At 72.4% G+C, this 57,087-nt stretch carries 49 protein-coding genes, 3 pseudogenes and 1 riboswitch (2 of these 53 running past the window's edge); of the genes and pseudogenes, 23 read left to right on the top strand and 29 right to left on the bottom strand.

Going from position 1 to position 57,087, the window contains the following annotated elements:
- Positions 1-632 carry the 5' portion of an AMP-binding protein gene (locus tag CHB94_RS02300; protein WP_089334976.1) on the bottom strand. Its footprint begins 994 nt before the window's first position, so only the first 632 of its 1,626 coding nucleotides appear in the window; its start codon is at positions 630-632; its stop codon lies beyond the left edge, outside the window.
- 134 nt (positions 633-766) lie between these two features.
- Here CHB94_RS02300 and CHB94_RS02295 point away from each other — a divergent pair, with 134 nt between their 5' ends.
- Positions 767-1,609, top strand: coding sequence for a PaaX family transcriptional regulator (locus tag CHB94_RS02295; RefSeq protein ID WP_089335142.1), 843 nt, complete (start codon positions 767-769; stop codon positions 1,607-1,609).
- Positions 1,610-1,621: 12 nt separating this feature from the next.
- Here the strand turns inward: CHB94_RS02295 and CHB94_RS02290 are convergent, their stop codons facing one another.
- Positions 1,622-2,026 carry a RidA family protein gene (locus CHB94_RS02290; protein WP_089334975.1) on the bottom strand — a complete coding sequence of 135 codons (405 nt, stop codon included), beginning with the start codon at positions 2,024-2,026 and terminating at the stop codon, positions 1,622-1,624.
- Entirely contained in the window at positions 2,023-2,820 is a 798-nt protein-coding gene (locus CHB94_RS02285) for an SDR family NAD(P)-dependent oxidoreductase (RefSeq protein WP_176445370.1), read from the bottom strand. Before CHB94_RS02285 ends, CHB94_RS02290 begins: the two co-directional genes overlap by 4 nt.
- 42 nt (positions 2,821-2,862) lie before the next feature.
- Here CHB94_RS02285 and CHB94_RS02280 point away from each other — a divergent pair, with 42 nt between their 5' ends.
- Together CHB94_RS02280 and CHB94_RS02275 are read left to right on the top strand one after the other, a co-directional pair.
- A complete protein-coding gene (locus CHB94_RS02280) occupies positions 2,863-3,660 on the top strand; it encodes an enoyl-CoA hydratase-related protein (RefSeq protein WP_089334974.1) in 798 nt (265 codons plus the stop codon).
- A gap of 31 nt (positions 3,661-3,691) precedes the next feature.
- A complete protein-coding gene (locus tag CHB94_RS02275; protein WP_089334973.1) occupies positions 3,692-4,219 on the top strand; it encodes a gamma carbonic anhydrase family protein in 528 nt (175 codons plus the stop codon).
- Positions 4,220-4,244: 25 nt separating this feature from the next.
- Here the strand turns inward: CHB94_RS02275 and CHB94_RS02270 are convergent, their stop codons facing one another.
- A complete protein-coding gene (locus CHB94_RS02270) occupies positions 4,245-4,697 on the bottom strand; it encodes a MaoC family dehydratase (protein WP_089334972.1) in 453 nt (150 codons plus the stop codon).
- 96 nt (positions 4,698-4,793) lie between these two features.
- On the opposite strand from CHB94_RS02270, the gene CHB94_RS02265 reads away from it, so the two are divergent.
- Entirely contained in the window at positions 4,794-6,572 is a 1,779-nt protein-coding gene (locus CHB94_RS02265; protein ID WP_089334971.1) for a feruloyl-CoA synthase, read from the top strand.
- A gap of 85 nt (positions 6,573-6,657) precedes the next feature.
- On the top strand, positions 6,658-7,539 hold the full coding sequence (locus CHB94_RS02260) for an amidohydrolase family protein (protein WP_254920340.1): 882 nt from the start codon (positions 6,658-6,660) through the stop codon (positions 7,537-7,539).
- A 7-nt stretch (positions 7,540-7,546) separates the two neighbouring features.
- Here the strand turns inward: CHB94_RS02260 and CHB94_RS02255 are convergent, their stop codons facing one another.
- Positions 7,547-8,431: a PaaX family transcriptional regulator gene (locus CHB94_RS02255; RefSeq protein ID WP_217899136.1), complete on the bottom strand. Its 885-nt coding sequence runs from the start codon at positions 8,429-8,431 to the stop codon at positions 7,547-7,549.
- A gap of 61 nt (positions 8,432-8,492) precedes the next feature.
- Between CHB94_RS02255 and CHB94_RS02250 the strand changes: the two genes are divergently transcribed.
- The 3 genes from CHB94_RS02250 to CHB94_RS02240 are packed head-to-tail and all read left to right on the top strand — an operon-like array spanning position 8,493 to position 13,790.
- Entirely contained in the window at positions 8,493-10,091 is a 1,599-nt protein-coding gene (locus CHB94_RS02250) for an FAD-dependent monooxygenase (protein ID WP_089334970.1), read from the top strand.
- Positions 10,088-12,127, top strand: coding sequence for an acetate--CoA ligase family protein (locus CHB94_RS02245; protein ID WP_089334969.1), 2,040 nt, complete (start codon positions 10,088-10,090; stop codon positions 12,125-12,127). Before CHB94_RS02250 ends, CHB94_RS02245 begins: the two co-directional genes overlap by 4 nt.
- Positions 12,120-13,790 carry a (2,3-dihydroxybenzoyl)adenylate synthase gene (locus CHB94_RS02240; protein ID WP_217899135.1) on the top strand — a complete coding sequence of 557 codons (1,671 nt, stop codon included), beginning with the start codon at positions 12,120-12,122 and terminating at the stop codon, positions 13,788-13,790. The genes CHB94_RS02245 and CHB94_RS02240 overlap by 8 nt, the downstream gene beginning before the upstream one ends.
- A 46-nt stretch (positions 13,791-13,836) precedes the next feature.
- Here CHB94_RS02240 and CHB94_RS02235 read toward each other — a convergent pair whose 3' ends face one another.
- From CHB94_RS02235 to CHB94_RS02215, 5 genes are all read right to left on the bottom strand, one after another.
- The gene (locus tag CHB94_RS02235; RefSeq protein ID WP_089334968.1) at positions 13,837-14,736 is read right to left on the bottom strand and encodes a DMT family transporter; all 900 of its coding nucleotides are present in this window, start codon (positions 14,734-14,736) and stop codon (positions 13,837-13,839) included.
- A 205-nt stretch (positions 14,737-14,941) separates the two neighbouring features.
- Positions 14,942-15,355, bottom strand: a complete 414-nt coding sequence (locus tag CHB94_RS02230; protein ID WP_089334967.1) for a PaaI family thioesterase — start codon at positions 15,353-15,355, stop codon at positions 14,942-14,944.
- Between the two features lie 231 nt (positions 15,356-15,586).
- Complete coding sequence (locus CHB94_RS02225; RefSeq protein WP_089334966.1) at positions 15,587-16,264, bottom strand: maleylpyruvate isomerase family mycothiol-dependent enzyme; 678 nt, start codon at positions 16,262-16,264, stop codon at positions 15,587-15,589.
- Positions 16,265-16,307: 43 nt separating this feature from the next.
- Positions 16,308-17,150, bottom strand: a complete 843-nt coding sequence (locus CHB94_RS02220; protein ID WP_089334965.1) for a fumarylacetoacetate hydrolase family protein — start codon at positions 17,148-17,150, stop codon at positions 16,308-16,310.
- Entirely contained in the window at positions 17,147-18,295 is a 1,149-nt protein-coding gene (locus tag CHB94_RS02215; protein WP_089334964.1) for a cupin domain-containing protein, read from the bottom strand. The genes CHB94_RS02220 and CHB94_RS02215 overlap by 4 nt, the downstream gene beginning before the upstream one ends.
- A gap of 429 nt (positions 18,296-18,724) precedes the next feature.
- Here CHB94_RS02215 and CHB94_RS02210 point away from each other — a divergent pair, with 429 nt between their 5' ends.
- Positions 18,725-21,124 carry a benzoate-CoA ligase family protein gene (locus CHB94_RS02210; protein ID WP_141137401.1) on the top strand — a complete coding sequence of 800 codons (2,400 nt, stop codon included), beginning with the start codon at positions 18,725-18,727 and terminating at the stop codon, positions 21,122-21,124.
- A 101-nt stretch (positions 21,125-21,225) separates the two neighbouring features.
- Positions 21,226-22,737 (top strand): carboxylesterase/lipase family protein, encoded by a 1,512-nt coding sequence (locus tag CHB94_RS02205; RefSeq protein ID WP_217899134.1) that lies wholly within the window; start codon positions 21,226-21,228, stop codon positions 22,735-22,737.
- Here the strand turns inward: CHB94_RS02205 and CHB94_RS02200 are convergent.
- The 4 genes from CHB94_RS02200 to CHB94_RS02185 are packed head-to-tail and all read right to left on the bottom strand — an operon-like array spanning position 22,734 to position 26,913.
- On the bottom strand, positions 22,734-23,090 hold the full coding sequence (locus tag CHB94_RS02200) for a hypothetical protein (RefSeq protein ID WP_089334961.1): 357 nt from the start codon (positions 23,088-23,090) through the stop codon (positions 22,734-22,736). The two genes, CHB94_RS02205 and CHB94_RS02200, sit on opposite strands and share 4 nt — an antisense overlap.
- A 7-nt stretch (positions 23,091-23,097) precedes the next feature.
- On the bottom strand, positions 23,098-24,165 hold the full coding sequence (locus CHB94_RS02195; protein WP_089334960.1) for a DNA polymerase domain-containing protein: 1,068 nt from the start codon (positions 24,163-24,165) through the stop codon (positions 23,098-23,100).
- Positions 24,166-24,215: 50 nt separating this feature from the next.
- On the bottom strand, positions 24,216-25,775 hold the full coding sequence (locus tag CHB94_RS02190; RefSeq protein WP_089335137.1) for an alpha/beta hydrolase: 1,560 nt from the start codon (positions 25,773-25,775) through the stop codon (positions 24,216-24,218).
- Between the two features lie 40 nt (positions 25,776-25,815).
- Positions 25,816-26,913: an ATP-dependent DNA ligase gene (locus CHB94_RS02185; RefSeq protein WP_089335136.1), complete on the bottom strand. Its 1,098-nt coding sequence runs from the start codon at positions 26,911-26,913 to the stop codon at positions 25,816-25,818.
- A 150-nt stretch (positions 26,914-27,063) separates the two neighbouring features.
- Here CHB94_RS02185 and CHB94_RS02180 point away from each other — a divergent pair, with 150 nt between their 5' ends.
- Complete coding sequence (locus tag CHB94_RS02180) at positions 27,064-27,738, top strand: maltokinase N-terminal cap-like domain-containing protein (protein WP_089334959.1); 675 nt, start codon at positions 27,064-27,066, stop codon at positions 27,736-27,738.
- A gap of 1 nt (position 27,739) precedes the next feature.
- Here CHB94_RS02180 and CHB94_RS02175 read toward each other — a convergent pair whose 3' ends face one another.
- The 3 genes from CHB94_RS02175 to treZ form a co-directional block, all read right to left on the bottom strand.
- Positions 27,740-28,225 carry a GNAT family N-acetyltransferase gene (locus CHB94_RS02175; RefSeq protein ID WP_176445369.1) on the bottom strand — a complete coding sequence of 162 codons (486 nt, stop codon included), beginning with the start codon at positions 28,223-28,225 and terminating at the stop codon, positions 27,740-27,742.
- A 149-nt stretch (positions 28,226-28,374) separates the two neighbouring features.
- Complete coding sequence (locus tag CHB94_RS02170) at positions 28,375-29,109, bottom strand: dihydrofolate reductase family protein (protein WP_089334957.1); 735 nt, start codon at positions 29,107-29,109, stop codon at positions 28,375-28,377.
- Between the two features lies 1 nt (position 29,110).
- The gene (treZ, locus tag CHB94_RS02165) at positions 29,111-30,862 is read right to left on the bottom strand and encodes a malto-oligosyltrehalose trehalohydrolase (RefSeq protein WP_089334956.1); all 1,752 of its coding nucleotides are present in this window, start codon (positions 30,860-30,862) and stop codon (positions 29,111-29,113) included.
- A 171-nt stretch (positions 30,863-31,033) separates the two neighbouring features.
- On the opposite strand from treZ, the gene CHB94_RS02160 reads away from it, so the two are divergent.
- The gene (locus tag CHB94_RS02160) at positions 31,034-31,615 is read left to right on the top strand and encodes an ABC transporter permease (protein WP_176445368.1); all 582 of its coding nucleotides are present in this window, start codon (positions 31,034-31,036) and stop codon (positions 31,613-31,615) included.
- Between the two features lie 60 nt (positions 31,616-31,675).
- Here the strand turns inward: CHB94_RS02160 and CHB94_RS02155 are convergent, their stop codons facing one another.
- The 3 genes from CHB94_RS02155 to glgX all read right to left on the bottom strand — a co-directional run bounded on the left by CHB94_RS02155 (position 31,676) and on the right by glgX (position 37,081).
- Positions 31,676-32,269, bottom strand: coding sequence for a LysM peptidoglycan-binding domain-containing protein (locus CHB94_RS02155; protein ID WP_089334955.1), 594 nt, complete (start codon positions 32,267-32,269; stop codon positions 31,676-31,678).
- Positions 32,270-32,272: 3 nt separating this feature from the next.
- A riboswitch (cyclic di-AMP (ydaO/yuaA leader) is annotated at positions 32,273-32,434 on the bottom strand.
- A gap of 181 nt (positions 32,435-32,615) precedes the next feature.
- A complete protein-coding gene (gene treY, locus CHB94_RS02150; RefSeq protein ID WP_089334954.1) occupies positions 32,616-34,973 on the bottom strand; it encodes a malto-oligosyltrehalose synthase in 2,358 nt (785 codons plus the stop codon).
- Entirely contained in the window at positions 34,970-37,081 is a 2,112-nt protein-coding gene (gene glgX, locus CHB94_RS02145; protein WP_089334953.1) for a glycogen debranching protein GlgX, read from the bottom strand. The genes treY and glgX overlap by 4 nt, the downstream gene beginning before the upstream one ends.
- 519 nt (positions 37,082-37,600) lie before the next feature.
- Between glgX and uvrB the strand changes: the two genes are divergently transcribed.
- The 6 genes from uvrB (at position 37,601) to CHB94_RS02110 (ending at position 46,556) form a co-directional block, all read left to right on the top strand.
- On the top strand, positions 37,601-39,718 hold the full coding sequence (gene uvrB / locus CHB94_RS02140; RefSeq protein WP_141137406.1) for an excinuclease ABC subunit UvrB: 2,118 nt from the start codon (positions 37,601-37,603) through the stop codon (positions 39,716-39,718).
- Between the two features lie 407 nt (positions 39,719-40,125).
- Complete coding sequence (locus CHB94_RS02135) at positions 40,126-41,226, top strand: TerC family protein (protein WP_089334951.1); 1,101 nt, start codon at positions 40,126-40,128, stop codon at positions 41,224-41,226.
- 116 nt (positions 41,227-41,342) lie between these two features.
- The gene (locus CHB94_RS02130; protein ID WP_089334950.1) at positions 41,343-42,437 is read left to right on the top strand and encodes a TerC family protein; all 1,095 of its coding nucleotides are present in this window, start codon (positions 41,343-41,345) and stop codon (positions 42,435-42,437) included.
- Between the two features lie 202 nt (positions 42,438-42,639).
- On the top strand, positions 42,640-44,727 hold the full coding sequence (locus CHB94_RS02125; protein ID WP_089334949.1) for a S9 family peptidase: 2,088 nt from the start codon (positions 42,640-42,642) through the stop codon (positions 44,725-44,727).
- A gap of 54 nt (positions 44,728-44,781) precedes the next feature.
- Positions 44,782-45,063, top strand: a complete 282-nt coding sequence (locus CHB94_RS02120) for a hypothetical protein (RefSeq protein ID WP_089334948.1) — start codon at positions 44,782-44,784, stop codon at positions 45,061-45,063.
- Positions 45,064-45,692: 629 nt separating this feature from the next.
- Complete coding sequence (locus tag CHB94_RS02110) at positions 45,693-46,556, top strand: alpha/beta fold hydrolase (RefSeq protein WP_089334947.1); 864 nt, start codon at positions 45,693-45,695, stop codon at positions 46,554-46,556.
- 301 nt (positions 46,557-46,857) lie between these two features.
- On the opposite strand, the pseudogene CHB94_RS24895 reads toward CHB94_RS02110, so the two are convergent.
- From CHB94_RS24895 to CHB94_RS24385, 4 genes and pseudogenes are all read right to left on the bottom strand, one after another.
- Positions 46,858-47,013: pseudogene (locus CHB94_RS24895) on the bottom strand (IS256 family transposase); the annotation flags it as partial.
- Between the two features lie 52 nt (positions 47,014-47,065).
- Positions 47,066-47,221 (bottom strand): annotated as a pseudogene (locus tag CHB94_RS25920) (IS3 family transposase); the annotation flags it as partial.
- Positions 47,222-47,280: 59 nt separating this feature from the next.
- Positions 47,281-47,670, bottom strand: coding sequence for a hypothetical protein (locus tag CHB94_RS24890; RefSeq protein WP_176445367.1), 390 nt, complete (start codon positions 47,668-47,670; stop codon positions 47,281-47,283).
- Positions 47,667-47,960 (bottom strand): transposase, encoded by a 294-nt coding sequence (locus CHB94_RS24385; protein ID WP_141137400.1) that lies wholly within the window; start codon positions 47,958-47,960, stop codon positions 47,667-47,669. The genes CHB94_RS24890 and CHB94_RS24385 overlap by 4 nt, the downstream gene beginning before the upstream one ends.
- 302 nt (positions 47,961-48,262) lie before the next feature.
- On the opposite strand from CHB94_RS24385, the gene CHB94_RS02095 reads away from it, so the two are divergent.
- Positions 48,263-48,829 (top strand): hypothetical protein, encoded by a 567-nt coding sequence (locus CHB94_RS02095; protein ID WP_089334945.1) that lies wholly within the window; start codon positions 48,263-48,265, stop codon positions 48,827-48,829.
- A gap of 324 nt (positions 48,830-49,153) precedes the next feature.
- On the opposite strand, the gene CHB94_RS24885 is transcribed toward CHB94_RS02095, so the two are convergent.
- The 4 genes and pseudogenes from CHB94_RS24885 to CHB94_RS02075 all read right to left on the bottom strand — a co-directional run bounded on the left by CHB94_RS24885 (position 49,154) and on the right by CHB94_RS02075 (position 52,567).
- Positions 49,154-49,309 (bottom strand): hypothetical protein, encoded by a 156-nt coding sequence (locus tag CHB94_RS24885; protein WP_176445366.1) that lies wholly within the window; start codon positions 49,307-49,309, stop codon positions 49,154-49,156.
- Positions 49,310-49,726: 417 nt separating this feature from the next.
- Positions 49,727-50,089, bottom strand: a pseudogene (locus CHB94_RS25915) (IS701 family transposase); the annotation flags it as partial.
- Positions 50,090-50,166: 77 nt separating this feature from the next.
- Entirely contained in the window at positions 50,167-50,370 is a 204-nt protein-coding gene (locus CHB94_RS02080) for a DUF1541 domain-containing protein (RefSeq protein WP_089334943.1), read from the bottom strand.
- A 352-nt stretch (positions 50,371-50,722) separates the two neighbouring features.
- Positions 50,723-52,567 carry a PA domain-containing protein gene (locus CHB94_RS02075; protein WP_089334942.1) on the bottom strand — a complete coding sequence of 615 codons (1,845 nt, stop codon included), beginning with the start codon at positions 52,565-52,567 and terminating at the stop codon, positions 50,723-50,725.
- A gap of 347 nt (positions 52,568-52,914) precedes the next feature.
- Between CHB94_RS02075 and CHB94_RS02070 the strand changes: the two genes are divergently transcribed.
- Positions 52,915-53,436 carry a hypothetical protein gene (locus CHB94_RS02070; protein WP_089334941.1) on the top strand — a complete coding sequence of 174 codons (522 nt, stop codon included), beginning with the start codon at positions 52,915-52,917 and terminating at the stop codon, positions 53,434-53,436.
- Positions 53,437-53,565: 129 nt separating this feature from the next.
- Positions 53,566-54,327: a DUF6640 family protein gene (locus CHB94_RS26635; RefSeq protein ID WP_368073842.1), complete on the top strand. Its 762-nt coding sequence runs from the start codon at positions 53,566-53,568 to the stop codon at positions 54,325-54,327.
- Here the strand turns inward: CHB94_RS26635 and CHB94_RS02065 are convergent.
- On the bottom strand, positions 54,249-54,932 hold the full coding sequence (locus CHB94_RS02065; protein ID WP_089334940.1) for an MBL fold metallo-hydrolase: 684 nt from the start codon (positions 54,930-54,932) through the stop codon (positions 54,249-54,251). The genes CHB94_RS26635 and CHB94_RS02065 overlap by 79 nt on opposite strands.
- Positions 54,933-54,979: 47 nt before the next feature.
- Here CHB94_RS02065 and CHB94_RS02060 point away from each other — a divergent pair, with 47 nt between their 5' ends.
- Together CHB94_RS02060 and uvrA are read left to right on the top strand one after the other, a co-directional pair.
- A complete protein-coding gene (locus CHB94_RS02060) occupies positions 54,980-56,416 on the top strand; it encodes an amidase (RefSeq protein WP_089334939.1) in 1,437 nt (478 codons plus the stop codon).
- Positions 56,417-56,611: 195 nt separating this feature from the next.
- Positions 56,612-57,087 carry the 5' portion of an excinuclease ABC subunit UvrA gene (gene uvrA / locus CHB94_RS02055; protein ID WP_089334938.1) on the top strand. Its footprint extends 2,416 nt past the window's final position, so 476 of the gene's 2,892 nt are visible here — the first part of the coding sequence; it begins with the start codon at positions 56,612-56,614; its stop codon lies beyond the right edge, outside the window.

Genomic DNA, 57,087 nt, shown 5'->3' with positions numbered 1-57,087 from the left:
GAGGTGAAGGCCAGCAGGGCCACGTCGTCGGCGGCGGTCGGCACGTCGTCGAACTCCGCCGGCTTCCCGGCCGCCCGCACGCACAGGTCGTCGTCGGCCGCCGAGCCGAAGAACGCCGTCGTCAACCCGGGGATCGCCGCCCGCTCCAGGTCCTCGCCCAGCCGGTGATCGCACAGCGCCACGCTCGGGCGGCACATCTCGCCCATCGTCGCCAGCTCCCCGGCGCGCAGCAGCGGCATCGTCGTCACCGCGACCCCGCCGGCCTTCAGGACGGCGAACCAGCAGGCGACCAGCCAGGGCTCGTTGAAGCCGCGCAGCAGCACCCGGTTGCCCGGGACCAGGCCGAGGTCTTCGACCAGGACGTGGGCGATCCGGTTCGCCTGCGCCCGCAGGTCGCCGTAGCTCCAGTTCGGCCCGTCCGGCGAGCGCAGGCACGGCCGGTCCGGGCCCAGCCGCTCGATGGTCGCGGCGAGCAGCTCGGTGGCGCAGTTGAGCCGCTCGCCGTAGTCCAGGGTGCCCAGGTCGAGCACCGGCCACTGGTCGAGCGGCGGCAGGTTGTCCCGGCAGAAGGTGTCCGTGTGGGCCGAGGGGCTCAGCGTGCTGAGTCCGGCGGCGGAGGGGTGCTGCGCCATCGAGGTACCTCTCCAGAGGTCGCCGGAGTGCGGCGAGGCCGGCGGTCGAGCGCAAGTATGGCGACTACCTGACGAGAGTCAACAACGCGCCATACCTTGGTCCGTCCGGCGCCCGTCGTCGCTATCGTGTGCCGGTGACCGCCGTCGAGGAGGCAACCACCCAGTCCGGTGCGCTGCAGCCGCGGCAGCTCATCGTGACCCTGTACGGGCTCTACGCCCGTGAGTGCGGCGGCTGGCTCTCGATCGCTGCCGTCGTCCGGCTCATGGCCGCCCTGGGCGTGGAGGAACCCGCCGTCCGCTCCTCGATCTCCCGGCTGAAGCGGCGGGGGTTGCTCGACGCCCTGCGGATGGACGGCGTCGCCGGCTACGCGCTCACCGAGGTGGCCCGGGACATCCTGGCCGACGGTGACGCCCGCATCTTCGGCCGGCGCCGCGCGGACGAGTCCGACGGCTGGCTGCTGGTCGTCTTCTCGGTGCCCGAGTCCGAGCGGGACAAGCGGCACCAGTTGCGGTCCGAGCTGACCCGGCTGGGCTTCGGTACCGTCGCCCCGGGCGTATGGGTGGCGCCGGGTCACCTGGCGGACGAGGCCGCCGAGGTGCTGGCGCGCCGCGGCCTGGCCGGATACGTCGAGCTCTTCCGCGGCGCGCACCTGGCGCTCGGGCAGATCCGCGACAACGTCGCCCACTGGTGGGACCTGGGTCAGTTGCACGCCCGGTACGCCGAGTTCCTCGAGCGGCAGGAGCCGGTGCGCGAACGCATCGTGGCCGGCGATGGAGCCGGGCCCGGGCAGGCGTTCGCCGACTACGTGCGGCTGCTCACCGACTGGCGGCGGCTGGCCTATGCCGATCCGGGCCTGCCGCTCGACCTGCTGCCGGCCGACTGGAACGGGGCGCGCGCCGCCGAGTTGTTCAGCGAGCTGCGCGGCCGGTTGGCCGGGCCGGCGCACGAGCACGCCCGCCGCCTCATCGGCGCCTGATCGCCGCCGTGCTCAGGCGGGGAGTGCGGCGATCCCTTGCACCTCGACGAGGGCCTCGTCGTCCCACAGGCGGGCGATGCCGATCCCCGCCATCGCCGGGTAGTCGGTGCCGACGAGCCGGCGCCACACGCCACCGATCTCCCGGGCGTGGGCCTTGTAGTCGGCGAGGTCGACGGCGTAGACGGTCAGCGTGACCAGGTGCGCCGGTTCGCCACCGGCCGCGCGCAGGGCGGTCAGCAGGTTGCCGAGCGCCTGTTCGAACTGTGCGACGACACCCTCGCCGACGATCCGCCCCTCGCCGTCCATCGAGGTCTGGCCCGCGAGGAACACGGTCCGGCCCGGGCCCGCGACGACGGCATGGCTGAAGCCGGCCGGTCGGGCCAGCTCCGCAGGGTTGATCCGCTCAAGACCGCTCATGACTGCACCGCTCCTCCGTCGACGTTCAGCGCCTGTCCGGTGATCGCCGCGCTGTGCACGCACAGCAGCACCGCGTCGGCGACCTCCTCCGGGTCGATCAGCCGTCCGATCGGCTGGCGGCGTGCGAGCGCCTCGCGCGCCTGCTCCTCGGAGCGGCCGGTGGTGGCGCTGATGCTCGCGACCGTCTCCGCGGTCATCGGGGTGTCGACGTAGGCCGGGCAGACGGCGTTCACCGTGACCCCCTTCGGAGCGACCTCGGCTGCCGCCGACCTGACCAGCCCGAGCAGGCCGTGCTTGCTGGCGGTGTACGCGCTCACGTACGGATCGCCCCGCTTGGCGGCGATCGACGCGACGGCGACGACGCGGCCCCAGCCCTGGTCGACCATGCCGGGCAGTGCGCGGCGCAGCAGCCGGAACGGCGCGGTGAGGTTGAGATCGAGCATGCGGGCCCAGTCCTCGTCGGTGGTCCGCACGACGGGGGCCGACGTCCCGGCGCCGGCGTTGAGCACGAGCACGTCCACCGGGCCGCCCCACTCCTGCTCGATGCGGGAGATCACGGTGTCCGCGGCCCCGGGATCGGTGAGATCGGCGGGAACGGTCAGCGAGGGCCCCGGGAGCCGTGCGGCCACCGCGGTGAGCTCGTCGCCGCTACGGGCGGTGAGCGCGACGTGATGTCCCTCGGCGGACAGGCGGGAGGCGACCGCCGCGCCGATCCCTCGCCCGGCACCGGTGACCAGGCAGCGGCGGGTGGGCACGGCGGGAGCCTGCCACTCGCTGTTGACGCCCGTCAACATGACGACATACTCGGGGCACCGTCGACGGGAAGGGGCGCGCTGATGAAGCTCGAGGAGTTCACCGACATCCGGTACGAGGTGGAGGAGGACAACCACGCGGTCATCACGATCGACCGGCAGGACCGGATGAACTCGTTCCGCGGCCGCACCGTGGACGAGCTGATCTCGGCGTTCAAGCACGCCTGGGCCGATCGCCGGGTCGCCGCCGTCGTCCTCACCGCCGCCGGCGAGCGGGCCTTCTGCACCGGTGGTGACGTCAAGGAACGGGCCGAGACCGGCGGGTACGGCGAGACCGAGTGGGGCACGTTCGAGATCGAGCGGCTGCACCGGATCATCCGGGACATCCCCAAGCCGGTGATCGCCGCCGTCAACGGCATCGCGATCGGCGGCGGCCACGTGCTGCACGTGCTGTGCGACCTGACCGTCGCTGCGGAGAACGCCACGTTCGCACAGGCGGGGCCCCGGGTCGGCTCCTTCGACGCCGGCTTCGGCTCGGCGTACCTGGCCCGCGTCGTGGGCGAGAAGCGGGCCCGCCAGATCTGGTTTCTGCTCGACCGGTACGACGCGGCGACCGCGGAGCGCTGGGGGCTGGTGAACGAGGTCGTGCCCAAGGAGGAGCTGATGGAGACCGCCCGGGCGTGGGCCCGCAAGATCGGCTCCTACTCGCCGACGGCGATCAAGTTCCTCAAGCACTCCTTCAACGCCGACACCGATCACCTGAGCGGGATTTCCCACCTCGCCTTCGACGGACTGGAGCACTACGCGAAGAGCGAGGAGGGCATGGAGGGCGCCCGCGCCTTCGCGGAGAAGCGCCAGCCGGACTTCTCGCCCTACCGCTGACCGGCGGCGGCCGGCACCTACGCTCCCGCCCATGCCGCTGTTCTCGTTCGAAGGCCGGTCGCCGCACGTCCACCCCGAGGCGTGGGTCGCTCCCACGGCGACACTGATCGGCGAGGTCGTCGTCGAGGCCGGCGCCTCGGTCTGGTACGGGGTCGTGCTCCGGGCCGACTTCGGTCGCATCGTGATCCGCGCCGGGGCGAACGTGCAGGACAACTCGGTGCTCCACGGCGGTGCCGACCCGGAGACGGAGATCGGGCCGGGTGCCACTGTCGGCCACATGTGCGTCGTCCACGGCGCGGTGATCGGCGCGGAGGCCCTGATCGGGAACGGCGCCACCGTGCAGGACGGCGCGCGCATCGGCCCCCGCGCCCTGATCGGTGCGCACAGCCTCGTACCGCCGGAAGCCGTGATCCCGGCGGAGGTCCTGGCGCTGGGGGCCCCCGCCCGCGTGCGCGGCCCGCTGACGGAGACCGCGGCCGGGTGGGTCGACGGCAACCCGTCGGCCTACCGGGAGCTGGCCCGCCGCCATGCGGCCGGGATCGCCGAGGTGGGCTCGTAGCCCGCGCGACGAAGCCCAGCCGAGGTCAGCCGGAGGGGCGGGTGCGGATGAAGTTCATCGCGGTCATGCGCAGGACCGCGTCCCCGCGCTGGTCGACCAGCTCGATGCGGGTGCGCACCAGGCCGCGGTCGGGCTTGGTCCGCGACACCCGGGCGTCCTCCACCGTCGTCCGCAGCACGAGGTCGTCGCCCGGGCGGACCGGGAGGACCCACCGCAGCTCGTCGACCCCCGGCGAGCCGAGGCTGGACACCGGGGACAGGTACTCCTGGGCGAACAGTCGCATCATCAGCGCGCAGGTGTGCCAACCGCTGGCGATGAGCCCGCCGTACGGACCCTCGGCGGCCGCCTCGGGGTCGACGTGGAACGGCTGCGGGTCGAACCGCCGTCCGAAGTCGACCAGTTCGGCCTCGTCCACGCGTACCGTGCCGAGCTCGGACGTCGTACCGACGACGTAGTCCTCGAACCACCGCGTGCTCACGAACTCAACCTAGGTGCACGGCGTCGGGCGTGGGCGGATGGCCGAACCGGGTGGCCGGTCCGTCGCCCGCACCCCCGTCCTGGAGGTCAGGAACCGATGGTGGACACGTTCGCCCCGCCCCGCATCGAGGTCGAACGGCGGCCCGACGGACGGCTGCTGCTGCGGTCGGTGGAGCCGCTGGCCGACTACCCGGTCAGCGTCGTCCACTCCTTCCGTGCGGGCAGCGAGGCGCATCCCGACCGGCTGCTCGTCGCCGAACGGCTGGGGGAGGAGTGGGCGCGGTTGACCTGGGGAGAGGCCCGGACGCAGGCCGATGCGCTTGCCCAGGGCCTGCTCGACCGCGGCCTGGCCGACCGGCCGGTCATGGTGCTGTCCGGCAACAGCCGGCTGCACCTGGTCGTCGCGCTCGCCGCGATGACGGTCGGGGCGACGCTGGTCCCGACCAGCGTGGCCTACTCGCTGCAGAGCACCGACCACGCCAAGCTGCGGGCGATGGTCGACCTGGTCGATCCGGGGCTCGTGGTCGCCGAGGATGCCTCGTTCGCCGGCGCCGTCGAGGCCGTCGCCGCGGGGCGGACGGTCCTCAGCCCCGACGCCGCCCTCCCCGGAGCGCTGCACCCCGACGACCTGGCGGCGACGCCCACGGACGAGGTGGACCGCCGGTGCGCGGCGCTGCGCCGGGAGGACGTCGCCAAGATCCTCTTCACGTCCGGGTCGACGGGCGCGCCGAAGGGCGTGCTCAACACCCACGGGATGCTGTCGGCCAACCAGCAGCAGATGCGGCAGGCATGGCCGTTCCTCCAGGACGAGCCGCCGGTCCTGCTCGACTGGCTGCCGTGGAGCCACACCTTCGGCGGCAACCACGACACCAACCTGGTCCTGGTCAACGGCGGCACCCTGTGGATCGACGACGGCCGGCCGGTCCCCGGGCTCGTCGAGCGGACGGTGCGCAACCTGGCCGACGCGCGGCCGACCATCTACCTGAACGTGCCCGCCGGATACGCGGCGCTGCTGCCGCACCTGGAACGCGATCCGGCTGCGGCGCAGGCCTTCCTCTCCCGGCTCCGGCTGGGCTTCTTCGCCGCCGCGGCCCTGCCGCAGCAGTTGTGGGACCGGCTGCAGAAGCTCTCGGCGGAGCACGGCGGTGCGATGCAGATGACCACGTCGTGGGGGCTGACCGAGACGGCGCCCGCGGCGACGTCGGCGCACTTCCCGATCACCCGCAGCGACTCGCTCGGCGTGCCGCTCCCCGGCGTCGAGCTGGCCCTCGTGCCGACCGGCGACAAGACCGAGGTCCGGGTGCGGGGAGCCAACGTCACCCCCGGCTACCACGGCCGGCCCGACCTGACCGGGGCCGCGTTCGACGAGGAGGGCTTCTTCCGCACCGGTGACGCCGTGATCCTCGCCGATCCGGACGACGTGGCGGCGGGCCTGCTCTTCCAGGGTCGGATCGCGGAGGACTTCAAGTTGTCGACCGGCACGTTCGTCAGCGTGGGCACCCTGCGGCCCCAGCTCCTGTCGGCGTCGCACGGGCTGCTCACCGACGCGGTGATCTGCGGTGAGAACGGGCTCGAGGTCACGGCCATGGTGTGGCTGCACCCGGACCACACGCACCGCTGCGACGACGACGGCGTCCCGGACAGCGGGCTCAGGGCCGAGCTCGCGCAGACGCTCGAGCGCCTGGCCGCGCAGGGCGGGGGATCGTCCCAGCGGGTGGAGCGACTGCTCGTCCTCCGGGAGCCCGCGGTGCTCGACGCCGGAGAGATCACCGACAAGGGCTACGTGAACCAGCGCGCTGTGCGGGAGCGCCGGGCCGACCTGGTGGCGCTGCTCTCGGCGGAGCCGCCGCCCCGGCAGGTCGTCGTCCGCGGATAGTCGTCCAGGTCGGTGCCGGGACGGCCGGTGGCGCGCAGATGTGCTACACAGCGAAGGCGCCGGAGCGGAGCTGCGTAGCGCCTGGGTGAGCGAGGAGGACCGCTGGATGCTCGACGGACACCTGCTGGTCGACGCGCACGTGCACGTGCCGGTCCTGGGCTCGCTGGCGCCGGCCTGGATCGACTGGGCGCGGCAGTTCGGAGCACCCGGGATCCTCGACCGGATCTGGCGCCCGGACGGCACGCCCGACCCGGCGGCGCTCGACGGGCTCATGGGCGACGAGGGCGTCGACGTCGCCCTGCTCTTCTGCGAGTACAGCCCCAAGGCCACCGGCTACCAGCACTTCGACGACCTGCTGCCGATCGTCGAGCACAACCCGCGGCGGTTCCGGCCGGTCGCCAACGTCAACCCGCACCTGCACTTCCCGATCGCCCGCGAGCTCCAGCGGCAGCTCGACCACGGCGCGGCGGCGCTGAAGATCCACCCGGTGCACGGTGGCTTCCGAGCCGACGACGCGGCGCTCTACCCGGCCTACTCGGTGCTGGTGGAGCGGGGCGTGCCGCTCGTCGTGCACTGCGGCACCAGCAGCTTCCCCGGCTCCACCAACGCGTACGCCGATCCGATGCACCTGGATGCGGTCCTGCGCGACTTCCCGGAGCTGGACGTCGTCCTGGCGCACGGTGGCCGGGGCTGGTGGTACGACGCCGCGGCCTTCCTCGCGGTCTCCCGGCCCAACGTGTGGATCGAGCTGTCGGGTCTGCCGCCCAAGCGGCTGCCCGAGTACTACAGCCGCTTCGACCTGGGCCGGCTGGCCGGCAAGTGGATCTACGGCACCGACTGGCCCGGCGTTCCCGGGCAGGCCGCCAACGCGCGGGCCGTCGCGTCCCTCGGCCTGCCCGACGACGTCGTCCCGCTGGTGCTCGGGGGCAACGCGCTCCGCGTCTACGCCGGGCTCGATCCCGCCTGATGACGGGTCAGGTCTGTCGTTCGAGCACTTCGGCGACGTAGCCGTCGGCGGGTCCGGCGAGCGCGTCATGTGCCGCGACGAACAGCTCGTGCGCTCGCCGCCCCGGCCACCCCTCGGGCAGCAGCTCGGCGGGGAGGTCCGGGTCGCGGAAGGGGAAGGCCCGGTAGGCAGAGACGAGCTCGATCCGCAGCCGCAGTGCGTCGGGACCGGGGAGTTCCTCGAGCGCACTGGGCGGGGGAAGCGCCAGGAGCCGGTCGACGAGGTCGGCGTAGTCCCTGCCCAAGCCGTTCAGGTCCCAGCAGCGGGCGGCCATCTCCCGGTCGGCCGCCCCACCGCCGGACCGGCAGGTGAGCAGGTCCACCTTCGTCGCGGGGGAGGCGGCCACGGCCCGGGCCACCTGCTCCAGTCGCGGGTGGGGGCTGACCCAGGTCGCGGGCGCGAGGGGGCCGAACCCGAGCCAGGTCAGTGTCCGGCGCAGCCGGTCCCGGTCGGTCCGGTCCCGCTCGGCGGCGCCGTAGATGACCATGCGCCACTGCCCGTCCCAGGGTTCGCGCTGCCGGTCGAAGATGCGGGTACGGCCTTCGTCGAGCAGTCGCCAGCTGGTGTCGGTCAGCGTGTAGACGGTCTGCCGGCCTTCGCGGCGGGTCTCGAACCAGCCCTCGCGCCGCATCCGGGCGAGCACCACGCGCGTCGTGCTCTCGCCGACGCCGAATGCCTCGAGGAGTTCGCCGAGCGCCTGCAGCCGAGCCGCGCCGCCGTGGTAGCGGAGGTGGTCACCGAAGAGATCGAAGACGATCGCCCGCGGCTTCATCCCCGGCGGCCCGACGGCACCGGGGGCGACGGTCGGGTGCGGGTCATCGTCGGCCTCCGGTGTGGTGTGCGGAACGTCCATCCTGTGCCATGCTGCGGTCGCCGGTCAAACGGATGACACACATGAGTCCCCCGGGAGAGCCATGCGCATCGCGGTGATCGGCGGTGGTCCCGGTGGGCTGTTCGCCGCGGCCCTCGCCCGTGCCTCCGACCCGACCCGCGAGGTCACCGTCTTCGAGCGCAACCGTCCGGAGGACACCTTCGGGTTCGGCGTGGTGTTCTCCGACGCCACGTTGGCCGGCATCCACGACGCCGACCCGGTGCTGCGCACCGCGCTGACCGAGCACGGCGTCCACTGGGATCCGATCGAGGTCCGGCTGCACGGCGAGCGGCTGCTGTGCGGGGGGAACGGCATGGCGGCCGTCGAGCGCCGCATGCTGCTCCATCTGCTCCAGCAGCGCGCGATCGAGGTCGGCGTCGACCTGCGGTTCGCCACCGAGGCCGATCCTGACGGGCTGCTCGCCGCGGGCTACGACCTGGTGGTCGCCGCCGACGGCGCGAACTCCCGCCTTCGCGAGCGGAACGCCCGAGTCTTCGACTCCTGCGTCGAGACGGCGACGGCCAAGTTCATCTGGCTGGGTACGACCTACCCGTTCGACGGGCTGACCTTCGTCCACGAGCGGGGGCCGCACGGGGTCTTCGCCGTCCACGGTTATCCGATCGGCAACGGCGTCTCCACCTTCATCGTCGAGACCGACGAGGACGCCTGGCGGGCCGCCGGACTCGACGAGTTCGACGTAACCCAGCCGCCGGGCCGCAGCGACGAGAAGTCCCACGCCTACCTCCAGGACCTCTTCGCCGAGCAGATCGAGGGCCATCCGCTGCTGGTCAACAACTCGCGGTGGGGCAACTTCCGAACCCGCCGCACCCGGCGCTGGCGGCACCGCGCGGGGAGCACCGCGGTCGCCCTGCTCGGCGACGCCGCGCACACCGCGCACTTCTCGGTGGGCTCCGGCACGAAGATGGCCATGGAGGACGCCGTCGCGCTGGTGGCCGCGCTCGACGACCACGGCGCCGACATCGACGCCGCGCTGGCCGAGTACGAGGCCGTCCGGCAGCCGCAGGTGGCGAAAATCCAGGATTCCGCCCGCCCGAGCCTCTCCTGGTGGGAACACTTCGGCCGATCGCACGACGCGTTGCCTGCCTGGCAGTTCGCCTACCACTTCTTCACCCGCAGCCTGCCCGACGCGAAGCTCCGCCGCCGCGACGACGCCTTCGTCAGCGCCGTCCACGCGCGCTGGCGGGCCGAGCACGGCGCCGGGCCCCTCGAGAGCCCCATCGATGTCGCAGGGCAGCGGCTGCCCGGCCGACTCGTCCCGGTGGCCGGGCGGACCGCCCGGCTGCCGGGCGATCCGCTCCCGCTGCGCGAGCGGCCCCCGGGGGACGGTGGACCCTGGGGGCTGTGGGTCTCCGCGCCCGACGACGAGGCGGACCTGCCCGCGGCCCTCGCGGCGGTCGCCGACGGGGTCGCGGCGGGTGCCGCCCTGGTGGCGGCCGGCGGGGGCACCGCGCTCACCCGGCGGCTGGTGTGCGAGGAGGCGCGGCTCACCCACGGCGCGGTCAGCCTCCTGGTCGAGGACGGGTCGGGGGAGCAGGCGGCCGACGACGCGCTGACCGCCGTCCTCTCCGGCCGGACGGACCTGGTCAGCACGGATCCGCTCGGCGCCGGGGCCGGGCAGTGAGCCGGCTGGACCCGCTGTTCGCCCCGCGGGGCATCGCCGTCGTCGGCGCCTCCCGCGACCCCTCGAAGCTGGGGGCGGTCATGGCCCGGTCGCTCCGCGCGTTCCCCGGCACGGTGGTCGGTGTCAACCCCCGGGATGCCGACCCGGCGGCGGCCCGCTACGCCGGTGTCGCCGAGGCCGCGTCTGCCGCCGGACCGATCGACCTGGCCGTGCTGTGCGTGCCCGCCTCGGTGTCGGCGGCGGCCCTCACCGACGCCGCCGCGGGGGGAGCCCGTGCGGTCCTCGTCTGCTCCGGCGGCTACGCGGAGGCCGGCGGCCCGGGCGTGGCCTACCAGCGCGAGCTCGTCGCGGCGGCCGTGGACGCCGGGATCGCGCTGCTCGGCCCGAACACCTCCGGCTTCCTCGACCCCGCCCGGGCGCTGACCGCCACCTTCGTCCCCGGGGTCGCCTCCGTGCCGCCCGGACCGGTCGCCGTGGTGGCGGCCAGCGGTGGGGTCAACCACGCGCTGGCCTTCCTCCTGGCCGAGGCCGGGCTCGGGGTCTCGCTCGCCGTGGGGCTCGGCAACGCGGTGGACGTGGGCGCCCCCGACGTCCTCGGGCACCTGGCCGCGGACGACCGCACGCGGGTGGTCGCACTGCACGTCGAATCCGTCGACGACGGTCCGGCCCTGGTCGCCGCCGTCCGCGCCGCGAGCGCCCGCGTCCCGGTCGTCGCGCTCGTCGTCGGCCGCAACGACGTCGCCGAGTTCGCCCGCTCCCACACCGGTGCCCTGGCCACCTCCTGGCGGACCACCCGCGCGGCGCTGCGCTCGGCGGGCGCGGTCCTCGTCGACGACGAGCGCGCGCTGGTCGACGCGGTCACCGCCCTGTCGGTCCTGCGGCTGCCGCCGTCCGCCGGTCCCGCCGTCGGGGTGGTCACCGCCCAGGCGGGGCCCGGCCTGCTCCACGTCGACGGGCTCCGCGGGCGCGGCGTGCCCGTCCCCGCGTTCTCGGCCGCGACGGTCTCGCGGCTCGGCGAGCTGCTGCCGCCGCTCACCTACCAGGCCAACCCCGTCGACACCGGCCGACCGGGGCCCGGCTTCGGCTCGGTGCTGGCCGCCGTCGCCGCCGATCCCGGCATCGACCTGGTCAGCGCCTACGCCCTGTCCGAGCCGGACGCGCTGGACCTGCCCGGGGTCGTCGACCCGGCCGCGGGCCCCCTGGTGGTCGGGCTGGGCGGCCCGGCGGAGCAGGTGCGGCCGCAACGGCAGGCACTGCGGGACCTCGGCGTCCCTTCCCTCACGAGCCCTGCGGCCCTCACCACCGCGGTCGTCGCGCTGATCGACGACGCCCGGGCGCAGGCCAGGGCATCCGCCGCGCCTCCCGTGGCACCGGCCGTCGTCGACCTTCCGAGCGGGGAACTCGACGAGGACGCCGCGAAGACGCTGCTCGGCCGGCTCGGCGTGCGCACCCCGCCGCGGCGGGCCTGCCACGACCGCGCGGCGGCGCACCGGGCCCTGGCCGAGTTGCCCGGCCCGCTCGCGGTCAAGCTGCTCGACGCGCGGGTGGTCCACAAGTCCGACGTCGGCGGTGTGCACCTCGGCGTCCGCGACGCAGTCGAGCTCGACGCCGCGCTCGACGCCCTCGAGGGGCTCGGCGCCGGACGGTTCCTGCTGGAGTCCATGGCGCCGCCCGGGGTCGACCTCCTGGCCGGCGCCTCGCGGGACGCCGTGTTCGGTCCGATCGTCCTGCTGGGTCTGGGCGGCGTGGTCGCCGAGGCGCTGGCCGACGTCGCCGTGGCCCCGGCGACGGGAAGCCCGGAGGACGCCGGTGCGCTCGCCGACGAACTGGCCGGGCGGGCCCTGCTCGACGGCTTCCGGGGCGGCCCGGTCGCGGACCGGGCCGCGCTCGGCGCGGTGCTGGTGGCCCTCGGTGGGGTTCTCCTGGCCCGTCCCGAGCTGGAGTCCGTCGAGATCAATCCGCTGCGGGTCACCGTCGACGGGCTGATCGCCCTCGACGCCGTCGTCACGCTGCGCGAGGAGGAGCACCGTGTCTGAGCCCTTCCGACCGACGCCGATCGCCGCGGGGGTCGTCCCGTGGCCCGACGACGTCGCCGCCGCCTACGCCGAGCGGGGATGGTGGCGCGGGCTCTCGCTGGGCGAGGAGCTGTGGGCCGCCGCCGACCGCCGCCCCGACGCGGTGGCCGTCGTCGACGGGGACCTGCGGCTCACCTACCGGTCGCTGACCACCCGCTCCGACGCGGCCGCGAGCCGGCTCGCCGACCTCGGGCTCGAGCGGGGCGACCGGATCGTGGTCCAGCTGCCCAACTGCTGGCAGTTCGTCGTCCTCACGCTCGCCTGCCTGCGCGCCGGCGTCGTCCCCGTCATGGCGCTGCCCGCCCATCGCCGCCACGAGCTGGCCTACCTCGCCGAGCACAGCGAGGCCGCCGCCCTCGCCGTCCCCGGCGAGCTGCGCGGCTTCGACCACCAGGCCATGGCGGTGCAGCTGGTGGCGGAGTCGGCCGGCCTGCGGCACGTGCTGGTGGTCGGCGACGACGTCCGCCCCGGCTCCGTGGACCTCACCGCGCTCTGTGCCGAACCGGAGGACGAGGTCCGGTCCCGATGGGACGCCGATCCGCCGGGCAGCCGCGAGGTGGCGGTGTTCCTGCTCTCCGGCGGGACCACGGGGCTGCCGAAGCTCATCGCCCGCACCCACGACGACTACGGCTACAACGCCCGCGCCAGCGCCGAACTCTGCGGCCTCGACGAGGACACCGTCTACCTGACGTCCCTGCCGGCGTCGCACAACTTCCCGCTGGCCTGCCCGGGGATCCTCGGCACGCTGCTGACCGGTGGGCGGGCGGTCATGCTCGGATCACCCGAACCGGAGCGGACCTTCGCCGTGATCGCGGCGGAGGGCGTGACCACGACCGCGGCCGTCCCGGCGGTGGCGCAGCGCTGGTTGGCTCATGCCGAGGAGCACGGCGCCGGGGAGCTGGGCTCCCTCCGCCTGCTCCAGGTGGGGGGCGCCCGGCTCGCCGACGAGGTCGCCCGGCGGATCCGGCCGGTGCTCGGCGCGACGCTGCAGCAGGTGTTCGGGATGGCCGAGGGGCTGCTCAACTACACCCGGCTCGACGATCCCGACGACGTCGTCTGCGCCACCCAGGGCCGTCCGCTGAGCCCGGGCGACGAGGTGCGGATCGTGGACGAGGCCGACCGGGACGTCCCCGACGGCGTCCCCGGCTCGCTGCTCACCCGGGGCCCGTACACCCCGAGGGGCTACTACCGGGCGGCGGAGCAGAACGCCCGCGCGTTCACCGCGGACGGCTGGTACCGCAGCGGGGACGTCGTGCGGCGCCGGCCGGACGGCAACCTCGTCGTCGAGGGCCGGGACAAGGACATGATCAACCGGGGTGGCGAGAAGATCAGCGCCGAGGAGGTCGAGAACCTCGTCTACCGACTGCCGGAGGTGGCGCAGGTCGCCGCGGTGGCGATGTCCGACGCCGAGCTGGGGGAGCGGGTGGCGCTCTACGCCGTCCTCAAGCCGGGGGCGACGCTGACCCTCGAGGACGTCCGGACGGCGATGGCGGCCGCCGACGTGGCCCGCTACAAGTGGCCCGAGCGACTCGAGGTCGTCGACGACCTGCCCACGACCAAGGTCGGGAAGATCGACAAGAAGGCGCTCCGCGAGGACCTGGCGACCCGGCTCGCCGCCGGGTGACCGTCGCCCCCGCCGTTCCGGGAGTCGGAGGGGCGGCGCCCCGTCGTCACCGTTTCCGGGGCGGCACGACGACGAGTGCGACGCCCACCGCGGTGACGACGATCCCGACGAGCGAGAGCGCGGTCACCCGCTCGCCGAAGAGCAGGTACGCCTCGACGGCGACCGCCGGCGGCACGAGGTAGTACAGGCTCGAGACCCCGGCAGCACTGCCGCGACGCAGGAGCAGGAGCAGCAGCAGGACGGCGCCCAGGGACAGGACGACGACGAGCCAGACGAAGGCGGCCACGAACTCGCCGGTCCATCGGATCGTCATGTCCTCGGTGGCGGCCGCGACCGCCAGCAGCAGTGCCCCGGCCGCCACGTACTGCACCGCCGTTCCCCAGACCAGCGGGATACCGTCCCCGTGCCGCTTCTGGAAGACGGTGCCGAGCGTGCCCGACGCGAGGGCCACCACGCAGGCGACCAGTCCGGGGATCGAGAGGGGCTCGGCCGAGCCGGCACGGGCCAGCCCGGGGCCGACCACCAGGGCCACCCCCGCCACGCCGAGCGCGAGGCCCGCCCACTGCCGCGGCGTCGGGTGCTCGCCGAGCACCCGGCTGGCGAGGACGGCTGTGAGGACCGGCTGCAGGCTCACCACGACTGCGGAGACCCCGGCCGGGATGCCGAGCGAGATCGCGTAGAAGACCCCGCCGAGGTAGCCCGCGTGCAGGAGGATCCCGGCCACTGCGGCTCTGCCGTACTGCGGCCGGGAGACCATGCCGGCCGAACGGAGGACGACTGCGATCAGGGCGAGCAGCACCGCGGCCAGCGCGAGGCGGACGCCGAGGAAGGTGAAGGGCTCGGCGTAGGGCAGGCCGTACTTGGCGCCGACGAAGCCGGTGCTCCAGAGCAGGACGAACAGGGCCGGGCCGCCGACCGACTGGACACGCGAGGTCGCAGCGGTCACCGGGCGAGGTGGTGCGCAGGAGCTGACACCGCGTCAGTCTCTCGCACTACGCAACGCTTGACTCGGGACTCGAGCCTGTAGGACGTCCGAGCCGGGTCCTGACCGGCGTGGCTCTCTGCCGAGCGAGATCCGCCCGACTCGGCCGCTGTGGACCCGGCTCGTGGGTTCCGCTCGCGACGTGCGTCGAGACGACGGATGCCGCGGATCAGGCGTCGCGGGCGGGTCGCACCATGCAGGTCAGGCGAGCGCTGGCGGTCGACCGACCTCGGTCGTCGACGACCTCGATGACGAAGGTTGCGAGCGGAAGCTCGGACCCGACGGGTGTGCAGACCGCCGTGACGTGCCCGGACGTGGCGGAGAGAAGGTAGGTGGCATTCAGCTCGATGCCCACCACGTGAGCGCCGGGCCCCGCTGCCAAGGCGGCCGCGTACGACCCCACGGTCTCGACCAGGCTGCACGTCGCTCCGCCGTGGAGCAGGCCGTAGGGCTGGGTGTTGCCCTCGACGGGCATCCGGGCCACGACTCGGTCGGGATTCCAGTCGATGATCTCGATGCCGAGCTTCTCGTCCAGGGCACTCGTCACGTCCTCGGGGAACCAGGCCGGCGCTTCGGTGGTCATCGGGGGACCCTAGCTGGCCGAGCCCCCACCGCTCCCGCCTCTCCGGGGACCACCCGGCGCAGCTCCTGACCGGCGTCGATGACCTCGGGAACCCGGACTCTCCGGAGGACGGGACGAAGTGTTCGCGGCGGTCTCTCAGGAGATGTTCCCGGCAAGCCTGCGCGTCCCCGGACGGCGCCTGCCCGGCACCTGGTGGGGTCTGATGGACGGTGGTACCGCGGAGAGAGGGGCCTACAGCCAGGGCGGAAGATCGGGAACCGCACCGGTCGGGCTCGTCACGTCGGCTCCGGGGCGCCCGGCGAGGTAGGCCGCGACGCCGTCGAGTGATCCGTGGACCTCGATGGGCTGGTCCCGCCCCGGCATCGACCACACGTGCCGGCCGCCGTCGGCGGCGAGGGCGAGGGCCGGCTGCTCGCCGTTCGATCGACGCGCGACGATGTCGTGGACGAGTGCGAGAACGAAACCCTCGGGCAGGTCGTCGAAGGTCAGGGTCGGGTCGAGGTCCAGCGCGTGCACCATGACCTCCCGCGCGCGCAACCACGGGATCTCGGTGGCCGCGACCTCGCGCCCCTGGGCGGTGCGGACGCGCCGTGACCACTGCTCGTCGGTGAGCGCACGCAGGACGGAGGAGAGCCGCTCCGAGGAGGCGGCCGCCCACCGGCGCAGTTCGTCCGGTGGGCGTCGGGAGCCGTCCTCGATGTCCGCGTTCCGCTGTCCCCGGGAGGAGTACATCGGCGTCTCCTCACCGGTGGCGGCCCAGTGCGCCAGGTTCACCAGCGCCTCGGCGTTGGCGGCCACGTGGGCCACCAGGTGCCGACCGGTCCAGCCCGGTAGCGCGGTGGGACCGGCGAGTGCGTCGTCCTCGATGCGGGCGAGGCTGTCCAGGAAGACCGACGTGCCCTCGTCCATCCGAGCCTGGGTCGTCGCGGCGTCGCGGCGTCGCGCATCGCCGTCACGCCGGGATGTCGGCGACGACCATGTTCTCGCACCGACCCAGGCCGGTGATCTCGGTGGTCAGCACCTGGCCGACCTCCAGGTAGCGGGCGGGCTTGCGGGCGTGGCCGACGCCACCAGGGGTGCCGGTGGCGATCACGTCGCCGGGCCGCAGCGAGACGATCGTGGAGACGTACTCGACCAGCGCGACCGGGTCGAACAGCAGGTCGGCGGTGGTGTCCTTCTGCACCGTCTCGCCGTCGATCCTGGTCGTGATCTCCAAGGCGGGGCGGACGCCGCCGGGCAGCTCGTCCGGGGTGACCAGGTACGGACCCAGGGGCGTGGTGGCTTCCCAGTTCTTGCCCTGCAGCCACTCTCGGGTCCGGAACTGCCAGTCCCGGCAGGTGACGTCATTGAGCACCGCGAAGCCCGCGATCGCCTGCTCGGCGTCGGCGCCGCGTGCCCGGCGGACGCGGGTGCCGATGATCACCGCCAGTTCGCATTCCCAGTCGAACGCGTCGGTCTCCGGCGGCTTGACGATGTCGTCGTTCGCACCGACGAGGGTGTCGACGAACTTGCTGAACAGCGTCGGGTACTCGGGCAGCTCCCGGCCCATCTCGAGGATGTGGTTGCGGTAGTTGAGCCCGACGCAGACGATCTTGCCGGGGCGCGGGACGACCGGAGCGAAGGCCGCGCCCCGAACCTCGGGGACCGGCTCCGTCGCGGCCGTCGCGCGCTCCTCCCACCCCGGGGTGCCGAGAAGGACGCCGAGGTCGGCTGCGCCCAGGTCGACGAGACGATCGTCCTCGACGCGCACCGCGCGGGTGCGCCCGTCGAGGGTGCGGATGGTGGCCAGCTTCATCCTTCGGCGCCTTCCACGGAGACGCGGTCGAGGTGCAGTGCCTCGAAGATCGGGGTGTCGCTGAACCGGAAGAGGTCCAAGGCGCCGGAGTCGGAGTCGGAGGTGCCGGCTTCGGAATGGACGGACAGCGGCTGCCACGACGGGACGACGAACAGGTCGCCGCGTGAGACGCGCCAGGACGAGTCGCCGACGGTGACGGTGCCGCTGCCGTCGAAGACCTGGAACACCGAGGACCCGGCTTCGCGACGCGGGGCGGTCTCGGCGCCGCGGCGGACGCGGTGCATCTCGGCCCGGATCGTCGGCAGGACGTCCCCGCCGGTGGTCGGGTTGGTGTAGCGGACGGCGGCGTGGCCCGGCTCCACCGTGCCCGGGTAGCCCTCGGCCTCCAGCGCGAGTTGGTCGGTGAGCGCGGCGTCGGTGTCGGCCCATCGGTAGTTGAGCAGCGGGGTGCCGGGAGTGGTGCCCGGTACGGAGACCGGGCGCAGGCCGGGGTGACCCCACAACCGCTGCGAGCGGGAGCGCTCCGGCGTGGTCCGCTCCTGCTCGCTGATCTGTTCGCGGCCGAACTCGAAGAACTGTGACTCCGAGGTGTACTGGAACGGGATGTCCAGGCCGTCGATCCACGCCATCGGCCGGTCGGCGGCGTTGTGGTGCGCGTGCCAGTTCCAGCCGGCCTGCGGCAGGAAGTCGCCGCGATTCATCGGCACCGGATCCCGGCCGACCACGGTCCACACCCCCGCGCCCTCGACGACGAAGCGGAAGGCGTGCTGCGTGTGCCGGTGCTCGGGAGCGTCCTCGCCGGGCATCAGGTACTGGATCGCCGCCCACAGGGTGGGGGTGGCGTAGGGCTTGCCGCCCAGCGCGGGGTTGGCCAGCGCGATCGCCCGGCGCTCACCGCCACGGCCGACGGGCACGAGATGTCCCGCCCGGTCGGCGAGCTCCACCAGGTTCTGCCAGCGCCACACGTGCGGTACGGCACGGGACCGGGGGTGAACCGGCATGAGGTCGCCGATCTCGGTCCACAACGGGACGAGCAGCTCCTGCTCGAACCCGCGGTACAGCTGCTCCAGCTCGGGCGTGGGAGTCGGCTGGTCGGGTGCATCGACGGCGGTCAGCGAGACAGGCGACGCGAGTTGCTGGGCCATGAAGGGAGTCCTCCTCGACGGGTGGTCGATCCTCCGACGTTCCGACGCCGTGGGGAACAGTTTTCCGCTGTGCAGGATCGCCGTGCCTGCGCAATCGACGGTCGAGCTGCTCGCCGGTCGCGGCCGGACCGACGTCTGGCGCGGTCTTGACTGCGTTCAGCATTGCGCGTACCAACCGAGGAGCCGGGATGGACGGCGTCGGTTGGTACGGGCAGGGCGACGTTCCGCGCGCCGCCTACGCCCACACCGCACCGCTGCCGACCGGGGACGCCGCCACCGCGGCCGTTCCGACCTGGGACTCTCCATGAGCGTCGAGGTCAGGGAGCTCGCGATGGTGCCAGCGGTCGGCCGTACTTCCCAGGAGGCTGCGGCGCCGGAGCGCGCGGCCGAGCCGGCGTCGGCCCCTCCCTCGGCCTAGCGGGACCCCCGGTGCAGACGGCGCGCATCAACGGTGCCACGCTCGAGTACGAGATCCGCGGCTCGGGGGAACCGGTCCTGTTCGTCCACGGCAGCCACATCGCCCGCTCGTTCCTGCCGCTGGTGACCCGCCCGGAGCTGGCCGAGCGGTACATGCTCATCCGCTACCACCGCCGGGGTTTCCTGGGCAGCTCGCCGGTGCAGGGGCCGGTGACCATCGCCGACCAGGCCGCCGACGCCCGGGCGCTGCTCGACCACCTGGACGTGCAGCGGGCCCACGTCGTCGGCCATTCCTACGGCGGGACGATCGCGCTGCAGCTCGCCGCCGACCATCCGGAGCGGGTGCAGTCCTTGGTGCTGCTCGAGGCGGCGCTGCTGTCCGTGCCCGGCGGCCGGGCGGTCGTCGATCTGGTCCGGGCCGCCGGGGAGCGATACCGGCTGGGTGACTGGGAAGCGGCCCAGGACCTGTTCCTCGGCAGCCCGGAGGAGCGGGCCGCCGTCGCACAGAACGTGCCCGGTGCGCTCGAGCAGAGCCTGCGCGACACCGACACCTACTTCGGCGTGGAGGCCCCGGCGCACGAGGCCTGGCGGTTCGGCGCCGAGGAGGCGTGCCGGATCCGGGCCCCCCTCCTGTTCGTCCGCGGCTCCCGCAGCTCAGCCCTCTACGAGCAGTGCTACGAGCAGATCCGCGAGTGGCTGCCGCAGACCGAGCGGACTGTGCTGGAGGGCGCCACGCACCTGCTGCACATCCAGCAGCCGACCAGCGCCGCCCGGATCCTGCTGGACTTCCTGGGCCGCCATCCCCTCGCCGTCGGAGGCTCTCCCGCTGCCCGGTGGCTGAGCCAGGCCGACCACTACAACGCCGCGGTCGACCTGCTCGACGGCAACCTGGACCTGGGCCGAGGGGACAAGACCGCCGTCCGGACCCCCGAGGGGGAGTGGACCTACGGGGAGGTGGCCGCGGCCGCCAACCGGGTGGGCAACGCGCTGAGCGAGCTCGGCGTGGAGCCGGAGAACCGGGTGCTGATCGCCCTGCCGGACGGCGTGCAGTTCGCGACGACGTTCTTCGGCGCGGTCAAGACCGGTGCGGTGCCGGTCCCGGTGCCCCCGAGCCTCGCCCCGGACGCCTACGCGTTCCTGCTCACCGACAGCCGCGCCAAGGTGGCGGTCGTCGACGCGTCGACCGCGCTCGCCGTGCGGACGGCGGTGCGCGACCTGGGTGCCACCCGCCCGTGCCGGCTGGTCGTCGTCGGTGAGACCGAACCCGTGCCCGGCGAGTCCGACTTCGCCGAGATCACCGCGGCGGCCGACGACCGGCTCGAGCCAGCGGACACCGTGGCCGAGGACATGGCCTTCTGGCTGTACAGCTCCGGGACCACCGGGCGCCCCAAGGCGGTCGTGCACCTGCAGAGCCACATGCGTTTCTGCGCCGACGCCTACGCCCGGCCGGTCCTCGGCCTGGACGAGTCCGACGTGACCTTCTCCGTCTCCAAGCTCTCCTTCGCCTACGGCCTGGGCGGGGGGCTGTACCTGCCGTTCGCGGTAGGCGCCACGTCGGTCCTGCTGGACGCGCCGGCGCAGCCACGCATGGTGGCCGAGGTCGTGCGGCGATTCCGGCCCTCGGTCCTGTTCGGTGTTCCCACCGGCTACGCCAACACCCTCGCCGCCGGGTCCAGCTCCTCGGGGCCGGCCGACTTCCGCGGCATCCGGGTCTGCGTGTCGGCCGGCGAGTCGCTGGCCGGCTCGCTGCTGCACCGCTGGAAGGAGGCCACCGGCCTGGACATCCTCGACGGCATCGGCGCCACCGAGACCTGCCACATCGTGATCTCCAACCGCCTCGACGACATCCGACCGGACTGCCTGGGCACGGTGGTCGACGGCTACGAGGCCAGAGTGGTCGACGAGCACGGCGAGGTCGTGCCACCGGGCACGACCGGAACGCTGCTCGTCCGAGGCGGCTCGCTGGCGCCGTTCTACTGGCGGCAGTTCGGGCTCAGCAGGCAGACGATGACGGGGGAGTGGTTACGGACCGGCGACGTCGTCGTGGAGGACGACTCCGGCCACTTCTCCTTCCTGGGCCGCGAGGACGACATGCTCAAGGTCGGCGGCATGTGGGTCAGCCCGGTGGAGATCGAGTCGGTGCTCAGCCAGGACGAGCGGGTCGCCGAGTGCGCCGTCGTCGGCGTGCCCGACCGGGACAAGCTGATCAAGCCGGAGGCGTTCGTGGTGCTCGACGGGGTCGCCCCCTCGGACGCGCTCTCGGTCACCCTGCGCCAGCAGGTGCGCCAGCGCCTCGGTGGCAACAAGACCCCACGGACCTTCCACTTCGTGTCCGAGCTGCCGCGCACGGATGCGGGAAAGGTGCAGCGGTCCCGGCTGCGCGAGCAGGCGCTGCTGGGAGTCGCGGGCTGACGGCCGACGGTGCCTGGCCGCCTCCTCCGGCGAAGCCGGCCGCTCCGCCGTCCACCCAGGTGTGAACCGACGGAACCGGTGGCACTGCTGCACCCGTGGAGGTGACCTTCCGGACCCGGGCCGGACTCCTGCGCGGCCTGCGTGATCCCGCCGGTGGCGCCGTCCTCCGCGGCGTCCCGTTCGCCGCGCCTCCCTTCGGCCCGCGCCGATTCCGGGCGCCGTCCCTGCCGGTGCCCTGGTCCGGCGTCCGGGACGCGACCCGGTTCGGCCCCCGCCCGCCGCAGCCCATCTGGGGGAGCGACCGGCCTGCCCGGCCGGCGCGCGCTCCTGACTGTCTGACGCTCAACGTCTGGACCCCGGATCCGACCACCCGGGGACTGCCCGTGCTCGTGTGGATCTACGGCGGCGCCTACGAGCACGGGTCCGCTGACGACCCGGTCCTCGACGGGACGCGGCTGGCGCGGGAAGGGGTCGTGGTCGTGACCTTCAACTACCGCGTCGGATTCGAGGGCTTCGGCCATCTGCCCGACGTTCCCGACAACCGGGGCCTGCTCGATCAAGTCGCGGCCCTGCGCTGGGTGCAGGACAACATCACCGTCGTCGGCGGCGACCCGGACAACGTGACCGTATGCGGTTCCTCCGCAGGCGGGGGATCGGTGGTGGCGCTGGCCACCATGCCGTCCGCACGGGGGCTGTTCCGCCGCTGCATCGCTCAGAGCGTCCCCGGCCTGTTCTACCCGCCGGAGTTGGCCTCCCGGGTCACCAGACGGGTCGCCACCGCGGCGGGGGTCTCCCCGCGCACCGAGGAACTGGCGGCCCTCGCTCCGCAGCAGCTGGCCAACACCTCCGCCGAGGTCATCGCCGCGCTCGAGGACGCGCCGCAGGCCTGGGGCGTGCTGCACTACGCCACCACGCCGTACTTCCCGATCATCGACGGTGAGGTGCTCCCCGCGTCGCCGTTCGACGCCCTGGGCGACGGCGCCGCCGCCGACCTGGATCTTCTGGTCGGCTACAACCGGGATGAGTACCAGATGATGCTCGAGTCGGCTGGTCGGCGCGGCCGGCAGGGGATGCAGGATGTGTTCCGGGCCGCCGTCACGCTGTTCTCCGGGGGCGCCGCAGCGGAGGACTACGGGCGGGCCTACCGCGGACTGGCCGGCCCCGACCTGTACTCCGTGTTGTGCTCGGACTGGCTGTTCCGGATGCCGACCCTCGATGCAGCCGACGGGCATGCCGGTGCCGGAAGCGTGCAGGGGCGAACCTTCGCCTACGAGTTCGCGTGGCCCAGTCCGGTGGCCGGCGGTGCGCTCGGGGCCTGCCACGCCCTTGAGATCCCGTTCGTCTTCGGCACGCTCGACACCCCGTTCGCCCGCGCGTGGCTGGGGCGGACCGGGGAGCCGGAGGAGGAGTTGTCGGCCCGGATGAGAGCCGCCTGGACGGCGTTCGCGGCCACCGGCGACCCGGGGTGGTCGAGCTACCGCCCCGGCGAGGCTCTGACCCGGGTGTGGGCTGCGCGCGACAGCATGGTTGCCGACCCTCTGGCGGCCTCACGACGGATCTGGCGGCGGCACCGTCCGGCGCACACGCCGCCGGCACTGCAGAGGCCCGGTTAGGCCGGCGGCGGACTGCTCGTCCGACGCCGCACCACGAGCAGGGCCGTTGCTGCGGCTCCGGCAGCGATGATCCCGAGGAGGGTGCCGACCGCGTCCGCCTGCACCGCGCCGACCTCTGGCAGTGCGGTGCCGTACAGCGTCTCGCACGACGTCTGGCCACCCAGTTGCTCCGGAGTGCCGAGTGGCGTCGATGCCGTCGCGGTGACGCACTTCGCCGGCATGAACACCAGGAATGCCCCCACGATCGAACCCAGGACGAGGAACCGGGTGCGGACCCGGCCGGGTGCGAAGCTGGCGAGCGCTCCCAGCATGGAGCACGCCAGCAGGAGCAGGACCGCCGTCGCCCAGCTCATGGCCTCGTTATCCGTCTGTGCTGGTGGGACGCCTGGCGCGGCTGGGCTGGACGCGCATCGGCTCGCCGGGCATCTTCGGGTAGTCCGGTGGATAGGGCAGGTCGCCGAGGCCCGCGTCCCTCTCCTGCCGCTCGGCCAGCTCCAGCAGCGGCTCGATGCCGAAGGCGTGCTCCGCCAGCCCCGCGTGCTTGTCGCCGACCTTCCGGAAGCGGTCGGGCATCGTCAGGACGTCGAAGTCGAACGGTGAGACGTCGGGCAGCTCGTCCCAGTCCAGCGGTGCCGAGACCGGAGCGTGCGGCTTGGGCCGGATGGAGTAGGCCGAGGCGATCGTGCGGTCCCGGGCCATCTGGTTGTAGTCGATGAAGATCTTCTCGCCGCGCTCCTCCTTCCACCACGACATCGTCACGCGGTCGGGCAGGCGGCGTTCCAGTTCGCGGCCGAACGCGATCACCGCGCGCCGCACCTCGGTGAAGGTCCACCGCGGCTGGATCGGCACGTAGATGTGCACGCCGCGACCGCCGGAGGACTTCGGCCAGCCCTGCATCCCGAACTCGGCGAGCAGTTCCCGCGCGTGCGGGGCCACCCAGACGGCGTCGGAGAAGTCGGTGCCCGGCTGCGGGTCGAGGTCGATGCGGATCTGGTTCGGTGACTCGACGTCGGTCTTGTCGACCGGCCACGGGTGGAAGGTCAGCGTGCCCAGGTTGGCGCACCAGGCGACCACCGCCACCGAGTCGGGCGCGATCTCGTCCGCCGTCCGCCCGCTGGGGAAGGTGATGTGCGCCGTCGGCACCCACTCGGGGGCGTTCTTGGGCACCCGCTTCTGGTAGAACGCGTCGCCGGTGTTGTCCACGCGGGTCGAGATGCGGGCACCCTCGAAGACCCCGCCCGGCCACCGCTCGAGGGTCGTCGGCCGGTCCTTGAGTGCGAAGAGGATCCCCTCGCCGACCGCGACGAAGTACTGGACGACGTCGATCTTGCGGATCCCGCGCTCGCCGAAGTACGGCTTCTCCGGGTTGGAGACGCGCACCTCGTGGCCGTCGATGTCGAGGACGACGGCGTCCTTGCTGCTGGCCATCAGGTGCTCTCCCTTACCGCGGGTGGGCCTTCACGAAGGAAGGGGGAGTGTCACGCAGGGCAGGTGAGTCCGTCCATCGGCACCGTGAGGTCGATCAGGTACGCGTTCACCGCCGCGGTGACGCAGTCGGTCTTGGGGTAGGCGGTGTGGCCCTGCCCCTGCCAGGTGAGCAGCACCCCGGAGTCCAGGTCCTCGGCCAGGTCGACCGCCCCCGGCAGCGGGGTGACCGGGTCGCCGGAGTTGCCCACCACGAGGATCGGCGCGCTGCCCGCGGCGTCGCGCTGGGGCAGCGGGGTGCGCTCGGCCTCCCACACCGAGCAGGTGTAGAGCCCGACCGCCGAGCCGGCGCCGAAGAGCGGGTACTTCGCGTTCCACTCGGCGGCCAGGTCGCGCACCTGTCGCGCCTCGAACCGTTCGTCGGTGTCGGCGCAGTTGATGGCGATGTTGGCGTCGATGAGGTTCGAGTAGGTGCCGTCCTCCAGGCGCCCGGAGAAGCTGTCGGCGAGGGAGAACAGCCCCTTGGAGTCGCCGGCCTGGGCGGCGGCGAGCCCCTGGGCGAGCTGCGGCCAGGAGCCGGTGTCGTAGAGACCGGCCTGGATGGCGGTGAGCACCACGCCGGGGGTGGCCTGACGGGTCTCGCCGGGCTCGCTGCTGGGGATCGGGGCCTGCCCGGCCTGGCCGAGCACCTGCTCGACGAACTGCCGCGGCTCCGCCCCGAGCGGGCAGCCGGCCAGCAGGCCGGTGCAGTTCGCCGCGAAGGCGTCGAAGCCGGCCTCGAACGCGGCAGCGCGCGCCTCGGCGTCCTCCATGGCGGCGCCGTCGGGGTCGACCGCGGCGTCGAGCACCAGGGCGCGCACCTTGTCCGGGAAGAGCTCGGCGTACGTGGACCCGAGCGTGGTCCCGTAGGAGTAGCCGAGGTAGGTCAGCTGCTCGTCACCCAGTGCCTCGCGCAGCCGGTCCATGTCCCGGGCCGTGTCGACGGTGTTGAAGGTGCCCAGGGCGTCGCCGTACTCCTCGGCGCAGCCGTCGGCCGTTTCCTGGGCGAGGGCGAAGGCGGCGTCGAGCTGCTCGTCACTGACCGGCCGTGGCTCGGCGGCGACGATCTCGTCCTTCCTCTCGCCGGGGATGCACTCGACCGGCGTCGACAGCCCCACCCCTCGCGGATCGAACCCGACGATGTCGAAGCGGCCGAGGACCTCCTCGGGAAGGGTGAGGGCCAGGCCGATGGCTGCGTCGGCGCCGGACGCGCCCGGCCCGCCGGGGTTGACCACCAGCGAGCCGATGCGGTCGGTCTGGGTGCCACTGACCACCCGGACCAGGAAGAGCGGCAGCGTCGCACCCTGCGGCTCCTCGTAGCTGATCGGCACCTCGGTGCGGCCGCACTCGAACGAGAGGTCGCGGTCGCTGCCGGGCTGGCCGGCGACGAGCTGCTGGATCTCCTCGTTGCAGTCGGTCCAGTCGATCGGGGCGGCCTTCGGCTCCGGTGCCGCCGACGTGGTGGTGGCGGCCTCCTCGCCGACCGTGTCGGTGAAGGACGCGCAGCCTGCCAGCACCAGGCTCAGGGCGAGCAGGGTCGACGGAACGGTCAGCCGGCCGCGGTGCAGACGCATGATCACGAGCGTAGGAGCCCTGCGGGCGCGCTGCAGTCGATCATTCCCGATCGGGCGACCCGCCACCGGCCAGAACCTCGCCGAGGTCGTACCGCACAGGGACGTCGAGCTGGTCGTAGGTGCAGCTCAGCGCGTCGCGATCCGGCCTCCAGCGGAGGAACTGGCCGGTGTGACGAAGACGACGCCCTTCGAGCTGGTCGTACTTGATCTCCACGACCAGTTCCGGGCGCAGCGGCACCCACGACAGGTCCTTCTTCGCGTTCCAGCGGCTGACCGCGCCGGGCATCCGGTGCTCGCCCTCCAGCGCGCTCGTGTCCGCGTTCGCCCAGTCCTTCCAGGGGTGGTTCTCCAGCGCGTTCTCGCGGTACGGGGCGAGCTCCTCGACGAGCTCGGCCCGGCGGGTCATCGGGAAGGACGCCGCGACGCCGATGTGCTGCAGGTCGCCGGCGTCGTTGTAGAGCCCGAGCAGCAGGGAGCCCACGATCGGGCCGCTCTTGTGCCAGCGGAACCCGGCGACCACGCAATCGGCGGTGCGCACGTGCTTGACCTTGGCCATCAGCCGCTGATCGGGGCCGTAGGGGAGGTCCGCCGCCTTGGCGACGACGCCGTCGAGGCCCGCGCCCTCGAACGTCTGGAACCAGCGCTCCGCGGTGGCGACGTCCTCGGTGATGGCGGTGATGTAGACCGGCGGCCGGGCTCCGTCCAGCGCGGCCCGCAACCGGGCCCGCCGCTCGCTGAAGGGAACCTCGAGCAGCGACTCGTCCCCGAGCGCGAGCAGGTCGAAGGCGACGAAGGAGGCCGGTGTCTGCTCGGCGAGGAGGTCGACCCTCGACTGGGCGGGATGGATGCGCTGGAGCAGGTCCTCGAAGTGCAGCCGATCCCCGCGGGGGACGACGATCTCGCCGTCGACGACGCACTTGTCGGGCAGGTTCGCCTTGACCGCCTCCACCACCTCCGGGAAGTAGCGGGTCAGCGGGCGCTCGTTGCGGCTGCCCAGTTCCACCTCGTCGCCGTCGCGGAAGACGATGCAGCGGAACCCGTCCCACTTGGGCTCGTAGAAGAGGCCGTCACCGATCGGGAGCTTGGTCGCGGCCTTCGCCAGCATCGGCTTCACCGGCGGCAGCACGGGGAGATCCATGCGGTCAGTCAAGCAGTCCGAGCCGCGGTCGATCATGATCCCTGCCCTCACCGTGCGGTCGCTGACCAGGGGCTGAGCGGTGAGGACGGTGACCGCACCGTGAGGACGGCCGGGCACGTCGGTCCGCCACGCGGCGTGGGAGGGTGCGGCATGGCCACGATCCACCGCACGACGATGACGCCGACCAAGCTCGAGCTCCTCGCCGACTGGCTTCCGCGGCAGCCGTGGTGCCGGCACGCGGGCAGGCCGCCGCAGCTGAGCCGGGCGGGTGGCTTCCGGCTCGACGATCCGGCGGGCGAGGTGGGCATCGAGTTCGCCTTCGTCACCGACGGCACCTCCGGCGACGAGACGACCTATCACGCGGCGATGACCTACCGTGGCCGACCGCTGGCGGAGGCGGAGCAGGGCCTGATCGGCACCTCGGAGCACGGGGTCCTCGGCCGTCGGTGGATCTACGACGCTGCCCACGACCCGGTCGCCGTCACGCAATTGCTCGCGTTCCTCTGCGGCGCGGCCGAGGCGCAGCACCAGAGCGAGAGCGACACCCCCGACCCTTCCGTCGGCCGCCACTGGGGCTCCCCGGGGCGGTTGGCCGCCGCTCGCCCGCACCGGGTCTTCGACGCGGCGCAGGGGCGAACCGTCGTCGCCGTCGACCTGAGCGACGACTCCTCGACCACGACGGGTCAGCGCCGGCTCGAGTTCGTCCGCGTCCTGCAGCCGTCGGTCGGCGCCGACGACGCCGCCACGGGGCTGGGCCGCGTCGAGGCCGGCTGGACCCGGCTCGACGGCGGCACGGCCCGAGGACCGGTCGCCGTCGTCCGGTAGGTCACCCCTCGGTGAGCGGACGCGTCATCTGCTGCGCGGCGACGGTGAAACCCATGCTCTCGTAGAGGGCGATCGCGGCGGTGTTGTCGCCGAAGACGTTGAGCTGCAGGTACCGGGCCCCCCGCGTCCGGACCGCGGTGGCCGCTTCCTCGACTAGTCGGCGTCCGAGCCCGCGGCGGCGGCCGGCCGGCGCGACCCACACGAAGTAGATCCAGGCCGCATCGGGCCGGTCGGGGCCCTGGACGGCCGCCCACACCGCGCCGGCCAGGTCGCCGCCGCGACGGGCGGCCAGGAACACCTGACCCTCCGTACCTGCGCCGTCGGGCAGCAGGGCGGCCGTGTCCCTGTCCGCCTTCTCGGCCGCGTCCGCCGGTGACAGTCCCCGGTGGCGGGCGAGCGACTCGGCGAAGGCATGCCGTGACGCGGCCAGCAGGTGCTCCACCTCGTCCGGGGTGGCGGGGGAGATCTGGACGTCGTCCGCGGGCACGCGGGCGACGCCAGCGCGAGGTCGACCCGCGTCGGGAGGCACGTCGATGCCCATGTCCCTGACCAGGTTCAGCTACACCCCTCGAGTGTCGAGGGCACGATGGCCGCCCTCGGCGTGGCCCAGGGGGCCTCGTATCGGGCGCCCGGTGCCTAGCGGGCGGCGCGAACCCCGTAGCGGGTGAAGAGGACGCCGTCCTCCTCCAGCACCTGGTGCAGCTGCAGCCGTTGCAGCGCCGGCAGGGCGGCATGGAGCAGTCGTGCCTGGCCGCCGACGAGCGCCGGGGAGACCGTGAGGTCCAGTTCGTCGACGACCCCGGCCGTGAGCGCGGCGCGCAGCAGGTGCGGCCCGCCCTCGCACAGCACCTGCTCGTGCCCCAGCCTTCTCAGCTGGTCGACCGCCAGGGTCAGGTCGACGTCGTCGTCCCCGCAGACCAGCACCGTCACCCCGGCCGCCGCGAGCGCGGCTCGCCGGTCGGCGTCGGCCGCCTCGCAGGTGACCAGCACGGTGGGGGAGACGGCCTCGTTCACGAGCCGGCTGCGCGGGTCCAGCGACGCCCGCTGGGAGACGACGACGACAGGTGCGGTCGCCGGTCGGCCGAGCGATGTACGCAGGCGGCCGACGGCGGAGTCGGCGGTGAGAGGCCGGTACCCCTCGGCCGCCGCCGTCCCGTGGCCGACGAGCACGGCGTCGGCCAGGGCCCGGAGCACGCGGAAGATCCGCTGGTCGCCGGGTGAGCCCAGCCCCTCGCTGACCCCGCGGACGGTCACCGCGCCGTCGAGGGACACGACGAAGTTGACCCGCAGCGACCTCCCCGCCGGCAGCCGATAGGCCTCGATCAGCGCGGCGTCGTCGAGGTCCGCCGGATCGGGAAGCAGCCGCCGCACGTCAACGCGTGCTGAGCACGGCCGCGCTCTCGGCGGGCAGCGTCACGGTCGCGCCGTCGAGATCCGGGAGTTCCGCCGTGGCGAACAGGACGTCGGCCGCCCGGCGGTCGAGCTCGATCTCCCGCGGCTCGTCGGCCAGGTTCACGACCACCCGCAGCGATCCGCGGTGGACGACGAGCCAGCGGTCGGCGTCGTCCCAGGTGACCTGCACCGCCGACAGGTCGGGGTCGACCAGGTCGGGATGGGCGCGGCGCAGTGCCAGCAGCGACCGGTGGACGGCGAGCAGTCGCTCGTGCGGCTCCTTCGAGAGCTCCGACCAGTCGAGCTTGGATCGGGTGAAGGTCTCCGGATCCTGGGGGTCGGGGACGACATCGGCGTCCCACCCGTGCTCGGCGAACTCCCCGATCCGACCCTCGGCGGTGGCCTTGCCCAGTTCGGGCTCCGGGTGGCTGGTGAAGAACTGCCAGGGGGTGCTCGCGCCCCACTCCTCGCCCATGAACAGCATGGGGGTGAAGGGGCTGGTCAGCACCACCGTCGCCCCGACGGCCAGCAGACCGGGGGAGAGGGTGGCGGAGATCCGGTCACCCACCGCCCGGTTGCCGATCTGGTCGTGGTCCTGCAGATAGCCGAGGAACTTCCAGCCGGGCAGCGTGGCGGTGTCCACGGGGCGGCCGTGGTGCCGGCGGCGGAAGCTCGACCACGCGCCGTCGTGGAAGTAGGCACCGGTCAGCGTCTTGGCCAGGCCCCCGAGCCCGCCCGCGGCGAAGTCGGCGTAGTAGCCCTGGCTCTCGCCGGTCAGCACCGAGTGCAGCGCGTGGTGGAAGTCGTCGCTCCACTGAGCGGTGAGCCCGAGGCCGCCGGCCACCCGCGGAGTGACCATGCGGGGGTCGTTGAGGTCGCTCTCGGCGATCAGCGTCAGCGGCCGGCCGGCGGCGACCGACAGCTTGTCGACCTCCTGGGCCATCTCCTCCAGCACGTGCGTGGCGCGCTCGTCGACCAGCGCGTGGACGGCGTCCAGCCGCAGGCCGTCGACGTGCATGTCGCGCAGCCACATCAGCGCGTTGTCGATGACGTAGCGGCGGACCTCGTCGGAGTCCGGACCGGACAGGTTGATCGAGTTGCCCCAGGTGTTGGCACCCTCGGCGAAGATCGGGAAGAACTCCGGCAGGTAGTTCCCGGACGGGCCGAGGTGGTTGTAGACGACGTCCTGGATGACACCGAGGCCCTGCTGGTGGCAGGCGTCCACGAAGCGCTGGTAGGCCGCCGGCCCCCCGTAGGTCTCCTGCACGGCGTACCAGAGGACGCCGTCGTAACCCCAGTTGTGCGTGCCGTTGAACGCATTCACCGGCAGCAGCTCGACGAAGTCGACCCCCAACCGGACCAGGTGGCCGAGCCGGCCGATCGCCGCGTCGAACGTGCCCTCGGGGGTGAAGGTGCCGACGTGCAGCTCGTAGACGACACCACCCGCCAGGGGCCGGCCGGTCCATGCGCCGTCGCCCCACTCGTGGGCGCTCGGGTCGAACCGGCGGGAGAGGCCGTGCACCCCCTCGGGCTGGCGCCGCGAACGCGGGTCGGGGCGCGGCGTCTGGTTGTCGTCGAGCAGGAAGCCGTAGTCGGCCTCCGGTGATGCCTCCACCTCGGCCCGCCACCAGCCGTCGCCGTCACGGCGCATCTGGTGCACGGTGCCGTCGACCTGGACCCGCACCCGCTCGGGCAGGGGCGCCCAGACGGCGAACTCGACGGGAGCGGACATGCAGGGGCCTCCAGGGCGAACGGACGGGAGGGTGAACGAGGGCGCACCGATCATGCCCGTCCCGCGGCCGGTCAACCCCGGGTCGTACCGCGCGTCAGTCCGCAGGATGACCACAGTGGGCAACTGCGCCACTACGGTCGCGTCGCCGGCCCCTGGGGCGAGGCGGGCGTCGTGGATCCGGCGAACGCGATGTACGGCGGTCCGAGCACCCTCGAGCTGTGGGTGCCCGCCGACCAGGCCGAGCAGGTGATGGAGTCGGTGCGGCATGACCTGTCCCTCGCGCTGGGCGACGTCCAGGTGGAGGCCTACCGGTCCGGCCCGCAGGGGGCGGAGGAGACGATCGCACTGCTCCGGCTGGCCATCCGAGGCGCCGGCACCGTGGTGCTGGTCCTGGGCGGGCTCGGGGTGCTCAACATCGGACTGGTCACCGTCCGACAGCGGATCCGGGAGATCGGCGTCCGCCGCAGCTTCGGCGCGACCTCCGGTCGGATCTTCGCCGCGGTGATGCTGGAGAGCGTCTGCGCCACCGCCCTGGCCGGCCTGATCGCCGTCGGTGCCTCGATCGGGCTGGTCCGGAACCTGCCGCTGGAGCGATTGCTGAACAACGGCATCCCGATCGCCGACCTGCCGGGCTTCCCGGTGGCGGCCGCGGTCGAGGGCATGATCGCGGCCACCGCGGTCGGCGCGCTGGCCGGGCTGCTGCCCGCGATCATCGCCGTCCGCGCGAAGGTGATCGACGCCATCCGGTTCTGACGAAGGACCCCCCTGCCCCCCACCCCTCGCAGCTCGAGGTGGGGTGCAGGGGGGCCTCGCTCAGTTCGGCAGGGTGAGCTTCTGCCCCACCCGGATCACGTTCGGGTTCCGGACGGTCTCGCGGTTGGCCGCCCAGAGCTCGCGCCATCCGCCGTCGACGCCCTGCGCGCGGGCGATCTTCGCGAGGGTGTCACCCGCCTTGACCGTGTAGCCGCCGCTGGTCGACGGAGCCACGGCCGGTGCCGGTCTCGGTGCTGCCGGGGCGGCAGGGGATCCGGCCGCCGCCGGGGTCGTACCGGGCCGCAGGTGCTTGCCGCACGTCGGCCAGGCACCCACGCCCTGGGTCCGCAGGACCCGCTCGGCGACCGCGATCTGCTGCGCGGGCGTGGCCAGGTCGGCCCGCGGGGCGAACTGGCCCCCGCCGTGACCCAGCCAGGTCGGCGAGCTGAACTGCAGCCCGCCGTAGTAGCCGTTGCCGGTGTTGATGTTCCACTTGCCGCTGGACTCGCACGTGGCGACGGCGGTCCAGTCGTACTCGGCCGCCGAGGCCGGCGCCGCGAGCACGCCGATGCCGATCGCTGCGGCACCGAGCGCGACGGCGCCTCCGCGGAGTGAGCGGCTGAGGGCGCGCGTCATCGAGGGGTGCTTGGACATGGGTGATCCTCCGATCACCGCCGACGAGGTGAGCTGTCGGGTTCGGGCGAATCGGTGCCCGGCCGCCGTGCCGTGGAACGCACGGTGCGGCTTCACCCCAAGGCGCGCGCGGCGCGCCGGGAGATGGGTCCCCCGCCCCCGTCCTGGGTGGGTCGGAGTCAGGCACCGGCGGACGAGGTTGGGCGGTCCGGCGCCTCGCGTCCGACCAGGCAGGCCCGGACGCGCGGATGACGCTAGGTGGCGTTCCGGGAGTCGGCCTGCCGAACGGGACGACTTCGAGCGGTGTGCCTCGGCGAGGTGCCGCCACGCCGAGGCGCCCGTTCGGAGTGCTCCGAGCCGACCGCGCTCAGTCGCGGACCAGCAGCGCCACCGGCAGGCGGGTCAGCAACACGTCCGCTGCCACTCCGGCGACGTCGGACACGACCCGATCACCGGTGAACAGGTCCCGCCAGGCGCCGTTGGGCAGCTGCAGCGCGGTGTCACCCCAGCCGTCCGCGGCCAGGCGGGCCGGCAGGCGGGTGGCGACGGCGACGACACCACCACGGTCGAAGGCAACCAGGTGCTGCGCGCCCGACCCGGTGACCTCGACGGGTGCGTATCCGGCGAACCACGCGGGGTGGTCGCGGCGGGCCCGGAGGGTACGCGAGACCACCAGCAGCTTGGCGGCGCCGTTCTCGTCGACGGCGGGGACCTGGCCGTCGTCCAGGTCCCTCAGGAGCTTGCGACGGAGCGCGTAGTCCACCGGACGGCGGTTGTCCGGGTCGACGAGTGAGTAGTCCCAGAGCTCGGTGCCCTGGTAGACGTCCGGAACGCCGGGCATCGTGAGCTGCAGCAGCTTCTGGGCCAGCGAGTTCGACCAGCCGAGCGGTGCGATGCGCGTGACGAACGCGCCGATGTCGGCCGTGGTCGCGGGATCGTCGTAGGCGGCGTCGACCAACGCGTGCAGCTGCACCTCGAACTCCTGCACCGGGTTGGTCCAGGTCGTCGAGGTCCCGGCCTCACGCGCGGCCTTCTCCACGTAGGCGTGGGCCCGCTCGCGGGACAGCGGCCAGGCGCCCACGAGGTTCTGCCACACCAGGTGGGCCAGCGGACGGTCGGCCAGCGGGTGACGGCCGAGCAGCGTGCGCACCAGTCCGCTCCACTGGCTGGGCAGCTCCGCGAGCACGGCCAGGCGGGCCCGGACGTCCTCGCTGCGCTTGGTGTCGTGGGTCGAGAGCGTCGTCATCGACTCGGGGTAGCGCTCCGCGCGGCGCTGCTGAGCGGCGTGGAACTCCTCGACCGTGCTGCCGAAGCGCGCCGGGTCGCCGCCCACCTCGTTGAGCGCCACGAACCGCGACCACCGGTAGTAGGCGCTGTCCTCCACGCCCTTGGCCATGACCGGCCCGCTGGTCTGCTCGAAGCGGGTGGCCGCCTCGGTCCCGGCCTGGGACAGCACCGGGTGCAGGGCGTCGACGGCGGCGGCGAGGTCCGGTCGCCGCTCCCGGACGGCGACCACCGTGGCATCGAGGTGCTCACGGCCGTCGGGCAGATAGCTGCGGTACACGGGGAAGGTGGCCAGCAGCTCGGCGAGCGCCTCGGTCTGCTGGGCAGGGTCGATGCCCGGCAGCTCGCCGATCACCCGCACCAGGCGCGCGACCTCCGAGCCCAGCATGCCGTCGGTGACCTCGCGCTTGCAGTTGTGCACCAGCCGCTCGTAGTCCACGCGCTTGCCGGCCAGCTCGGTGTCCAGCGCGGTCAGGGCCGCCTCGCCGTCGGGGTCGACCAGCACCTGGTCCACCTCGGCGAGCGCGTCGTAGCCCGTCGTCCCGGCGGTCCGCCACGACTCCGGGAGGTCCTCGCCCGGCTCCAGGATCTTCTCCACGACCGTCCACCGGTCACCGGACAGCCGGGCCAGTCGTTCCAGGTACCCCTTCGGGTCGGCGAGGCCGTCGGGGTGGTCGATGCGCAGACCGTCGACCGCACCGTCGCGCACCAGCTCCAGCACCAGCTCGTGGGTGGCGTCGAAGATTGCCGGGTCCTCCACGCGCAGGCCCGCCAGCGTGTTGATGGCGAAGAAGCGCCGGTAGTTGAGGTCGGAGTCGGCGCGGCGCCAGTCGACCAGCTCGTAGTGCTGGCGGGCGTGCACCTCCTGCGGTGTCCCGTGCTCGGTGCCGGGAGCGATCGGGAAGCGGTTGTCGTAGTAGCGCAGCTCGGCCGACCCGTCCCCGCCCGACCCACCGTGGACCACCTCGAGCTCGTCGACGTCGTCGGCCGAGCCGAGGACCGGGATGCGGAGCTTGCCGCCGCCGAACTCCCAGTCGATGTCGAAGGCAGCCGCGTGCGCGCTGTCCCGACCGTGCTGGAGCACGTCCCACCACCACGGCGCGGCCGAGGGGTCGGCGACGCCCATGTGGTTGGGCACCAGGTCCAGCACCAGCCCCAGGCCGTGCTGGTGCAGGGCTGCGACGAACCGGTCGAGGCCGGCTCGTCCGCCGCGGGCCTCGTCGACGTGCGCGTGGTCGACCGTGTCGTACCCGTGGTTGCTGCCCTCCGCCGAGCGCAGCAGGGGGGAGGAGTAGGCGTGGGTCACGCCGAGGTCGGCCAGGTAGTCCACCACCTCGGCGGCGTCCTCCAGGCGGAAGCCCGCGTGCACCTGCAGCCGGTAGGTCGCCGCCGGCACTCCCCGGCGGCGTTCGCCGCCGGGCACGGGGATCGGCCGACTCACAGGGCCGGTCCCGTCAGGACGACGATCGACCGCCCCTGCACCGTCACCGTCTCGCCGGGCTTGAGCTCGCGCGGCTCCACCTCACCCATCTCGGCGGTGTCGAGCACCGTCGTCCACGTCTGCGCGTAGTCGTCACTGGGCAGGCAGAACTCGATCGGCTCGTGCGAGGCGTTGAACGCCAGGTAGAAGTGGTCGTCCTTGACGAACTCGCCGCGCTCGTCCATCTCCCGGATACCGACGCCGTTGAGGTAGACCGCCAGCGACTTCGCGTAGCCGACGTCCCAGTCCTCCTCGGTCATCTGCTCGCCCTCGGGGGTGAGCCAGTCGATGTCGGGCACCGGCTCGCCCTGTCCGCGGCGCACCGGCCGGCCGTGGAAGAACCGGCGGCGCCGGAACGTCGGGTGGTCGGTCCGGAGCTTGGTGACCTTCTTGGTGAACTCGAGCAGCCCCTCGTCGACGTTCTCCCAGTCGATCCAGGTGAGTGGCGAGTCCTGGCAGTAGCCGTTGTTGTTGCCACCCTGGGTCCGGCCGAGCTCGTCACCGTGCAGCAGCATCGGCACGCCCTGGCTGAGCATCAGCGTGGCGATGAAGTTGCGCCGCTGCTGGGCGCGCAGCTGCAGGATCTTCGGATCGTCGGTCGGACCTTCCACGCCGGAGTTCCAGCTGCGGTTGTGGCTCTCGCCGTCGTTGTTGCCCTCGCCGTTGGCCTCGTTGTGCTTCTCGTTGTACGAGACGAGGTCGTTGAGCGTGAATCCGTCGTGCGCGGTGACGAAGTTGATGCTCGCGACCGGACGACGTCCCGAGTGCTGGTAGAGGTCCGCCGAGCCGGTCAGCCGGCTGGCGAACTCGCCCACAGTGCCACCCTCGCCGCGCCAGTAGTCGCGGACGGTGTCGCGGTACTTGCCGTTCCACTCCGTCCACAGCGCCGGGAAGTTGCCCACCTGGTAGCCGCCCTCGCCGACGTCCCACGGCTCGGCGATCAGCTTCACCTGGCTCACCACCGGGTCCTGGTGCACCAGGTCGAAGAAGGTGGCCAGCCGGTCGACGGCGTGCAGCTCGCGCGCCAGGGCCGAGGCGAGGTCGAACCGGAAGCCGTCGACGTGCATCTCGGTCACCCAGTAGCGCAGCGAGTCCATGATCAGCTGCAGCGACTGCGGCGTCCGGACGTTGAGCGTGTTCCCGGTGCCCGTGTAGTCCATGTAGAACTGCTCGTCGCCCTCGACGAGCTTGTAGTAGGTCCGGTTGTCGATGCCCCGGAACGACAGCGTCGGTCCCAGGTGGTTGCCCTCGGCGGTGTGGTTGTAGACCACGTCGAGGATGACCTCGATGCCCGCCTCGTGCAGGGCGCGGACCATGCCCTTGAACTCCTGCACGTGCTGGCCGGCGGTGGTGTTGCTGGCGTACTCGTTGTGCGGCGCGAAGAAACCGATCGTGTTGTAGCCCCAGTAGTTGCGCAGGCCCTTCTGCTGCAGCGTGTCGTCCTGCACGAACTGGTGCACGGGCAGGAGCTCGAGCGCGGTGATCCCGAGGTCGGTGAGGTGCTCGATCGTCGCCGGGTGCGCGACGCCGGCGTACGTCCCGCGCAGCTCCTCCGGGATCCGGGGGTTGGTCATGGTCAGGCCCTTGACGTGGGCCTCGTAGATGACCGTCTTGTTGTACGGCGTCTTCGGCGGGCGGTCGACGCCCCAGTCGAAGAACGGGTTGACGACGACGGACTTCGGCATGTGCGGCGCCGAGTCCTCGTCGTTGCGCTCCTTGGTCGTGAAGTCGTAACCGAAGACCGCCTGGTCCCAGTCGATCTGGCCGTCGATGGCCTTGGCGTAGGGGTCGAGGAGCAGCTTGTTCGGATTGCAGCGCAGGCCCTGGCCCGGGTCGTGCGGGCCGTGCACCCGGAAGCCGTACTTCTGGCCCGGGTGGACGCCGGGCAGGAAGGCGTGCCAGACGTACCCGTCCATCTCCGGCAGCCGGATGCGCTCCTCGTTCCCGGCGTCGTCGAAGAGGCAGAGCTCGACCTTCTCGGCCACCTCGCTGAAGATGGCGAAATTGGTCCCGGTGCCGTCGTACGTGGCGCCGAGGGGGTAGGCACTGCCGGGCCATACCTGGGTCATCCTGAGCGTTCCTCCTGCATGGTGCCCCGGTCGCGCGGGGCTCGGGTGTGTCTCCGGCGATCTTCGCGGAGGAGGCCGCCTGGGGCGACCGTGGTCGGGTGCCCCTGCGGAGCGGGCGGCACACCTGACTTGTCTGTGAGTCCGCACGCTGTCCTGGAGCCCGGGGGCGACGCCGGACGGGAACGATCCGAGCACGACGACGCCCCCCGGGCCGAGTCGCGGGGGCGTCGTGCGCAGGTCCGGCGGGGGCCGGGCGGGCGGCCTCGGCACCGGGCGGCCACGGTGAGCGGCCCCGTGGGGTCGGACGCCGTGCTCCGGGGGCCGACCTCGCCCGGGGGAGCCCGGGTGGCGCTGGTCCCCGGTCTGGAACCGCTCCTGCGACCAGGCACGCTAGGGGGACGCCACCGTGCAGGACAAGTAGCGGATCGGTCCCGGTGTCCCCGCGTGCACCAGCCGACGCAGACGACCGCTCCCGCCCGTTGTGTCCCATCCCCGTCGTACCGTCGTCCCGTGAGCGCGATGACCGACATCCGGCCGACCCAGGGGCGCTTCCGCGTCGTCAGCGAGTTCGAGCCCTCCGGTGACCAGCCGGCGGCCATCGAGGCGCTCGCCGGCAAGGTGAACTCCGGGGAGAAGGACGTCGTCCTGCTCGGGGCCACCGGCACCGGGAAGTCGGCGACGACGGCCTGGCTGATCGAGCAGGTGCAGCGCCCCACGCTGGTGATGGCCCCCAACAAGACGCTCGCTGCACAGCTGGCCAACGAGTTCCGCGAGCTGCTGCCGAACAACGCCGTCGAGTACTTCGTCTCGTACTACGACTACTACCAGCCCGAGGCCTACGTCCCGCAGACCGACACCTACATCGAGAAGGACTCCTCGATCAACGAGGAGGTCGAGCGGCTGCGGCACTCGGCGACCAACAGCCTGCTCACCCGGCGGGACGTCGTGGTCGTCGCCACCGTCTCCTGCATCTACGGCCTCGGCACGCCGCAGGAGTACGTGGAGCGGGCGCTGAAGATCAGGGTGGGGGACTCCCGCGACCGCGACGACCTGCTGCGGACGCTGGTCACCGAGCAGTACACCCGCAACGACCTCTCCTTCACGCGTGGGACCTTCCGGGTGCGGGGCGACACGATCGAGGTCTTCCCGGTGTACGAGGAGCTGGCCTGCCGGATCGAGATGTTCGGCGACGAGGTGGAACGGCTGTACTACCTGCACCCACTCACCGGTGAGGTCGTGCGCGAGGTCGAGGAGCTCTTCGTCTTCCCGGCGAGTCACTACGTCGCCGGTCCCGACCGCATGGAGCGCGCGATCCGCGGCATCGAGGCGGAGCTGGAGCAGCGCCTGGCCGAGCTGGAGCGGCAGGGCAAGCTGCTGGAGGCCCAGCGGCTGCGCATGCGCACGACCTACGACATCGAGATGATGCGGCAGGTCGGCTTCTGCTCGGGCATCGAGAACTACTCGCGGCACATCGACGGCCGAGCGCCCGGCAGTGCCGGCTCCTGCCTCATCGACTACTTCCCGGACGATTTCCTCCTGGTCATCGACGAGTCGCACGTGACCGTGCCGCAGATCGGCGGCATGTACGAGGGCGACATGAGCCGCAAGCGGACGCTGGTCGAGCACGGCTTCCGGCTGCCCTCGGCGATGGACAACCGCCCGCTGAAGTGGGAGGAGTTCACCGACCGGATCGGCCAGACGGTCTACCTGTCCGCCACGCCCGGGGACTACGAGCTGGGTCGTACCGGCGGTGAGGTCGTCGAGCAGGTCATCCGGCCGACCGGTCTGGTCGACCCCGAGGTCGTGATCAAGCCGACGAAGGGTCAGATCGACGACCTCGTCCACGAGATCCGGCTGCGCACCGAGCGCGATGAGCGGGTGCTGGTCACCACGCTGACGAAGAAGATGGCCGAGGACCTCACCGACTACCTGCTCGAGCTCGGCATCAAGGTCCGCTACCTGCACTCCGAGGTCGACACGCTGCGTCGGGTAGAGCTCCTCCGCGAGCTGCGGCAGGGCGAGTACGACGTCCTGGTGGGCATCAACCTGCTGCGCGAGGGGCTGGACCTCCCCGAGGTCTCTCTGGTGGCGATCCTCGACGCCGACAAGGAGGGCTTCCTCCGGTCGGGCAAGTCGCTGATCCAGACGATCGGCCGCGCGGCGCGGAACGTGTCCGGCCAAGTGCACATGTACGCCGACACGATCACCCCGTCGATGGCGCTGGCGATCGAGGAGACCAACCGGCGCCGCGAGAAGCAGATGGCGTACAACAAGGAGCGCGGCGTCGACCCGCAGCCGCTGCGCAAGAAGATCGTCGACATCCTCGACGGCATCTACCGGGAGGCGGAGGATTCGGAGTCCGCCGAGCTGATCGGGGGCTCGGGCCGCCAGCAGTCGCGCGGCAAGGCGCCCGTACCGGGGCTGTCGTCGAAGAAGGCGGGCACGAAGGCGGCCAAGGCCGGGGCGATCGACGTCCAGGGGCTGCCGCGCAACGAGCTGGCCGACCTCATCTCGCAGATGAACGACCAGATGCTCGCCGCGGCCCGCGAGCTGCAGTTCGAGGTCGCCGCGCGCCTGCGGGACGAGCTGAGCGAGTTGAAGAGGGAGCTCCGTCAGCTCGACGCGGCGCACGCCTAGCGAACGGGCCCCATCTGGGCCCGCTGGAGTCGATCATCCGCGGTTCGCCGGTCCGGTCCCCGATGACGAGGTCCGCGAGCTGATCAACGCGTCCTACGACGCAGCGGTGGCAGCGCTGCCGAAGAGCGCCGTCCGACCGGATGAGCACATCGTGTGACGTAGGCCTCGCCGAGCCGATCTGTCGGCCGGGAACTTCCCGCCGACTCCTGCCGTTGCACGAAGCGGACCACACGGAGTGCGGGCGCTGACGCGTGCCCCCGATCCGGGTCCGAGGAGGGGAGTATCCCCCCGCGGCAGGGCCGTCAGTACGAGATCCCGTGATCTCCGGTCCGGTCGGTTGTCGGCCACGCCGGCGGCGGGAGAGACCTCCGGTACTGACGACTGCCAGTTGCCGGAGGCATTGCCGCATGGACGTTCCTTTCTGGGTGTGGGCTCTCACGATCGGTCTGATCGTGGGGATGCTGATCTTCGATCTCGTCGGGCACGTGCGGACACCGCATGCGCCGACCCTGCGTGAATCCGCGATCTGGTCGGGCGTCTACGTCGCGATCGCCGTGGTGTTCGGGCTGCTGATCCTCTGGTTCTACGGGCCCCAGTTCGGCGGCGAGTACTTCGCCGGCTACATCACCGAGAAGAGCCTGTCGATCGACAACCTCTTCGTGTTCGTGCTGATCATGGCCAGCTTCAGGGTTCCCCGGGAGCTGCAGCAGAAGGTGCTGCTCTACGGCATCACGTTCGCGCTCGTGCTGCGCACCGTCTTCATCGTCATCGGTGCCGCCGCGATCGAGAACTTCAGCTGGGTCTTCTACATCTTCGGCGCGATCCTCGTCTACACCGCGTGGGTGCAGGCCCGGTCCGGCGGCCACGACGGCCACGAGGACTACAAGGAGAACGCTGTCCTCCGGTTCGCCCGCCGGCACCTGCGGACGACGGACGAGTACCACGGCGACAAGATGGCGGTCCGCCTCGACGGGAAGCGATACCTGACCCCGCTGGCCATCGCGCTGATCGCGATCGGTACCGCCGACATCATCTTCGCCGTCGACTCGATCCCGGCGATCTTCGGCCTGACCCAGGAGACGTACCTGGTCTTCGCGGCGAACGCGTTCTCGCTGCTCGGGTTGCGCCAGCTGTTCTTCCTGATCGACGGCCTGCTCGACCGCCTCGTCTACCTGTCCTACGGCCTGGCCGTGATCCTCGGCTTCATCGGCGCGAAGCTGCTCATCCACGCGCTGCACACCAACGAGCTGCCCTTCATTAACGGCGGCGAGCACGTCACCGTGATCCCGGAGATCCCCACCTGGCTGTCGCTGACGGTCATCCTGGTGACCCTGCTGGTGACGACCGTGGCGAGCCTGGCCAAGAACCGCCGGGATCGCGCGCGGCGGCTCGCCGCCGAGGTGCGGCTCGTGGAGGCGACGGTGGGCGAGGACGAAGCTCCCGCCGATGCCACGCCCCCGACCGCGGCCCGGCCCCTCCCCGACGCGCCGGCTCGTCAGTCCCGCTGACCGACGGGCCACGGTCACGGCGGAGGGGTGACGCCCTCCGCCGTGACCGACGCCACCGTCCACCGGTGTCTTCCGCCGAGGGCGGCGCACGAGCCTCACCCGTAGAGTGAGGCCCCGTGGAGCTCCCCGTCTGGTTCGAGATCACGACGTTCGTAGGGCTCACGGTCCTGCTGCTCGCAGACCTCGCCATCGTCGCCCGCCGTCCGCACGAGCCTTCGGTCAAGGAGGCGGGCATCTGGGTCAGCTTCTACGTGGCCCTGGCGCTGCTGTTCGGGCTGGTGATCCTGGCCGTGACCAACGGGCAGTACGCGACCGAGTTCTACGCAGGCTGGCTCACCGAGTACAGCCTCTCGGTCGACAACCTCTTCGTCTTCGTGATCATCATGGCCCGCTTCCAGGTGCCGCGGCACCTGCAGCAGGAGGCGCTGATGGTCGGCATCATCATCGCGCTGGTCCTGCGCGGAGTCTTCATCCTGCTCGGCGCCGCGGTGATCGAGCGGTTCACCTGGGTCTTCTACATCTTCGGCGCGTTCCTCGTGTACACGGCGATCAACCTCGTTCGCCACCGGGGCGAGGAGGACGACTACGAGGAGAACGCGTTCATCCGGCGGACGCGCAAGGTCCTGCCGCTCACCCAGGACTTCCACGGCAGCAAGATCCGCGTCACCGTGGACGGCAAGAAGTACTGGACGCCGATGGTCATCGTCTTCCTCGCCCTGGGGACGACGGACCTGTTGTTCGCGCTCGACAGCATCCCGGCGATCTTCGGCCTCACGAAGGAGCCGTTCATCGTCTTCACGGCCAACGTCTTCGCCCTCATGGGCCTGCGCCAGCTCTACTTCCTGCTGGGTGGCCTGCTCAAGCGGCTGGTCTACCTGTCGATCGGCCTGGCCGTGATCCTCGCCTTCATCGGCGTGAAGCTGATCATGGAGGCGCTGCACACCAACGAGCTGCCGTTCATCAACGGCGGTGAGCACATCGACGCGGTGCCGGAGATCCCGATCTGGCTCTCGCTCACGATCATCCTCGGCGTCCTGATCATCGCCACGGTGGCCAGCCTGGTGAAGACCCGGGGGCAGCTCGTGACCGTCGACGAGCCGGTCATCGACCCGGAGACCGCCAGGTCGGTGCCCACCGGCGGGCCGGAGGCGGCCGCGGCCGCGGAGTCGCGCATCGCCGACGAGTCCGACGAGGAGCGCGCCCGCCGCTGAGACGGCACCTTCCGAGCCCGTCCCGGCGGCGGCCGGTGGGGACTCGGTCCTTACCTCCAGCCGCACGCGCCCGTGCGGCGTTGCTCGGGCTGCTCTTCGACCCGCCCGGCCTGGCGCCGGGCGGGTCCGCTCCTGAGCCCTGCGGTCCCGTGCGAGGTGCGCCGCGACAGGCGTGTCAGCGGCCTCGGCTAGCGTCGCCGGCATGCGGCCGAACGACCTCGCGCTCCTGCGCACGCCAGGTGTCCCGACGGTCTCCCCCGACGGCCGGATGGTGGTCGTCGCCGTCGCCCGTCCCGATCCCGAGGCCGATGAGTACCGCAGTCAGCTGTGGGCCGTACCCACCGACGCCTCCGCTCCGGCGCGACCGCTGACGACGGGACACCAGGACTCCGCTCCCGCCTTCTCCCCGGACGGCCGGTGGCTGGCCTACCTCAGTGCCGAGCCCGGGGGCGGGCCGCAGATCTGGCTGCTGCCCACCGCCGGTGGCGCCCCGCGCCGGCTGACGGAGCAGCACCTCGGCGCCGGGGCACCGGTCTGGTCACCGGACTCCCGCCGGGTCGCGTACACCGCCCGGGTCCCCGAGCACGGCAGGTACGGCACCGTCGACGGCGTCGGGCCCGGCGCCGAGCCGCCGCGGCTGATCACCACCCTGCAGTACCGGCGGGACGCCGTCGGATTCCTCTCCGACCGCCGGAGCCAGGTCTTCGTCCTCGCTCTGCCCGAGGACTTCGACGACGACACGGCGCCGTTGCCCGAGGAGTTCCAGGTGACCACGGGCGACGCCGACTGCGTCGACGTGACCTGGCGGCCCGACGGGGCGGAGCTCGCATTCGTCTCCGCGCGGCATCCCCGGGCCGACCGCGACCTGGTCCGCGACGTCTACACCGTGCGGCCCGACGGGTCGGGGCTGCGGAAGGTCACCAGCTCCCGAGGCGACTGCGCCTTCCCCGCCTACGACCGCACCGGCGGACAGCTCTACGTCACCGCCGTGCCCGACCTCGGTGCCGACGGGGTGGACTTCGTCGCCAGGCAGTCGGTGCCGTGCCGGGTGGACGCGGCCAGCGGGACGCTGGAGCCCCTTCTGGACGCGGAGCTGGAGCATCGCGGCGACGAGACGCCGGCGACCGTCCTCGTCGACGGCGCCGTGCTGGTCGGCGTGCAGCGGCGGGGCGCGGTCGAACTGGTGCGGGTGCCGCTGGACGGCGGTGTCCCGGAACCGCTGGTCGACGGACCCTTCACGGTGCGCAGCTTCGCGGCGGCCGGCGGCGTCGTCGTGGCGGTGGTCGCGCACGACCGGTCCGCCGGGGAGCTGATCGCGATCAGCCCTGGCCGGCGGCGGCTGCTGACGGCTTTCGGTCGGCGACTGGGGGAGACCGGTCGGGTGCACCGCATGCGGGAGCTGACCGCGAGCGCGCCGGACGGCTACCCGGTGCACGGCTGGGTCACCACCCCTCCCGGGCCCGGCCCGCACCCCGTGCTGCTGACCATCCACGGCGGCCCGTTCGCCCAGTACGGCTGGAGCCTCTTCGACGAGACCCAGGTCTACGTCTCGGCGGGCTACGCGGTCGTGCAGTGCAACCCCCGCGGATCGTCGGGGTACGGCTCGGCGCACGGGCGGGCGATCCGGGGCGGGTTCGGTGGGCTGGACGCTGCCGACGTGCTGGCCTTCCTGGACGCGGCGCTGGAGGAGCCGGAGCTGGACGCCGACCGCGTCGGGATCATGGGGGGCTCGTACGGCGGCTACCTGACGGCGCTGCTGATCGGCCGCACCTCGCGCTTCGCGGCCGCGATCAGTGAGCGGGCGTTCCTCGACCCGGTCAGCTTCGTCGGGTCCTCCGACATCGGCTGGCTCTTTCCCGACGAGTACCTGGGCACGGACCCCGACCGGCTGGCCACGCAGAGCGCGCTGGCGAACGCCGGCTCGATCACCACGCCGACCCTGGTCATCCACTCCGAGGAGGACTGGCGCTGCCCCGTCGAGCAGGGCGCCCGGCTCTACGTGGAGCTCAAGCGCCGCGGCGTCCCGTCGGAGCTCCTGCTCTTCCCCGGCGAGGGTCACGAGCTGACGCGGTCGGGCCGGCCGGCGCACCGGCTGGCGCGGTTCGAGCACGTCCTGCGCTGGTGGGCGCGGTGGCTGCCGACCGCACAGAACCCGGGCGCCGGATCGGCGGAACTGGTCGAGGCGGTGGCCTCGGAGCCTGCGGCCCTCGGCGCCGGTGAGGACGGTCCCGACGCGGTGGAGCCGCCCGGCGCCGAACCGCTCACCGTGCGGGCCACCCGGGTCGACTGAGCGAGGCGTCCGCGCGGACTGCCTGCGGGCGGCAGAGGCCCTAGCGTGCGGGCCATGGCGCTCATCTATCCCGTCCAGGCCGACGCACCCGAGCCCGACGAGGACGCCGAACCGGCGTTCGCCGAGCTCGCCTCGGACCTCTCCGACCAGTGGCTGGTGGAGGTGGCCGTCGGGGAGGAGGGCGACGACGGATGCTTCGGCCCGTTGACGGCGCGGGCGGCCTGGGACCTGGCGGTCGGCGTGGACGAGCGTCGTCCGGAGTGGATGGTGTCGGTCGTCCCGCTCTACCTGCCGGGGACCGTCGACGAGGTGGTCGACCTCTTCGACGACGCGTAGCGCACGACGGCCGCGCGCGCCGGTGGCGCGCTCACCAGCCGCGGGCGCGCCACTCAGCGAGGTGGGGACGCCCGGCCCCGATCGTCGTGTCCCTGCCGTGCCCGGGGTAGACCCACGCCTGGTCGGGGAGAGTGCCGAAGAGACGTTCTTCGACGTCGTCGATGAGGCTGGCGAACCGCGCCGGGTCCTTCTGGGTCTTGCCGACGCCGCCGGGGAAGTCGGGGGGCAGGTGCCCGTCGATGGCGCGGTCGGAGCGCGTGCGCGTGTTCTAGGTGGGACCGGTGTGCCTCCGGAGTATCTGGACGCAGTCCGGCCCACTGTCGGTATCCCTGCGGGATAGTGAGCCATGCGCGGCGTTAGCCCGGCTCTCGACGGCTGCTACCTGTCAGGCATGCCCAGGATGGCGCCGGCCTCGGGGCGGAACAGCTCCCTCGGCCAGCGGCGTACGGACTCGCGCCCGGATTCCGTGGGGTCGAGCGCGAGTCGACCGTACGGTCCGGGGCCCGCGGTTTCCTGCATCTCCCCAGTCATGCCGTCCGACGGTCGCTGGCGTCCTGCCTGTGCAGCGGGGGGCGACCCGAAGGCGCGCGGGCGTCGGGCGTCGCCGTGACACAGCAGGTCCCGCGCTCATGAGCACGCGCGTCGTGGGCAGCGGCGACGGGACCCGGTTGCGCGCCTGGTGCAACGACGGCGTCGGGCCGGCGGTTCTGCTCTGTAACGGGCTGGGCGCGCCGCCGGAGGCTTGGCCCCGGATCACCGCCCGGGGGAGCGGCTACCGGGTGGTCACCTGGGATCAGCGTGGGTTGGGCGGATCGAAGCGTCCGGCCGATCCCGGCCGGGTGCGGGTCGAGGACCACACCGAGGACGCGCGGGCGGTGCTCGACGCCTTCGACATGCCCTCCGCGGTCGTGATCGGCTGGTCCCTGGGCGTCAATGTGGCGTTCGAGCTCGCCCTCGAGGACCCGGCCCGGGTAGGCGCCGTGCTGGCCGTCGCCGGCATCCCCGGGGGCAGTTACTCCTCGTTGTTCGGGGCCTTTGGTGTCCCGCGGCGGATGCGACCCCGGATGGGCCGCCTCAGCAGCCGGTTGCTGCCCGTGGTGGGGCCGCTGCTGCCGCTGCTCGTGGCCAGCCTGCCGCCCGCGCACGATCTGTGGTCGCCGGCGGCGGTCCGGGGTCCGGCGCAGGAGGCGGCCCACCCCGGCGCACTCTGGGCGGTGCTGCACGAGTTCGCCCGCCACGACTGGAACTGGTACCGCCACCTCACCCTCGCCCTCGCCGAGCACGCGCCTCTGGACGTGGCGGCGGTGTGCTGCCCGGTGACCTTCGTGGCGGGTCGCTACGACTCGCTGGTGCACGTCCGCGACGTCAGGCAGGCAGCGCGGGCGGTGCCTGGGGCCCGGCTCCGTGAGGTGTCGGCGACCCACTTCGTGCCGTTGCAGTTTCCCGGAGTCATGGTCGAGGAGCTGGCCCGCCTCGTGGCAGCCGCCCGCTGAGCGCGGGCCGGGCCGTCGGCGGTGCCTGACGGAGCAGCCGGGGGCCGCTGTCAAGGGCGGGCCTGTCCGTCGCTCGGTGTGCGAATTAGGCGGCCCACCAAGCGGTGCTCTATCCCCCTCGGGCGGGTGAAGCGCGGGGTATCAGTGACTCAGATCCCGAAGAACTGGTGCGCGAACGACTGCGCGGCGGTGAGCGGCCCCATCAGCGGCTTGCCGGCCACGTGCTGGTCGTAGAAGACGTCGGTGACGTCCCGTTGAGTGGTGGATGTAGTCCTCACCGTGTTGGTCAGCGGTGGGGTGGCTATGACGCGATCAGAGCGGGCTGCGCCACCTCCTCGGTCGGGTCGGGGCGGTTGAGCAGTGTCATGGAGCCTTCGGAGAGGTAGCGGCGGTCGGAGACCTGCCATTCGTCGTGGGCCTCGACCAGGACGGCGCCGGCCGGCCGCAGCAGCGCTCCCCATCGAGCGCGACAGCTGATGGCGATTGAGCGTCTGGACGAACTTCCGGCTACGGAACTGCGATCCGCGGTCCGCATGCACGATGCAGCCGGCCACCTCAGCCCCGTCGGCGGCCCGCCGGGCGACGGCTTTGTCGATCGCGGTGACAGCGAGCCGGGACTTCATCCGATCACTGATGGAGTAGCCGACGATGCGGTTGGAGTGCACGTCCTTGATCGCGCACAGGTAGAGCTTGCCCTCGCGCGGTCGGTGCTCGGCGATGTCGGTCAACCCAGCTGGTTGGGTGCAGCGGCGGTGAACACCCGTTGGACTCGGTCGTCGTGCACCGGCGGCCCCGGACGGCCGCCCTTGCCCCGTCGGGGCTTGCCGAACGCGCTGCACCACCGGTTGGCCGAGCAGATCGCCCAAGCCGTGCGCGCCGCCATCGGCTGCCCGCCGGTGGCGGCCTCGCAGGCGAGGAACCGGTAGCCGAACTCCGGATCGTCGCGGTGGGCGTCGAACAACGCATTGGCCCGGTAGGCCTGGGCCAGTTCGCCGGCGGTGACCGGGGTGGCCAGCCACCGGTAGTAGGGCTGGCGAGCGAGCTTCAGAACCGGGCACGCCTCCGTCACGGGGATCCCGTCGACGGCGAGCTCACCGACGAGCGGGTAGATCATTTTCCCGGCAGGTTCGCCTGGGACAGGTAGGCCGCAGCCCGGCGCAAGACCTCGTTCTCCTGCTCCAGCAGCCGAATCCGCTTGCGGGCCTCACGCAGTTCGGCGTTTTCGGCCGCCGTGGTCCCGGGCTTGACCCCATCCTCGACGTCGGCGGCCTTCATCCAGTTCGTCCGGCACGACTCGCTGATCCCGAAGTCGGCCGCGATCTGCTTCAGATGCTGGCCCGGCTCGCGGTTGCGGGCAACGTTCACGACGTCGTCGCGGAACTCCTTGGGGTAGGGCTTGGGCACGGTGTGCATCCTTCCAGCGGCAGCTCTCGGCACCACAGATCAGACGTCACCTGCTCGTGCAGCAGTCCCGAGGTTCAAGAGGCGCTCGGTCAGATGACATCTCTTGGTCGCGCCGCGAGCGCCTCGATCTGCGGCTGTCATGGCGCCCACCTCCTGACTGCGTCAGCGTGCGGGGGCGGTGCCGGGTGGGGTCAGTCGCGGGTAGCGTGTTGTCACCCCGTTCAGGGTGGACCGGGAGTCCGTCGGGTGGGTCGCGACGGATGGTTCCGGCTCCTCGGTGCCGACCGTCGAAGGGCCACACCATGTCCGAGCGCAATACCGTCGTTCGCAGCCTGCACGACCTGGGTCTGGCCGCCTGGTTCGGCGGCACCCTGGCCGGTGCCATCGCCGTCAATGGTGCCGCCGCCGTCGTCCCCGACAAGACTCAGCGGCTGCTCGTGGCCAACGCCGGCTGGGCCCGCTGGACCCCGATCAACCTGGCCGCCATCGCCGCGCACCTCGTCGGCGGGGCCGGGCTCCTGTACGCCAACAAGGGGCGCGTCGCCGCCCAGAGCGGCGTCGGCGCCTCCACCGCGGCCAAGACGGCGCTCACCGGCGCCGCCCTGGGTGTGACGGCCTACAGCCGGGCGCTGGGCAAGAAGCTCGAGCAGGCCGCCGGCACCCCGGTCGAGGGCGGGACCGACCCCGCCGCTGACACCCCCCAGGACGTCGCGCAGGCCCAGCAGCAGCTCAAGATCACCCAGTGGGTCATCCCCGCGCTCACCGGCGGGATCGCCGTGCTCAACGCCGTCCACGGTGAGCAGCAGCGGCCCAACCAGCAGGTCCCCGGGATCCTGGCCAAGCGCGCCCGACTGCTCCGCGTCGCCTGACCCTGACCAGCTTCTACCGGCGTAGGTCACCAGCTCGCGGCCCACGGTCGGGCTCACGGGCTGGACAGCGCCACCAGGCGGGCACGGCCATGCGCGTGGCGGGAGCGTCGACCTGCTTCCAGGAAAAAGTGCGTCACGCCACTCGCCGAAAGTTCCTAGAGCTACGCCGCGGGGCGTCGGTAGGGAGGCGACGGCCGACTGCGGTCGCCGTTGCCGAGGCCGCGGGCTGACCGTCGGTCGCGGTAGGGGAGACGGGCGGTGCAGCGCGGCGGCGGGCGGTTCCTGCTGGCACCGGCCCGACGAGTGGGCGGCGACGAGTGCTGGTCAGCCCGCCACCGGTTCGGTCAGGTCGGTGATGCCGGACAGCGGAACGGCGATCCCCTCCCCGGCGAACACCTCCAGCTCCTCGATGTAGCCGGACACGATGTGCAGGGCCAGGGTGACGACCTCATGTCCTGGACCACGTGCCGAGGCCGCCACGCTGAAGTAGTCACCCCAACCCCCACCGCCGACCAAGCCCGGGCTGGCCCCGTCAGTTTTTCCGCCCGGTGTCGCTGCGCAGCCGCACCGAGGAACAGCCACACCGACACACCGCGACGACGGCCGCTGACCGGGCCTGCTCGAGCAGCCGCGGGTCACCGGTGGCCGCCGTCAGCGGGGCGAGCAGTGCGCTCTCCTCCGCCGACGGGGGCGCGGCGCCTGGAGATCTCGCCACGCCGACTCACCCACATGCAGCACGGCCGGGGGGTTCGGGGGTGGAGAAGCGGTCCGGCGTCGGCGCAACACCCGGCCATCCTGCCCACGAACGCGCGGATCGCGGAGGCCTCTCAGCGCCCTTCCTCGCCCGGATGCCACCCCGTCCCGGCGCAGACGGCCAACGCGGCCAGCCGAGCAAGCGAGCACCGCCAGCGCCAACTCTGGCTTGGTGGCGAACTCGACCGTGGGGCCGATGCCGGCCTCGGCACAACGAGCCCGGTCCTCGATCCAGGGCTTCGGCAGATACAGCTCCCGGTCGAGAAAGGCCCGCCCGGCCGGGGTGGCGTAGGCCAGAAAGACCCCGACCTGGCAGTTCTCGATCCGCCCGGCGGTGCCGGAGTACTGCCGGGCCACTCCGGCGGACTTACTGCCCTGCTCCAGAAATCCGGTCTCGTCCACCACCAGCACCGCTTGCCCGAGGTGCTCGACGACGTAGTCACGCGGGTCGTCGCGGACGGCGTCGGCGTTCCAGCCAGCGTGGTTGAGCAGCCGCTGCATCGCATCCGCGTGGCATCGCCGGCCTGCTGGACCCTCGGTGAACAGCGTTGGGAAATTTCTGCACTGCTCTTCCGCGCGCGGTATCACTCGGCCGGCTGGACCTCGCTCTCGACGAGCCACTTGTGGTTGGTCAACGTCATGCCGTTGATCACGGTGTCGACCATGTAGACGGTCTCGTCGGTCGAGCTCTCGATCGTCGCCTTTGCGCCGTCCATGCGGGTCATGTGGTTGGCGGTGAGGATGACCGTCGTGCCGACGGGGTACGTGGGATCGGTCGCCGTCTCGATCCCCTCGGGCGGAGGACCACCGTGGGGATTGTGCTGAGGCCCGGAGCCACCGCCGGTCTCCTGGGCGGTCGCCGTCGCTCCGGACGTCGTCTGCGTCGCCGAGGGCCGCCCGGCCTCTGGGCGGCGGGCGCGTCGCCTTGACGGTTCGCGTGCCCGGCGTTGCGCCGGGCACCTGGCAGGTCACCGCGATGCCGGTGCTGTCGCCGGCCGGGCCCACTCTGGTGGGGACCGCCTCGTCGAGCCGTAGGCCGGACGCAGGCCGCGTCCCACGGCTCGATGAGGTGAGTGCGGGGCCGGACCAGCCGAGGTGCCTGCTCCGCGGTGCCGCACCGGCCTCCCGGAAAGGTTCGGGTTAGGGCGCGGGTGTGTACCGGAGGATGTAGAGCCCGAAGTCCCGGTCGGACACTGCCGCGTACTCCACGCCGTCCGCGACGAAGGTTTCCACTCCCCAGAAGTTGTTGCCGCCCTCGTCGATGAAGGCGCCGACCTCCCGGATCTCCCCGGGGCTGACCTCGATGACGCGCAGGCCGCCGGAGTAGTACGAAAGGTAGGCCAGACCGGAGGACTCCTGCGAGACCGCCACCTCGTGCACCGAGAGGTCACCGAAGCCGCGGGCGAAGCGCGGATCGTGCGCCTCGGGGATGGCGTAGGTGTCCAGCTCGGTCATGTCGGTGGCGTCGAAGAGGCGGACGTAGCCCCATCCGTCGAAGTACGACGAGAAGGTCAGCGTGTCCCCGGCCGTGCCGACGGCGATCGGCGCGACCGCCGAACCGTCCCCGGCACGGCAGGCGGCGTCGTCGTAGGGAGCGTTGAAGATGGCAAAGCCCTGGTCCCGTGGCGCGACGCCGAACGTCGGGATGTTGCCCTCGACCGCCATGCCGGCCGGGAGGTTGCAGCCGTCCGGGCCCTCCCGGTTGAAGACGAGGACGGCCTCGTAGCCGCCCGCGGCCTCCACCGCGGCCACCTTCGCCGTGAACTCGCAGACCCCGCGCTCGGCGACGGCGATCTGCGTGCCCTCCCCGCCCGTCGGCACCGCCGGGTCCCCGGGGCAGGCCCGTCCCACGAAGACGGCTTGACCGCTGATCGTCTCACCCGGCTCGAGCCGGGTGCCCTCGCTGCTGCCTGGGGCGGCGTCGAGCTCCGTGCCGTCGGTGTCATTGCGAGCGGTGACGGCGTAGGGGTTGAAGTCCTCGTCGGCGCCGATCACGAAGGCGTTGTCCGCCGTGAACTCGGCCTGGTGGGCGTTGCCCTCCGGCGGCACCCTGAAGCCACTCTCCAGGGCCTCGGGATCGGGCTCGGCGAAGTCGCTGTCGGCGAGGTTGACCGGGTTGGCCGGGTCGGTCACGTCCAACTGCACGTAGCCGGCGTCCCAGTACGAGGCCAGCATGACGAACCGCTCGTTGATCTCCTTGACCACCATGTCGTGCAGGAGGACCTGGTCGAGGCCCTGACCCGGCTGCAGGATCTCCGGGAACAGAGCCGCGAGGTCGTGCTCCGCGATGAGGACCGGCGTTCTGGGATCGGTGATGTCGACGATGTCGACGTTCGCGGACTCCTGGTTGTCCACCAGCACCGCGTACGCCTTGTCGCCGGCGTCCCACCCGAAGACGCTGTGGGTCTGATGGGCCGACATCTGTGGGTTGGTGGGGTCATCGGCGTCGCCGAAACCGACCGCGAGGGGCTGCGGCTGGAGAGGGTCCGTGACGTCGTAGAGGTTGATCCCGCCGAAGCCGCTATCCGGACTGCAGATCTCGTTGTTGGTCAGCAGGACGTCGCCGGTGAAGCCCGGGGTGTCGATCGACACGACCTGCACCCCCTCGCCAGGGAAACTGCCCTCCGGTGCGCGAACGAAGCCGACCTCCCGGGGATTTCCGATGTCGGAGATGTCGACGACGTGGACCCCGGTGTTCTCGCAGACCGACCGGCCGAATGCGGCCAGATAAGCGTGATCGCCCAACACGGCGACGTCGGCGATGCCCCCAGGTTCGACGTTGCTGAGCTCGAGCTTGCTGACCAGGTCGACGTTCTCGTCGACGGGCAGCAGGTGACCGTCGGTCCCGTCGTGCTGCGCGTCGCGTCCCTGAGCGACCTGCGTCTCCTCGGTCGCTCCCTCGTCGTCGTGCGCGAACGCCGGCGCGGCCGTCGCGAACACGCCGACGGCGGCCAGAGCCGTGACCTTGCCGATCCTCGTGAACACGTGCCCTCCCCGGGATAGCGGACCGGCCGGTCGGTCGGCCGCTTCCCTTGACACGGCGCCTGTAGAGGAGGTCACCCAAACGGGGGACACGGCCGCTGTCAAGGGTCCGGGATCTCGTTGTACGCCGATCCCGCCCAAGGGGCCCGGACGCTGCTCATGGGGACGCCCCAAGCAGCCCAGCCCGCGACCAGTCCGCGAACTGTCCAGGAGCAGCGCTGCGGCGGAGGTCGGCACCCTCACTCGCGTCGCCACCGCGGCCGTCAAGGGGTCGGCGCCCCAACCCGTGCGCTCCCCGCGCCGTGGTCCACGCTGAAGTACACCGAACCGGTTCGTGGGGGGAGGCGAGCATGGCCGCGCGACCGAGCATTAAGAGCGCACGCACGGCCGGCCTGCTCCGCCGGCGGACCCTGGTCATCGCGTGGGTCACGGTCGCGGTTGGCACACTGCACTTTCTCGACCATGTGATCCGCGGCTACTACGTCGTCGACCGCGGATTGGATCCCTCCTGGAACCACAGCGGCTGGCCATTCATGTCGGAGTTCACTCCCTTCACCGCCAGCCTGATCGGGGTCTACGGGCTCCTCGGCGCCGGCATCTGGCTGACCTCACGGGGGCGCGTGGCCGGTCACTGGTTCGTGACATCGCTGTTGTTGGGTGCCCTCGTGGTGTGGGTGCACTTCGTCGGGGCCCCGGCCGAGACTCCTGCGGGGATCTACCGGAGCTGGGCCAACCCCGTGGCCGGCGTCGTGGCCGTGGCCAACACCTTCGCGGTCATCGCCGCCGTACTGGGCCTGGGCGTCAACGCCGTCGTGCTGGCAGGTCGATCAGGCGGCCGGGTGGGGGGCCGCGACGTCCTTCGAGGACGGTGACCGTGCAGCGTTTGCCGCCGGCGGCGTGGCCCCAACGACCGTCGACCACCACGGCCGCGAGATGAGAGTGAGCTCCTGGGGTCGCGCTCGCGGCCTCGTCCGACGGGGGTGACGGAGGGAGGAGACGCGATGAGGACGAGCCGCCTGGTACTGACCGGCGCAGCGGTCGGCACGATCGTGGGCACGGCGCGAGCAGACCTGAACGCCACCCACGTGTTCAACCCGGAGTGGCCTCCACACGCGCGCTTCCACGGCGCCGCCGGCTTGGGCACGGTCGCGGGCGCGCAACTGCTCGCGCTGTGGCTGCTGTGGCGACCGGCCTTGTCCGCCGCCGAGCGGGACCTCGCGGCCAGGGCCCTCACCCCTGAGGGCGACGACGGGCTCGGCCGCCGGTCGTTACCGTCCCGCCGTGCCGTACCCGGTCCTTGGGTACCGCAACGAGCGTCCTACCCGGTTCCGTCCTCGGGAGCACTGACGGTCCGCACCATCCATCCGGTCAGCAGGCCGGCCGCGGTGGCCGCGGCAGCAGCGATTGCGGAACGGAGCAGACGGTGCCTGCCACTCATGACAGCCTCCTGGGACAGCGGTGTGCCCGATCTCTGCTCCGTAGGCTCGACCGGCTCAACTGCCTGTCAGCGGCCGGGCCGAAGTGGCGGATCTGGAGTACCTCTTCCCAGCCGAGCGATGTTGCCATCCACCGCAGGTTGCTCAGGGGGGATGGACCCGGTAGCCCACCCCGACTTGCGCGCCGTCTCGGCAAGGTCCGCAAGCCGGTCTGTCACGTTGCCCCTCTGGGACGCGGTGGCTCCACTTCACCAGCCACGAGCGCGCCACTCGCTCAGATGCGGACGTTCGACTCCGAGAGTGCTGTCCTTGCCATGGCCTGGGTAGAACCACGTCGAGTCGTCGAACTGCCCGAAGATGCGCTCCTCCAGGTCGTCTATCAGCGAGGTGAAGTCCGTCGGGTTCGTTGTCCTTCCAGGACCGCCCGGGAAGAGGCTGTCCCCGGTGAAGACGTGGACGCCCGCGTCCTCCGGCCCCCGCCAGACCAGCGCGATGCTGCCCGGCGTGTGGCCGCGCAGGTGCACCACCTCGAGCGTCTGCTCGCCCACCGTCACGGTGTCGCCGTGCTCGACGGTGCGCTGCACCACGACGGGCAGGTCCGCCGCGTCGGCGGTGCCGGCCACGGTCGCCGCGCCGGTCGCCTCGACCACTTCCGGAAGCGCCCGGTGATGGTCCCAGTGCCCGTGCGTCGTGACGACGGTGCGCAGGTCGGCGTCGCCGATCAGGGCGAGCAGCGCCTCCGGTTCGGCGGCCGCGTCGACGAGCAGGGCCTCACCCGTGGCGGTGCAGCGCAGGAGGTAGGCGTTGTTCGCCATCTCGCTGACGGCCAGCTTGCTGATGGTCAGGCCGGGCAGCGCCCGCACGTCGGCCGGGCCGCCGACCTCCACATCGCCGGTGTAGGGCTGGTCGCCGGTCGGGGGAGAGGCGCTCATCGGGACTCCGATCGCAGAGTGTCAGCGGCCGCCGTTACGGTCCTGGCATGGACGCTAGCGGAGCTCTCCACGACGCCGGATCTGCTGTTCCGCGTGCGGCCGCGACCGTCGGCCTGCCCGCCACCGAGATCGCGCGCCTGGTGCGCTCCGGCGAGGTGACCGCGGTCGACGTCGTCCGCGCGCACCTGGACCACATCGACGCCGTCGACGCCCGGGTCGGCGCCTTCCGGGTCGTCCGCCGGGAGGCCGCTCTGGCCGAGGCGCACGCGGTCGACACCGCGCTCACCCGCTTCGCCCTGCCCCTGGCCGGCGTCCCCATCGCGGTCAAGGACAACGTCGCGGTCGCCGGCGAGGTGTGCACCGACGGCTCCCCGGCGTCCACCTCCGGTCCCGAGCCCCGCGACCACCCGGTCGTGAGCCGCCTCCGCAAGGCCGGGGCCGTGATCGTCGGCATCGCGCGGGCGCCCGAGCTGTGTCTCTACGCGGTCACCGACGGCCCGGGTGCGGTCAGCCGCAACCCCTGGGACACCGCCCGGTCCCCGGCGGGCAGCTCCGGGGGGAGCGCGGCAGCGGTGGCGTCCGGGGCCGTGCCGCTCGCCCACGGCAACGACGGCATGGGTTCCCTCCGGCTGCCGGCCGCGGCCTGCGGGCTGGTCACGCTGAAGCCGGGCACGGGTGTCGTGCCCGCCGAGATCGGCGCCGACAGCTGGTCGGGCATGGCCGAGAACGGCGCGCTGGCGACGACCGTGGCCGACCTCGCGGTGGCGCACGCGGTGATGGCGGGGGAGGAGCCGGCCGACCCGGCGGCCCCCGGCCGGCCGCTGCGCATCGCGCTCTCGACCAGGTCCCCGGTGCCGGGCGCCCGCGCCGACGCCCCCACGCGTGCCGCGGTCGCCGCCGTCGTGGCACTGCTCACCGCCGCAGGCCACACCGTCGTGCGCCGGGAAGCGCCCATCACCCCGGCCGCGGCAGCGGGCGCGCTGACCCGCTGGATGGTGGGCGCCGACAACGATGCCGAGCATCTCGGCCTCGACCGGCAGGCCCTCCAGCCCCGGAGCCGGACGCACGCGCGGATCGGCCGGTTCGTGCGCCGTGCGGGCCTGGTGCGGCCGCGGACGGCGGAGCGTTTCCGGGAGCGGATGGTGGCGTTCTTCGACGACGTCGACGTGCTGCTGAGCCCGGTGACGACCGGCCCCCCGCTCGCCGCGCGCCCGTGGCACGAGCGGTCGTTCCTGGCCAACATCACCGCGAACGCCCGTTGGGCCCCGTGGACCGCGGCCTGGAACCTGGCGGGCCTCCCCGCGGCGGTCGTGCCGGCCGGGATCCGGCCGGACGGCCTTCCCGTGGCTGTCCAGTTCGTCGGTCCTCCGGGCGCCGAAGGACGACTACTCTGGCTGGCCGGAGAGCTGGAGCGTCAGCAGCCCTGGCGGCGCCATGCACCCGTCTTCGACCCCACCGCGTCACCGGCCCAGGCGCCGGGCTGAGCCCTCGGCCACCGTGCCGTGGTGTCGTCCCGGCACGCGTGATGCGGGTGACACCGGGGCGCGCGGAGGCGGGGGAACAGCCGCCGGGAGCGGCGCCTTGCCTCCACCGGGAGGCCGCCGCCCGCACCACCGTTCCCCGGAACCACGGCCGACCGGCCTGACCGCATTCCAGCCACAGCGACCGACAGGGATCACATGGACCGGCTCGTCGTCCGCGGCGCCCGAGAGCACAACCTCAAGGACGTCCACCTCGACCTGCCCCGCGACGCACTGATCGTCTTCACGGGGCTCTCCGGCTCGGGGAAGTCCAGCCTCGCCTTCGACACGATCTTCGCCGAGGGCCAGCGCCGCTACGTCGAGTCGCTGTCGGCCTACGCCCGCCAGTTCCTCGGGCAGATGGACAAGCCCGACGTCGACTTCATCGAGGGGCTGTCCCCGGCGGTCTCCATCGACCAGAAGTCGACCAACCGCAACCCGCGGTCGACCGTGGGCACGATCACCGAGGTCTACGACTACCTCCGGCTGCTCTACGCCCGCGCCGGCCAGCCGCACTGCCCCAACTGCGGCAAGCCGATCTCCCGGCAGACCCCGCAGCAGATCGTGGACCAGGTGCTCGGCATGGAGGAGGGCACCCGCTTCCAGGTGCTCGCGCCCGTCGTCCGCGCCCGCAA

Source organism: Blastococcus mobilis (assembly GCF_900188025.1).
Taxonomy (GTDB): Bacteria; Actinomycetota; Actinomycetes; order Mycobacteriales; family Geodermatophilaceae; genus Blastococcus_B; species Blastococcus_B mobilis.
This window is presented reverse-complemented; position numbering and strand designations above follow the sequence as displayed.

Coding starts and splice junctions, on each gene's coding strand:
- CHB94_RS02290 (WP_089334975.1), bottom strand. CDS start 2,026: ATGAGCGGTCTTGAGCGGATCAACCCTGCGGAGCTGGCCCGACCGGCC.
- CHB94_RS02285 (WP_176445370.1), bottom strand. CDS start 2,820: ATGTTGACGGGCGTCAACAGCGAGTGGCAGGCTCCCGCCGTGCCCACC.
- CHB94_RS02280 (WP_089334974.1), top strand. CDS start 2,863: ATGAAGCTCGAGGAGTTCACCGACATCCGGTACGAGGTGGAGGAGGAC.
- CHB94_RS02275 (WP_089334973.1), top strand. CDS start 3,692: ATGCCGCTGTTCTCGTTCGAAGGCCGGTCGCCGCACGTCCACCCCGAG.
- CHB94_RS02265 (WP_089334971.1), top strand. CDS start 4,794: ATGGTGGACACGTTCGCCCCGCCCCGCATCGAGGTCGAACGGCGGCCC.
- CHB94_RS02255 (WP_217899136.1), bottom strand. CDS start 8,431: ATGGACGTTCCGCACACCACACCGGAGGCCGACGATGACCCGCACCCG.
- CHB94_RS02250 (WP_089334970.1), top strand. CDS start 8,493: ATGCGCATCGCGGTGATCGGCGGTGGTCCCGGTGGGCTGTTCGCCGCG.
- CHB94_RS02230 (WP_089334967.1), bottom strand. CDS start 15,355: ATGACCACCGAAGCGCCGGCCTGGTTCCCCGAGGACGTGACGAGTGCC.
- CHB94_RS02225 (WP_089334966.1), bottom strand. CDS start 16,264: ATGGACGAGGGCACGTCGGTCTTCCTGGACAGCCTCGCCCGCATCGAG.
- CHB94_RS02220 (WP_089334965.1), bottom strand. CDS start 17,150: ATGAAGCTGGCCACCATCCGCACCCTCGACGGGCGCACCCGCGCGGTG.
- CHB94_RS02215 (WP_089334964.1), bottom strand. CDS start 18,295: ATGGCCCAGCAACTCGCGTCGCCTGTCTCGCTGACCGCCGTCGATGCA.
- CHB94_RS02200 (WP_089334961.1), bottom strand. CDS start 23,090: ATGAGCTGGGCGACGGCGGTCCTGCTCCTGCTGGCGTGCTCCATGCTG.
- CHB94_RS02195 (WP_089334960.1), bottom strand. CDS start 24,165: ATGGCCAGCAGCAAGGACGCCGTCGTCCTCGACATCGACGGCCACGAG.
- CHB94_RS02190 (WP_089335137.1), bottom strand. CDS start 25,775: ATGCGTCTGCACCGCGGCCGGCTGACCGTTCCGTCGACCCTGCTCGCC.
- CHB94_RS02185 (WP_089335136.1), bottom strand. CDS start 26,913: ATGGATCTCCCCGTGCTGCCGCCGGTGAAGCCGATGCTGGCGAAGGCC.
- CHB94_RS02180 (WP_089334959.1), top strand. CDS start 27,064: ATGGCCACGATCCACCGCACGACGATGACGCCGACCAAGCTCGAGCTC.
- treZ (WP_089334956.1), bottom strand. CDS start 30,862: ATGTCCGCTCCCGTCGAGTTCGCCGTCTGGGCGCCCCTGCCCGAGCGG.
- CHB94_RS02155 (WP_089334955.1), bottom strand. CDS start 32,269: ATGTCCAAGCACCCCTCGATGACGCGCGCCCTCAGCCGCTCACTCCGC.
- glgX (WP_089334953.1), bottom strand. CDS start 37,081: ATGACCCAGGTATGGCCCGGCAGTGCCTACCCCCTCGGCGCCACGTAC.
- uvrB (WP_141137406.1), top strand. CDS start 37,601: ATGACCGACATCCGGCCGACCCAGGGGCGCTTCCGCGTCGTCAGCGAG.
- CHB94_RS02135 (WP_089334951.1), top strand. CDS start 40,126: ATGGACGTTCCTTTCTGGGTGTGGGCTCTCACGATCGGTCTGATCGTG.
- CHB94_RS02125 (WP_089334949.1), top strand. CDS start 42,640: ATGCGGCCGAACGACCTCGCGCTCCTGCGCACGCCAGGTGTCCCGACG.
- CHB94_RS02120 (WP_089334948.1), top strand. CDS start 44,782: ATGGCGCTCATCTATCCCGTCCAGGCCGACGCACCCGAGCCCGACGAG.
- CHB94_RS02110 (WP_089334947.1), top strand. CDS start 45,693: ATGAGCACGCGCGTCGTGGGCAGCGGCGACGGGACCCGGTTGCGCGCC.
- CHB94_RS24890 (WP_176445367.1), bottom strand. CDS start 47,670: ATGATCTACCCGCTCGTCGGTGAGCTCGCCGTCGACGGGATCCCCGTG.
- CHB94_RS02095 (WP_089334945.1), top strand. CDS start 48,263: ATGTCCGAGCGCAATACCGTCGTTCGCAGCCTGCACGACCTGGGTCTG.
- CHB94_RS02070 (WP_089334941.1), top strand. CDS start 52,915: ATGGCCGCGCGACCGAGCATTAAGAGCGCACGCACGGCCGGCCTGCTC.
- CHB94_RS26635 (WP_368073842.1), top strand. CDS start 53,566: ATGAGGACGAGCCGCCTGGTACTGACCGGCGCAGCGGTCGGCACGATC.
- CHB94_RS02065 (WP_089334940.1), bottom strand. CDS start 54,932: ATGAGCGCCTCTCCCCCGACCGGCGACCAGCCCTACACCGGCGATGTG.
- CHB94_RS02060 (WP_089334939.1), top strand. CDS start 54,980: ATGGACGCTAGCGGAGCTCTCCACGACGCCGGATCTGCTGTTCCGCGT.